This window comes from Mesorhizobium sp. M0208 (assembly GCF_040322015.1).
In the GTDB taxonomy this organism is placed as follows: Bacteria; Pseudomonadota; Alphaproteobacteria; order Rhizobiales; family Rhizobiaceae; genus Mesorhizobium.
This window is the reverse complement of sequence record NZ_JAMYSP010000041.1, coordinates 1-54,763: the sequence shown is the minus strand read 5'-3', so window position 1 is coordinate 54,763 and position 54,763 is coordinate 1. Positions and strand designations below refer to the sequence as shown.

46 protein-coding genes and 1 pseudogene are annotated in these 54,763 nt (G+C 62.5%); 16 read left to right on the top strand and 31 right to left on the bottom strand.

All coding sequences use genetic code 11. The annotated features are described in order from the left end of the window. Window positions 1-30 precede the first annotated feature (30 nt). From NKJ17_RS28560 to NKJ17_RS28545, 4 genes are all read right to left on the bottom strand, one after another. Entirely contained in the window at window positions 31-1,836 is a 1,806-nt protein-coding gene (locus tag NKJ17_RS28560) for an ABC transporter ATP-binding protein (protein ID WP_352691109.1), read from the bottom strand. Window positions 1,837-2,210: 374 nt separating this feature from the next. Next, the gene (locus NKJ17_RS28555; RefSeq protein WP_352691113.1) at window positions 2,211-2,624 is read right to left on the bottom strand and encodes a GNAT family N-acetyltransferase; all 414 of its coding nucleotides are present in this window, start codon (window positions 2,622-2,624) and stop codon (window positions 2,211-2,213) included. 27 nt (window positions 2,625-2,651) lie between these two features. Then, window positions 2,652-4,337 (bottom strand): NAD+ synthase, encoded by a 1,686-nt coding sequence (locus tag NKJ17_RS28550; RefSeq protein ID WP_352691107.1) that lies wholly within the window; start codon window positions 4,335-4,337, stop codon window positions 2,652-2,654. 65 nt (window positions 4,338-4,402) lie between these two features. Beyond that, window positions 4,403-5,116: a DNA-3-methyladenine glycosylase I gene (locus NKJ17_RS28545; RefSeq protein ID WP_352507839.1), complete on the bottom strand. Its 714-nt coding sequence runs from the start codon at window positions 5,114-5,116 to the stop codon at window positions 4,403-4,405. Between the two features lie 83 nt (window positions 5,117-5,199). On the opposite strand from NKJ17_RS28545, the gene NKJ17_RS28540 reads away from it, so the two are divergent. Both NKJ17_RS28540 and NKJ17_RS28535 read left to right on the top strand, forming a co-directional pair. Next, window positions 5,200-5,763, top strand: coding sequence for a DUF1003 domain-containing protein (locus NKJ17_RS28540; protein ID WP_352479010.1), 564 nt, complete (start codon window positions 5,200-5,202; stop codon window positions 5,761-5,763). Further along, window positions 5,760-6,347 carry a DedA family protein gene (locus NKJ17_RS28535; protein ID WP_352691104.1) on the top strand — a complete coding sequence of 196 codons (588 nt, stop codon included), beginning with the start codon at window positions 5,760-5,762 and terminating at the stop codon, window positions 6,345-6,347. Before NKJ17_RS28540 ends, NKJ17_RS28535 begins: the two co-directional genes overlap by 4 nt. A 3-nt stretch (window positions 6,348-6,350) precedes the next feature. Here NKJ17_RS28535 and NKJ17_RS28530 read toward each other — a convergent pair whose 3' ends face one another. From NKJ17_RS28530 to NKJ17_RS28505, 6 genes are all read right to left on the bottom strand, one after another. Continuing rightward, window positions 6,351-6,938, bottom strand: coding sequence for a hemerythrin domain-containing protein (locus NKJ17_RS28530; RefSeq protein WP_352508811.1), 588 nt, complete (start codon window positions 6,936-6,938; stop codon window positions 6,351-6,353). Window positions 6,939-7,040: 102 nt separating this feature from the next. After that, window positions 7,041-7,400 carry a diacylglycerol kinase gene (locus NKJ17_RS28525; RefSeq protein ID WP_352508812.1) on the bottom strand — a complete coding sequence of 120 codons (360 nt, stop codon included), beginning with the start codon at window positions 7,398-7,400 and terminating at the stop codon, window positions 7,041-7,043. A gap of 77 nt (window positions 7,401-7,477) precedes the next feature. After that, window positions 7,478-7,897 (bottom strand): GFA family protein, encoded by a 420-nt coding sequence (locus NKJ17_RS28520; RefSeq protein ID WP_352508813.1) that lies wholly within the window; start codon window positions 7,895-7,897, stop codon window positions 7,478-7,480. A gap of 125 nt (window positions 7,898-8,022) precedes the next feature. Continuing rightward, window positions 8,023-9,396, bottom strand: coding sequence for a class II 3-deoxy-7-phosphoheptulonate synthase (locus tag NKJ17_RS28515; protein ID WP_352508814.1), 1,374 nt, complete (start codon window positions 9,394-9,396; stop codon window positions 8,023-8,025). Window positions 9,397-9,576: 180 nt separating this feature from the next. Beyond that, window positions 9,577-13,077, bottom strand: coding sequence for a transcription-repair coupling factor (gene mfd, locus NKJ17_RS28510; protein ID WP_352508815.1), 3,501 nt, complete (start codon window positions 13,075-13,077; stop codon window positions 9,577-9,579). A gap of 13 nt (window positions 13,078-13,090) precedes the next feature. Next, window positions 13,091-13,378, bottom strand: coding sequence for an FAD assembly factor SdhE (locus NKJ17_RS28505; RefSeq protein ID WP_352491635.1), 288 nt, complete (start codon window positions 13,376-13,378; stop codon window positions 13,091-13,093). A gap of 91 nt (window positions 13,379-13,469) precedes the next feature. Between NKJ17_RS28505 and recG the strand changes: the two genes are divergently transcribed. After that, complete coding sequence (recG, locus tag NKJ17_RS28500; protein ID WP_352691101.1) at window positions 13,470-15,578, top strand: ATP-dependent DNA helicase RecG; 2,109 nt, start codon at window positions 13,470-13,472, stop codon at window positions 15,576-15,578. Here recG and NKJ17_RS28495 read toward each other — a convergent pair. From NKJ17_RS28495 to NKJ17_RS28480, 4 genes are all read right to left on the bottom strand, one after another. After that, complete coding sequence (locus NKJ17_RS28495) at window positions 15,530-16,282, bottom strand: DUF502 domain-containing protein (RefSeq protein ID WP_352479017.1); 753 nt, start codon at window positions 16,280-16,282, stop codon at window positions 15,530-15,532. The genes recG and NKJ17_RS28495 overlap by 49 nt on opposite strands. An 80-nt stretch (window positions 16,283-16,362) precedes the next feature. Beyond that, window positions 16,363-18,186, bottom strand: a complete 1,824-nt coding sequence (glmS, locus tag NKJ17_RS28490; protein ID WP_254820154.1) for a glutamine--fructose-6-phosphate transaminase (isomerizing) — start codon at window positions 18,184-18,186, stop codon at window positions 16,363-16,365. 235 nt (window positions 18,187-18,421) lie between these two features. Further along, window positions 18,422-19,783 (bottom strand): bifunctional UDP-N-acetylglucosamine diphosphorylase/glucosamine-1-phosphate N-acetyltransferase GlmU, encoded by a 1,362-nt coding sequence (glmU, locus tag NKJ17_RS28485; RefSeq protein ID WP_352691099.1) that lies wholly within the window; start codon window positions 19,781-19,783, stop codon window positions 18,422-18,424. Window positions 19,784-19,913: 130 nt separating this feature from the next. Then, window positions 19,914-20,861, bottom strand: coding sequence for an AraC family transcriptional regulator (locus tag NKJ17_RS28480; protein ID WP_352508818.1), 948 nt, complete (start codon window positions 20,859-20,861; stop codon window positions 19,914-19,916). 129 nt (window positions 20,862-20,990) lie between these two features. Here NKJ17_RS28480 and NKJ17_RS28475 point away from each other — a divergent pair, with 129 nt between their 5' ends. Beyond that, a complete protein-coding gene (locus NKJ17_RS28475; protein ID WP_352691096.1) occupies window positions 20,991-21,884 on the top strand; it encodes an SDR family oxidoreductase in 894 nt (297 codons plus the stop codon). Between the two features lie 23 nt (window positions 21,885-21,907). Here NKJ17_RS28475 and NKJ17_RS28470 read toward each other — a convergent pair whose 3' ends face one another. Then, window positions 21,908-22,654, bottom strand: a complete 747-nt coding sequence (locus NKJ17_RS28470) for a cytochrome c biogenesis CcdA family protein (protein WP_352508820.1) — start codon at window positions 22,652-22,654, stop codon at window positions 21,908-21,910. A 55-nt stretch (window positions 22,655-22,709) separates the two neighbouring features. Further along, window positions 22,710-22,847 carry a hypothetical protein gene (locus NKJ17_RS28465; RefSeq protein ID WP_352508821.1) on the bottom strand — a complete coding sequence of 46 codons (138 nt, stop codon included), beginning with the start codon at window positions 22,845-22,847 and terminating at the stop codon, window positions 22,710-22,712. Between the two features lie 14 nt (window positions 22,848-22,861). Here NKJ17_RS28465 and NKJ17_RS28460 point away from each other — a divergent pair, with 14 nt between their 5' ends. From NKJ17_RS28460 to rpmG, 8 genes are all read left to right on the top strand, one after another. Next, window positions 22,862-23,239: a COG4315 family predicted lipoprotein gene (locus NKJ17_RS28460; protein ID WP_352508822.1), complete on the top strand. Its 378-nt coding sequence runs from the start codon at window positions 22,862-22,864 to the stop codon at window positions 23,237-23,239. A 447-nt stretch (window positions 23,240-23,686) separates the two neighbouring features. Beyond that, window positions 23,687-26,302 carry a type I DNA topoisomerase gene (gene topA, locus NKJ17_RS28455; RefSeq protein ID WP_352508823.1) on the top strand — a complete coding sequence of 872 codons (2,616 nt, stop codon included), beginning with the start codon at window positions 23,687-23,689 and terminating at the stop codon, window positions 26,300-26,302. Window positions 26,303-26,308: 6 nt separating this feature from the next. Next, on the top strand, window positions 26,309-28,615 hold the full coding sequence (gene rnr / locus NKJ17_RS28450; protein ID WP_502896240.1) for a ribonuclease R: 2,307 nt from the start codon (window positions 26,309-26,311) through the stop codon (window positions 28,613-28,615). Beyond that, a complete protein-coding gene (locus tag NKJ17_RS28445; RefSeq protein ID WP_352508824.1) occupies window positions 28,615-29,067 on the top strand; it encodes a DUF983 domain-containing protein in 453 nt (150 codons plus the stop codon). The genes rnr and NKJ17_RS28445 overlap by 1 nt, the downstream gene beginning before the upstream one ends. A gap of 72 nt (window positions 29,068-29,139) precedes the next feature. Beyond that, window positions 29,140-29,874, top strand: a complete 735-nt coding sequence (locus tag NKJ17_RS28440; protein WP_352691094.1) for an NUDIX hydrolase — start codon at window positions 29,140-29,142, stop codon at window positions 29,872-29,874. A 16-nt stretch (window positions 29,875-29,890) separates the two neighbouring features. Continuing rightward, window positions 29,891-31,066, top strand: a complete 1,176-nt coding sequence (locus NKJ17_RS28435; protein WP_352508826.1) for an MFS transporter — start codon at window positions 29,891-29,893, stop codon at window positions 31,064-31,066. 110 nt (window positions 31,067-31,176) lie between these two features. Next, window positions 31,177-31,632 carry a hypothetical protein gene (locus NKJ17_RS28430; protein WP_352508827.1) on the top strand — a complete coding sequence of 152 codons (456 nt, stop codon included), beginning with the start codon at window positions 31,177-31,179 and terminating at the stop codon, window positions 31,630-31,632. A gap of 119 nt (window positions 31,633-31,751) precedes the next feature. Next, the gene (gene rpmG, locus NKJ17_RS28425; RefSeq protein WP_006201775.1) at window positions 31,752-31,919 is read left to right on the top strand and encodes a 50S ribosomal protein L33; all 168 of its coding nucleotides are present in this window, start codon (window positions 31,752-31,754) and stop codon (window positions 31,917-31,919) included. Window positions 31,920-32,088: 169 nt separating this feature from the next. Here rpmG and NKJ17_RS28420 read toward each other — a convergent pair whose 3' ends face one another. From NKJ17_RS28420 to NKJ17_RS28385, 8 genes are all read right to left on the bottom strand, one after another. Beyond that, entirely contained in the window at window positions 32,089-33,156 is a 1,068-nt protein-coding gene (locus NKJ17_RS28420; protein ID WP_352508828.1) for an ABC transporter ATP-binding protein, read from the bottom strand. 4 nt (window positions 33,157-33,160) lie between these two features. Continuing rightward, window positions 33,161-34,009, bottom strand: a complete 849-nt coding sequence (locus NKJ17_RS28415) for a carbohydrate ABC transporter permease (RefSeq protein ID WP_352508829.1) — start codon at window positions 34,007-34,009, stop codon at window positions 33,161-33,163. Then, window positions 34,009-34,932: a carbohydrate ABC transporter permease gene (locus tag NKJ17_RS28410; protein WP_352508830.1), complete on the bottom strand. Its 924-nt coding sequence runs from the start codon at window positions 34,930-34,932 to the stop codon at window positions 34,009-34,011. The genes NKJ17_RS28415 and NKJ17_RS28410 overlap by 1 nt, the downstream gene beginning before the upstream one ends. Window positions 34,933-35,147: 215 nt before the next feature. Next, complete coding sequence (locus tag NKJ17_RS28405; RefSeq protein ID WP_352508831.1) at window positions 35,148-36,425, bottom strand: ABC transporter substrate-binding protein; 1,278 nt, start codon at window positions 36,423-36,425, stop codon at window positions 35,148-35,150. 30 nt (window positions 36,426-36,455) lie between these two features. After that, window positions 36,456-37,643: a PLP-dependent transferase gene (locus NKJ17_RS28400; protein WP_352508832.1), complete on the bottom strand. Its 1,188-nt coding sequence runs from the start codon at window positions 37,641-37,643 to the stop codon at window positions 36,456-36,458. After that, window positions 37,640-38,374 (bottom strand): FadR/GntR family transcriptional regulator, encoded by a 735-nt coding sequence (locus tag NKJ17_RS28395; RefSeq protein WP_352508833.1) that lies wholly within the window; start codon window positions 38,372-38,374, stop codon window positions 37,640-37,642. The genes NKJ17_RS28400 and NKJ17_RS28395 overlap by 4 nt, the downstream gene beginning before the upstream one ends. A 463-nt stretch (window positions 38,375-38,837) precedes the next feature. Beyond that, window positions 38,838-40,211 (bottom strand): PleD family two-component system response regulator, encoded by a 1,374-nt coding sequence (locus NKJ17_RS28390; protein WP_352508834.1) that lies wholly within the window; start codon window positions 40,209-40,211, stop codon window positions 38,838-38,840. A 33-nt stretch (window positions 40,212-40,244) separates the two neighbouring features. Beyond that, a complete protein-coding gene (locus NKJ17_RS28385; protein WP_502906575.1) occupies window positions 40,245-40,661 on the bottom strand; it encodes a response regulator in 417 nt (138 codons plus the stop codon). Between the two features lie 172 nt (window positions 40,662-40,833). Between NKJ17_RS28385 and NKJ17_RS28380 the strand changes: the two genes are divergently transcribed. Next, window positions 40,834-41,133, top strand: a complete 300-nt coding sequence (locus tag NKJ17_RS28380) for a DUF3572 domain-containing protein (RefSeq protein WP_352448688.1) — start codon at window positions 40,834-40,836, stop codon at window positions 41,131-41,133. 65 nt (window positions 41,134-41,198) lie between these two features. Here the strand turns inward: NKJ17_RS28380 and NKJ17_RS28375 are convergent, their stop codons facing one another. Beyond that, window positions 41,199-42,689 carry a hypothetical protein gene (locus tag NKJ17_RS28375; RefSeq protein WP_352691092.1) on the bottom strand — a complete coding sequence of 497 codons (1,491 nt, stop codon included), beginning with the start codon at window positions 42,687-42,689 and terminating at the stop codon, window positions 41,199-41,201. Window positions 42,690-42,793: 104 nt separating this feature from the next. Beyond that, window positions 42,794-43,369 (bottom strand): GNAT family N-acetyltransferase, encoded by a 576-nt coding sequence (locus NKJ17_RS28370; RefSeq protein WP_352508837.1) that lies wholly within the window; start codon window positions 43,367-43,369, stop codon window positions 42,794-42,796. A gap of 68 nt (window positions 43,370-43,437) precedes the next feature. On the opposite strand from NKJ17_RS28370, the gene NKJ17_RS28365 reads away from it, so the two are divergent. Then, the gene (locus NKJ17_RS28365; RefSeq protein WP_352691090.1) at window positions 43,438-44,766 is read left to right on the top strand and encodes a DNA polymerase IV; all 1,329 of its coding nucleotides are present in this window, start codon (window positions 43,438-43,440) and stop codon (window positions 44,764-44,766) included. A 3-nt stretch (window positions 44,767-44,769) separates the two neighbouring features. Here the strand turns inward: NKJ17_RS28365 and NKJ17_RS28360 are convergent, their stop codons facing one another. Continuing rightward, window positions 44,770-45,276: a hypothetical protein gene (locus NKJ17_RS28360; RefSeq protein ID WP_352479038.1), complete on the bottom strand. Its 507-nt coding sequence runs from the start codon at window positions 45,274-45,276 to the stop codon at window positions 44,770-44,772. A gap of 174 nt (window positions 45,277-45,450) precedes the next feature. On the opposite strand from NKJ17_RS28360, the pseudogene NKJ17_RS28355 reads away from it, so the two are divergent. Next, window positions 45,451-46,310: pseudogene (locus NKJ17_RS28355) on the top strand (DMT family transporter). Window positions 46,311-46,319: 9 nt separating this feature from the next. Here the strand turns inward: NKJ17_RS28355 and NKJ17_RS28350 are convergent. The 4 genes from NKJ17_RS28350 to NKJ17_RS28335 form a co-directional block, all read right to left on the bottom strand. Continuing rightward, window positions 46,320-47,123 (bottom strand): ion channel, encoded by an 804-nt coding sequence (locus tag NKJ17_RS28350; protein ID WP_352691110.1) that lies wholly within the window; start codon window positions 47,121-47,123, stop codon window positions 46,320-46,322. 108 nt (window positions 47,124-47,231) lie between these two features. Next, window positions 47,232-48,242, bottom strand: coding sequence for a methyltransferase (locus NKJ17_RS28345; RefSeq protein WP_352691088.1), 1,011 nt, complete (start codon window positions 48,240-48,242; stop codon window positions 47,232-47,234). A 39-nt stretch (window positions 48,243-48,281) separates the two neighbouring features. Further along, window positions 48,282-51,809, bottom strand: coding sequence for a DNA polymerase III subunit alpha (gene dnaE / locus NKJ17_RS28340; RefSeq protein ID WP_352691087.1), 3,528 nt, complete (start codon window positions 51,807-51,809; stop codon window positions 48,282-48,284). Window positions 51,810-52,231: 422 nt separating this feature from the next. After that, window positions 52,232-54,244, bottom strand: coding sequence for an acetyl-CoA carboxylase biotin carboxylase subunit (locus NKJ17_RS28335; protein WP_352691085.1), 2,013 nt, complete (start codon window positions 54,242-54,244; stop codon window positions 52,232-52,234). A gap of 213 nt (window positions 54,245-54,457) precedes the next feature. Between NKJ17_RS28335 and NKJ17_RS28330 the strand changes: the two genes are divergently transcribed. Beyond that, a partial coding sequence (locus NKJ17_RS28330; RefSeq protein WP_254820127.1) for an alcohol dehydrogenase catalytic domain-containing protein occupies window positions 54,458-54,763 on the top strand: 306 nt, incomplete at its 3' end.

The window sequence follows — 54,763 nt, the reverse complement described above, 5'->3', positions numbered from 1 at the left end:
CGTCTATCAAGACGTGCGGCGCCGCAACCGTCAGATCACCAGGCCTTTGGTCAGTTCAAGCGCCTGGCGTTCGAACAGCCGGCGGTAGATGCCGCCTTGCAGCCGGATCAGCTGGTCATGCGAGCCCTCTTCGACGATGCGGCCGCGATCGAACACCAAAAGCCTGTCCAGCGCCCGCACCGTCGACAGCCGGTGGGCAATCACCAGCGTCGTGCGGCCGACCATCAAGCGCTCCATCGCCTGCTGGATCAGCACCTCCGATTCCGAATCGAGGCTCGACGTTGCCTCATCCAGGATGAGAATGCGCGCATCGGCAAGGAAGGCGCGTGCGATTGCAACACGCTGACGCTCGCCGCCCGACAGCTTTACGCCGCGCTCGCCGACCAGCGTGCCATAGCCTTTCGGCAAATTGGCGATGAAGTCATGCGCGCTGGCCAACCGCGCCGCGTGCTCGATCTCGGCCTGCGTGGCGGCCGGCCGGGCATAGGCGATGTTTTCGGCCAGCGACCGGTGAAACAGGATCGGCTCCTGCTGGACGATTGCGATCTGTGCGCGCAGCGACGCCTGCGCCACCTTGGCAATATCCTGGCCGTCGATCAGGATATTGCCCGCAGTCACGTCGTAGAGGCGCTGGATCAGCTTGACGAATGTCGTCTTGCCGGAGCCCGAATGGCCAACCAACCCAACCCGTTCGCCCGGCGCGATATCCACTGAAAAGTCGCGATAGAGCGGCAGGCGGTGGCTGCCATAATGGAACGTTACCTTGTCGAAGGTGATACGGCCATCGGTGATCCGGATCGGTTTGGCTCCGGGCCGATCCTCGATGCCGAGTGGTTCGGACTGGAAGTCGACCAGTTCCTCCATGTCGTTGATCGAGCGCTGCAGATTGCGGATATGCGTGCCGATGTCGCGCAGATAGCCTTGCAGCACGAAGAATGAGGTCAGCACGAAGGCGACATCGCCGGCGCTCGCCTGCCCCCACGACCACAAAAGCAGGGAGAAGCCGATGACCGCTGCCCTCAAAAGCAGCAGCATCGTCCCTTGCGTGGTGCCGTTGACGGTGCCGCGCATCCAGGTGCGGCGCGTGCGACCGCGCCATTTGGCGACGACCTCGGCAAGCCGCGTCTCCTCGCGTTCCTCGGCGCCAAAACCCTTGACCACGGCGTTGCAGCTCACCGCATCGGCCAGCGAGCCGCCAAGCCGTGTATCCCACGCATTTGCAAGCCTTGCCGCGGGCGCGACATAGCCAAGCGACAGCATCGTCGTCACCGCGATGAACAGAACCGAACCGATGGCGACGACAGCACCCATCAGCGGCCAGAACCAGCCAAGCAGCAGCGTCGAGCCGACGAGCATGACGACCGACGGCAGCAGCGCGATCAGGATCGTGTCGTTGAGCAGGTCGAGCGCCCACATGCCGCGCGTTATCTTGCGCACCGTCGATCCGGCGAAGCTGTTGGCGTGCCAGTCGGTGGAGAAGCGCTGTACGCGGTGGAAGGCGTCAGCGGCGATATCCGCCATCATCTTCAACGTCAGCTCGACAATGGCCATGAAGGCGAGATTGCGTAGCACGACACCGGTGAGCGCCAGGGCAACCAGCATCGAAAAGGCCGCCATCGCCGCGTTCCACGCAACATCGTCGGCCGCAGCACTGCTAGCGACGGCATCCACCAGCCGGCCGGAATAGAGCGGCGTCAGCACGTCGGCCAAGGTCGACAGCAGGAACGTGCCCATAATGCCGGCAAGCCGCCACGGCTGACGCCGCCAATGGCTGAGCGTGAAGCCAAGAACGCTGCGAAAGGCGCCCGCGCGCAAATCTATTCGAAAACGAGCCATGATGTCATTCGGGCGCAAACGAGCCCGATCCCGGAAAAGGTCGAAAATTGAAAAAACCGCGTCGGGCGAATTAACACCCAAGGAATTGGCGGCTCGCCCGAATACGGGCGGCGACCGGCATCGACGAACGCCTGTTCTCAGCTCGGCTTCGCCGCAAAGGTAAGAACCTTCTGGCTTGCCGATTGAGACCTAGGCTTCGCGGCCTCGCATAACGATGTCAAATCCTGGCATTTCGGTCCTCCCCAAGGGGATCGCGGAAAGGCGTTTATAGAGACGCCTCAACGCCGCGCCAAGTCAGTAGATAGTCCAAAGCGCATCTGGTCCAAGCAGTGAGACGATTTTGCAACAATCGCGGGTTGTGCGCTGCCCCTGTTTCAGGTTGCCGTGATACGGTCGAGGCGCATATAGCGGCCGTCGGTGGAAGGTCTGAAGCCGAGCTTCTCGTAAACCGCATGGGCGTCGTTGGTCGACAGGCTCCAATGCGTGACAGTCTTGCAATCCGGATGATCGATAAGCGCCTGGACAAGCCGGGTTCCGATGCCTTGCCCGCGATACCCGGGCCAGACAATGATGTCGGCGAGATAGGCAAATACCGTACGGTCGGTGATCGCCCGACCAAAGCCGACCTGATTGCCGCCGACATAGGCGCCGACGCACAGTGAATTGGCAAAGGCGCGGCGGTGCAGTTCATCGCTGCGGCCGCTGCCCCAATAGCTCTGCTTCAAAATGTCGGACGTCGCCCGGAAGTCGATCTGCGACAGGTCAAAGCTGATCTCAAAGTTGGCCATGGCTAAACCGTTATGCAAGCCAATCGCCTACCCGCCATCCCTGAACCGGTTGGTAATGGGATAGCGGCGGTCGCGGCCAAAATTTTTCCTGGTGATCTTCACGCCGGGCGCCGCCTGCCGGCGCTTGTATTCGGCGACGTAAAGCAGGTGCTCGACGCGCGTCACGGTCGCCCGGTCATGGCCGCGCGCAACGATCTCGTCGACGCCCATCTCGTTCTCGACCAGGCACTCCAATATGTCATCGAGCACCGGATAGGGCGGCAGCGAATCCTGGTCGGTCTGGTTCTCTCGCAGTTCCGCCGAGGGCGCCTTGTCGATGATATTATTCGGGATCACCTCGCCGGACGGACCGAGCGCACCCGGCGGCACATGCGCGTTGCGCCAGCGCGCCAGCGCATAGACCTGCATCTTGTAGAGATCCTTGATCGGATTGAAGCCGCCATTCATGTCGCCATAAAGCGTGGCATAGCCTACCGACATCTCGCTCTTGTTGCCGGTAGTGACCACCATCGAGCCGAACTTGTTGGAAATCGCCATCAGGATGGTGCCGCGGGCACGGCTCTGCAGGTTTTCCTCGGTGATGCCTTCCTTGGTGCCCTCGAAAAGCTGCGTCAGTGTGTGCAGGAAGCCCTCGACCGGCTCGAAGATCGGCACGATATCGTAGCGGCAGCCGAGCGCGCGGGCGCAGTCCTCGGCGTCCTTGAGCGAGTCCTTCGAAGTGTAGCGGTAAGGCATCATCACGGCGCGCAGCCGCTCCTCGCCCAGCGCATCGACGGCAAGTGCCGCGCAGATCGCCGAATCGATGCCGCCGGAAAGGCCAAGCACGACATTCTTGAAGCCGTTCTTGTTGACGTAGTCGCGCAAGCCCAACATGCAGGCGCGATAGTCGGCCTCCTCCTTTTCAGGGATTTTCGACATCGGTCCGTCAGAGCAGACCCAGATGTCATTCTTTCGCTTCCAGGTGGTGACGTTGACCGTCTCCTCGAACTGGCTCATCTGGAAGGCCAGCGTCTTGTCAGAACCGATGGCAAACGATGCGCCGTCGAAGACCAGTTCGTCCTGGCCGCCAAGCTGGTTGGCATAGATGATCGGCAGTCCGCATTCGATGACCTGGCGGATGACGATCTGGTGGCGGACATCGACCTTGCCGCGATAGTAGGGCGAGCCGTTCGGCACCAGCAGGATTTCGGCGCCGCTTTCGGCCAGCGTCTCGCAGACGGCAACTTCGCCCCAGATGTCTTCGCAGATAGGCACTCCCACGCGCACGCCGCGGAAATTGACCGGCCCCTGGATCTCGGGGCCGGCCTGGAAGACGCGCTTCTCGTCGAACTCACCATAATTCGGCAGATCGAGCTTGTAGCGTTCGGCAAGGATTTTGCCGCCATCAGCAAAGATGATCGAATTGTGCGTGCCGGTCTTGCGCTTCAACGGCGTGCCGATGATGAAGCCCGGGCCGCCGTCGGCGGTATCGCCGGCGAAATCCTCCGCCGCCCGCTCGCACGCCGTCAGGAATGCCGGCTTCAGCACCAGATCCTCAGGCGGATAGCCGGCAAGGAAAAGCTCGGTGAACAGCACGAGGTCGGCGCCTTGGCGGGCGGCATCCGCCCTCGCCTCGCGCGCCTTGGCGAGATTGCCGGCGACGTCGCCGACCGTCGGATTGAGCTGGGCGACGGCGATGCGCAATATGTCTGGAGCGGTCCTGTCTGTCGTCATGCCCGTGGGTTTAGCGCGGCAAAATTCGTCGGGCAATGGCGTTCGTTTGGACCAAACAATCGATCCTATTCGCCCATATATTCGCGCAAGGCTTCCGGCGGATGGTTCTCGCCGATCGACATTGCCAGAATACGGGAAATGTGTCGGCGCGGCAGCCCGGTTTCCGCCGCCCAGGCGTTGATCTGCGCTTGGATCCTGCCCAAATCCCTCTTCGACGTCGGGCTCTCCGCGATGTCGAGTCCGGCATCGCGCAGTGCGGCCGCCATATCGGCCGAGACAACAAAAGCGTCCCACTCAAGCCAGCGCAGAAAATACTGGCCGGTATTGCCGCCGAGCCGGCTGCCGTGCTTGCCCAGATAGGTCATCAACCCGACCTGGTCATCCGCCGGCCAATCGGCCAGGAACTTGCCGAAGCCGCCGTGCTCCTTCGACACACGCTCGACGAAGGCCGCGTTGTCGCGTACGGATTTGATCTTCTGCGGATTGCGCACGATGCGCTTGTCGGCCGTGAGATCGTGCCAGAAATCGTCAGGCTGGAATAGCAGCCGCTTCGGTTCGAAGCCAAGAAATGCTTCCTCGAAACCCGGCCATTTCTGCTCGATGACGCGCCAGACGAAGCCGGCGGCAAAGACCCGCTCAGCCATGGTCGACAGGATCCGGTCATCCGCAATCTTTGCCACCGCGGCATTGTCAGGCATTGGACCCAGCAGCGACGTAAGGGCTGCCTCACCGCCTTTGCGTTTTGCTGCACGGGCGCGAATTTTCTGAAAATCCACCATTGTTTCCTGATCCCATCGCGTCAATCTACCACTTCCCGTATGAACCGGCAGCTTCTACCTCATCGCTGACGACGGAGGCGACGATGAACAAAACGATCGAGGACCTGGCAAGCCGCTGGCTGAAGCGAAAGCCGGACGGCCTCAGCGCGCTCGAAAGCCGGGTACTGCAATCTACGCTCGAGCGCACCACGATCTCCAAGGACACCAACAAGGCCGTCGCCTTTCACCAGACGTTTGGAGATCGCCTGGCCGACACCATCGCCCGGATCGGCGGCTCGTGGTCCTTCATCCTGGCATTCATTGGCTTCCTGATCCTGTGGACGGCAGGCAATGTCTGGCTCTTGTCGAGCGCCGCCTTCGATCCCTATCCATTCATCTTCCTCAATCTCGTGCTTTCCATGGTTGCCGCCCTGCAGGCGCCAGTGATCATGATGGCGCAGAACCGCCAGACCGAGCGCGATCGAATCGACGCCGCCCACGACTATGAGGTTAACCTCAAGGCCGAGATCGAGATCATGGCGTTACACGAAAAGCTCGACGAACTGCGCCACAGCCAGATCATCGGCATGCGAGACGAGATCGCCCGGCTGGCCGAGCAGGTGAAGCGCATCGACGGCATTCTGTCGAAGCAGCGAACGTCTTCATGACGGAAGCCATCCATCGTCTCATTGAGCAATATGGGTTGGTCGCGGTTTTCCTGGGCTGCGTGGCCGAGGGCGAAAGCGCCGCCATCCTTGGCGGTTTCTTCGCGTATCAGCATGTTTTCGTCCTGTGGCAGGCTTTCCTCGCGGCAGCGCTCGGCGCTTTCGGTGGCGACACGTTCTTCTTCATCTTGGGGCGGAGCTTCGCTGACCATAAATTCGTGATCAGGCTCCGTGCCCGGCCGGGCTTCAGCCACGCCTATCGTCTCGTCACCTCTCATCCCAACATCTTCGTGCTGTCGAACCGCTACATCTATGGCCTGCGCCTGGTCGGTGGTATCGCGGCGGGGCTGTCCGGCATTGCCGCGTCGCGTTTCGCCATCCTCAACGCCATCTCATCGGTGGTCTGGGCGGCGCTGTTCTGCACGGTCGGTTATGTGTTCGGGCTGGGTGCCGAGCGCATCGTCGGCCAGGCACTGGCCCGTCACGAGCGGCTGCTGATCGCTCTGGCAATCGGCCTGGTTGTGGCTATCCTCGGCTGGGTGGCGTCGCACTTCTTCGCCAAGAAGGAGCTTCGCAAGGGAAGCTGATCGTCAATCTATGCCGAGCGCACGGTCACCCTTTTCCAGGATCAGCGGGATGATCAGGTCTTCCTCGTCGGCAAGATGCCTGGTCAGCATGGCGATCAGCCGGCTGTTCTCGTCGGCATAGGCATCGGCGGCGAAGCGCTGCTTGACCTCGCTCTCCTGAAGCGTGCGGATGAAGGCATTTGCCGCCTCGGCATTGCGCTCCAGTCCCTCATGGATTGTGTGGTGATCGGCATCGAGAATCTCGAAGCCGCGCTTCAGACGGGTCTCGGCCCTGGCGAAGACCGGGAAATAATGATGGTCCTCGACATTGTGATGGCCGTCGAGATTGCCGAGGAAATGGTTGAGGCGCGGCGCGAACCAGCGCGCGAATTCCGGCGCGTTCAGCCTACCTTCTCGATAATCGCCGATACCACTGGTGAGCATGTCGCCAAGCTCGCGGAACATATCGTGCCGCTGCAGCCACATATTGGCCACGCCGTGAATGTTGGCATGCGCCTGCCAGATCTTGCGCGGATATTTTTCGGCCAGCCAGCGCAGATCGTCCGGCAGGCCCTCACGTTCAAGCAGCAGAAATCCGGCGGTATTGGTCATGTCGGTTCCCTCAGACCATGATCCCGAAAAGTGGTACCGGTTTTTCGGAAAAGATCATGGTCAAAACGAGAAATGCAGTGACGGCATGTAGTGTCTGAAACGTCAGATCGGCACCCCGAGGATCCGCTCGACGATGGCGACGCCCCAGACGCCTGCAGCGATTACCACCGAAATAAGCACCGCCAGCGAACCGCAATCCTTGGCCAGTTGGATATCGACGTTGAATTCACGGCTGAACGCGTCGCAGGCCGCCTCGATGCCGGTGTTCAGCACCTCGATCATGATCATGAGCAGCACCGCGCCGATCAGCAGCGCATAGCCGCGCCACGATTCCGAAAGGAACCAGCCGAGCGGCAAGGCAAGCACAAGCAGCGTCAGCTCCAGCTGGAAGGCCTCCTCGCTGGCGGCCAGTTTGCGAAACGCCCGCACCGAGTTGTAAAAAGCGTCGATCAGCCGCTGCATGCCAAAACCCTTCGGAATCACCGGCAGGGGATTAGCGCAATGGCTGGACCAAGGGAATAAGGCGACCTCTTCAAAAATCAGTCGCCTGCCACCTTGATCGACGGCGTTGACTTCTCGAACTGCGGCAGCCCGTCGTCGACCGCGTAATAGTCGCCCTTGTCGCCGACGAAGATGTGACATTCCCCTTGAAGTCCGGTTGGCGCGTCGAACAGCCCGGCCAGGACTGAAACATAGCCATCATCCGTCGGCTTCCAGAACAGCAGCGAGCCGCATGTCTTGCAGAAACCCCGTCTGGCAAACGAAGATGCCTCGTACCAGGTGATGCTGTCCGCGCCCGTGATCGTGATGTCGCGGTCGGCAACATTGGTCGCCGCATAAAAATGCCCGCTCTGCTTCCGGCACTGCGAGCAATGGCAGTAGATAACACCGCGCAGCGGTCCTCGTGTCTGGAACCGCACTGCCCCGCACAAGCATGATCCGGTGTGACTGTCAGCCATATCGGCCTCCCGATGCAATTGCCGTCGCTTCGCAGGATTCCAGTTTTGCGTGCGTTAGGCACGAGCAAATGCGACACCCGCCGGACGCGTTTCGCTGACCACCTCGATGATCGAATACGTTCTAATCAGCCGTTGACGGCCTGCTTGTGCTGGACCGGATGGCTCTTCTTGAGCAGATCGGACACCAGGAACGCCAATTCGATCGCCTGGTCGGCGTTGAGCCGCGGATCGCAATGGGTGTGGTAGCGATCCTGCAATTCTTCGGCGGTGATGGCGCGGGCACCACCGGTGCATTCGGTGACGTTCTTGCCTGTCATCTCGATGTGTATGCCGCCGGGATGCGTGCCTTCGGCGCGGTGCACCTCGAAGAACGTCTGCACCTCCTTCAGGATGCGGTCAAACGGCCGTGTCTTGTAGCCGGCGGCCTCGATCGTATTGCCATGCATCGGATCGGAAGACCACACCACACTGCGGCCTTCCTTCTGTACCGCTCGCACCAGCCTCGGCAGATGGTCGGCAACCTTATCGGAGCCGAAACGAGCGATCAGCGTCAGCCGGCCGGGCTCGTTCTCCGGATTGAGCAGATCGATGAGTTGCAACAGGCCGTCCGGCGTCAGCGACGGCCCGCATTTCAGCCCCAGCGGGTTCTTGATGCCGCGGCAATATTCGACATGCGCATGGTCGGGTTGGCGCGTGCGATCGCCGATCCAGATCATGTGGCCAGAGGTGGCGTACCAGTCGCCCGAGGTCGAATCGACGCGGGTCAGCGCCTCTTCATAACCGAGCAGCAGCGCCTCATGGCTGGTATAGAAATCGGTCTCGCGCAGCGCATAATTGGTCTCCGAGGTGATGCCGACGGCCTTCATGAAGTCCATCGTCTCGGTGATGCGGTTGGCGAGCGACTCGTATTTCTCGCCCTGCGGGCTGTCGGAGACGAACCCGAGCATCCATTGATGCACGTTCTCCAGGCTGGCGTAGCCGCCCTGGGCGAAGGCGCGCAAAAGGTTGAGCGTCGCCGCCGACTGGCGGTACGCCATCTCCTGTCTTGCAGGATCGGGAATGCGCGACTTGGCATCGAACTCGATGCCGTTGATGATGTCGCCGCGATAGCTGGGCAGCGTCACACCGCCCTTGGTCTCATTGTCGGACGAGCGCGGCTTGGCGAACTGGCCGGCGACACGGCCGACCTTCACCACCGGTTGAGCGCCAGCGAAGGTCAGCACCACCGACATCTGCAGGAAGACGCGGAAGAAGTCGCGGATATTGTCCGCGCCATGTTCGGCGAAGCTCTCGGCGCAATCGCCACCTTGCAGAAGGAATGCGTCACCGGCAGCGACGGCTGCAAGCTGCTTCTTCAGCTTGCGTGCCTCACCTGCAAAAACCAGCGGCGGAAAGGTGGCGAGCTGGGCTTCCGTGTTCCTCAGCGCGGCAAGGTCCGGATAGGCAGGAACCTGCTGGATCGGCTTAGCTCTCCACGAATTCGGCGACCATTTCGTCATCGAAGCACCTAACGCTCTTTTCACGCGGACGCCATCGCCCGCCAATCCGCCCCATATGGGGTCGCGGCTGCATACACGAAGCCGATTTCCTATTCTAGACCGGAATCTCAGCGCTGGCGAATGGCACGGCAGGGCGAAAGTACCAGCGCCGTCATGGTCCAGAGCACCAGCGATACCCTGCTACGCCGCCGCCTTCTCCACCAGCCGTGCCAGCTGCGTCATGACAACCGCTGAGCCTGCCAGCCGCTTTTCGGGCGTCGGCCAGTCGCGGCTGAAGACGACGCTCTGGTCCGGCCGGATCTTGGCCAGCGAACCCTGTTCGCCGATGAGCTTGACCAGCCCGACCGGATTGGGGAATTCGCGCTTGCGGAAATGGATGACGACGCCTTTCGGTCCGGCATCGAGTTTTTCGACATTGGCCTTGCGGCAAAGTGCCTTGATGAAGACGATCTTCAATAAATGCTTCACCTCTTCCGGCAGCGGCCCGAAACGGTCGATAAGCTCGGCGCCAAAAGCGTCGATCTCTTCAGTGTTTTCGAGATCGCCAAGGCGGCGATAGAGCGCCAACCTGAGCTGCAGATCCGGGACATAGCTTTCCGGGATCATCACCGCTGTGCCGACGGCGATCTGCGGCGACCAGCCGCCGTCCTGCACCTCGCCGGAATCCTTCACTTCGGCCACTGCCTCCTCCAGCATCTGCTGGTAGAGCTCGAAGCCGACCTCCTTGATGTGGCCCGACTGCTCTTCGCCAAGCAGATTGCCGGCGCCGCGAATGTCGAGGTCGTGGCTGGCCAGCTGGAAACCGGCGCCTAGCGTATCGAGCGACTGCAGCACTTTCAGCCGGCGCTCGGCTGTATCGGTGAGCTTGCGGTTGGCGGGCAGCGTGAACAGCGCGTAGGCGCGCACCTTAGAGCGGCCGACGCGCCCGCGCAGCTGATAGAGCTGAGACAGGCCGAACATATCGGCGCGGTGTACGATCAGCGTATTGGCAGTCGGAATATCGAGGCCGGATTCGACGATTGTGGTCGACAAAAGCACATCGTACTGGCCGTCATAGAAGGCGTTCATGATGTCGTCGAGTTCGCCGGGCGGCATCTGACCATGGGCCACGGCCACTTTCAGCTCAGGCACGGATTCGCGCAGGAAATCATGGATTTCCGCGAGATCGCTGATGCGCGGTACGACATAGAAAGAATGGCCGCCACGGTAGCGCTCGCGCAGCAGCGTCTCGCGGATGACCAGCGGATCGAAAGGGGAGATGAAGGTGCGCACGGCCATGCGATCGACCGGCGGCGTGGCGATCAGCGACAACTCACGCACCCCGGTCAAGGCAAGCTGCAGCGTTCGCGGGATCGGCGTCGCCGATAGCGTCAGAACGTGGACGTCGGTCTTGAGATCCTTCAGCCGCTCCTTGTGCTTGACGCCGAAATGCTGCTCCTCGTCGATGATCAGCAGGCCGAGATTCTTGAACGAGATCGAGGAGCCGAGCAGTGCGTGCGTGCCGATGACAATGTCGACTTGGCCTTCGGCGACGCCCTTCTTGGTCTCGGCCAGTTCCTTGGCGCCGACCAGCCGCGAGGCCTGGGCGACGCGGATCGGCAGGCCGGAGAAGCGCTGCGAGAAGGTCTTGAAATGCTGGCGCGACAACAATGTCGTCGGCACCACCACCGCGACCTGAAAGCCTTCCATCGCCGCGATGAAGGCAGCACGAAGCGCGACTTCGGTCTTGCCGAAGCCGACATCGCCGCAGATCAGCCGGTCCATCGGCTTTCCAGCGCCCAGATCATCCCTGACCGAATCGATCGCCGTTTGCTGGTCGTCGGTTTCCTCATAGGGGAAACGCGCTGCAAACTCGCCATAGAGGCCTTCCGCCGGCAGCAGCGCCGGTGCGGCCCGCATTTGTCGCTCGGCGGCGATGCGGATCAACTGCCCGGCCATGTCGAGCAGGCGTTTCTTCAGCCGTGCCTTGCGCGACTGCCAGGCGCCGCCGCCAAGCTTGTCGAGTGTCGCCTCGGCCGAATCCGAGCCATAGCGCGACAGCAACTCGATGTTTTCCACCGGCAAGAACAGCCGATCGTCGCCGGCATAGTGGATTTCGAGGCAATCGTGCGGCGCACCGAGCGCCTCGATGGTGCGCAGCCCGATGAAGCGGCCAATGCCATGGTCGGCATGGACGACGATATCGCCTGAGGACAATGCCGAAGCCTCGGCGATGAAGTCGGACGCGCGCTTCTTGCGCTTCGAACGCCGGATCAGTCGGTCGCCGAGAATGTCCTGCTCGGCGATGACGACCAGTTTCTCCGTCTCGAAGCCGGATTCGAGCGGCAGCACGGCCAGTCCCGCTTGCCCAGGCTCAAGCTTTTCGGCTTCGGCAAGCGTCGCCACCGGTTTCAGATTGCCAAGATGATGCTCGGCCAGGATTTGGCCGAGCCGGTCGAGCGAACCTTCAGTCCAGCCGGCGACGAGGACACGGCGGCCTACAGCGCGCTCGTCGGAAATGTGTTTTACGACGACGTCGAAGACGTTGGCGTTAGGGTCGGCGCGCTCCTCGACGAAGCTGCGACCATGGCGCGAGCCAGCATGGAAAACCTTTTTCGCACCGGCATCGGGCGCATCGAAGGACGTGAAGTCTATCGCTTCGCGTGGGCCAAGCGAGGCAATCAGGTTTTCGGGCGACAGATAAAGCAAATCCGGCGACACCGGCTTGTAGGGCACGGCATCCTTCAAGGCGCCGTCGGCCTGTTTTTTGCGCGCCTCATAATGATCGAGGATCAGCGCATGGCGCTCGGCCAGTGCCTCATGCGCCAGATGATCAAACACCACCGGCGCATCCGGCAAATAATCGAACACGGTTTCCAACCGCTCATAGAAGAACGGCAGCCAGTGCTCCATGCCGGCAAACCGCCTGCCCTCGCTGACCGCCGCATAGAGTCCATCTTCGCGCGAGGGCGCGCCAAAGGCTTCGATGTAGGCGCGGCGGAAGCGGCTGATCGTCTCTGGCGTCAGCGCCACCTCGCTCATCGCCTGTAGCGCCATCGACTTGCGCTGGCCGGTGGTGCGCTGTGTTGCGGTATCGAAGACGCGGATCGATTCCAGCGTATCGCCGAAGAAATCGAGGCGCAGCGCCTCAGTCCAGCCGGGCGCGAGCAGATCGAGAATGCCGCCGCGCACCGCGAATTCGCCGATACCGCGCACCGTCGGCACTCGCTCGAAGCCGGAATTCTCCAGCCGCGACACCAGCACGTTCATGTCTATCTGGTTGCCCGGTTTGGCGTGGAAGATCTGCGCCTCGACGAGTTCAGCCGGCGGAATGCGTTGCAACAGCGCATTCGCGGTGGTGAGGACGACGGCGCGGTGGGGCTTCTTCGCCAGCGCAATCATTGCAGCCAGTGCATCGAGCCGCCTTGCGGCGGCATCGGCGCCGGGCGAGACACGGTCATAAGGCAGGCAATCCCAGGCCGGCAGTTCCAGCACCGGGAGGCCCGGCGCGGCAAAGGCAAGCGCCTCGACGATCGCCGGCAGGCGCTGGCCGTCGCGGGCCACGAACAGCACCGGCTTGTCGGGGGCGATCTCGTGCGCAGCCTGCACCAGGGCAAAGGCTTCGTAGCCGTCGGCGACGCCATCGACAATGAACTGGCCGGCGCGGCCTTTCGGCAGACCGATCGTAGGGATAAGGCTCATGGCTACACGTTGTTCAGAAGGTCATCTCCCGGCGCGAAGCCAGGATTTTTTGCAGGACGGCACAGTCGACATCCGCCGGAACCGGGCGTTCGCCAGTGACGAGAGGCAGGAATTCGGTGTCGGGAATATCGAGGAGCCTCTCATATTGGTCGATTTCGTCGCCGGTCAAGGCGCCGATCTCGGCGTCGGCGAAGCTGCCGAGTATAAGGTCCATCTCGCGCATGCCGCGGTGCCACGAACGAAACAAAAGCTTGCGGCGGCGGGCATCGAGGCCCTCGCTTGATCGTTTCGTTCCGGTCATCTTGCAACATCCTTGCCTAGGCGGCGCATATAGCGTGGATAGAAGGCGGTGTCAGCCTTGCGCTACAGTCGCCGCAACATAAGCTGACATCATGCGTCCTTCCCTCCTCGATCCGCTGTTTGTCCCGATCACCTCGCTTGCCGGCGTCGGGCCGAAAGTTGGCGCCCTGATCGAAAAAGTCGTAGCAGCCGACCTCGGCGACCGGGCCGCGCGCGCCGGCGACCTCTTGTTCGTGCTGCCGCATACTGTCATCGACCGCCGCAACCGCCCGGGCATCGCCGGTTCGGCCGAGGGCGCCATTGTCACACTCGACGTACGCATCGACCGCCACCAGCCGCCGCCACGCGGCAACAGGTCGGTCCCGTACCGGGTCTACGCCCATGACGACACCGGCGAGATCGCGCTGACCTTCTTCCATGCCCATGCTGCCTATCTCGAAAAAGCAATGCCCGTAGGCGAGCATGTCGTCGTCTCAGGCCGCATGGAATGGTTCAACGGCCGCCCGACCATGGTTCACCCCGACCATATCGCACTTGCCGGCGACGCGGAAAACCTGCCGCTGGTCGAGCCGGTCTATCCGCTGACCGCCGGGCTCTCGGGCAAGGTGCTGCGCCGGGCCATCGGCCAGGCGCTGGCCCGCCTGCCGGTGCTGCCCGAATGGCAGGACGGCGAGTTCCGGCGCCGCCATGCCTTTCCTGCTTTCACCGATGCGCTCAACCGCATCCACAATCCTGCCGACCCGATCGACGTCTCGGTCGACGGCGCAGCATGGCGGCGCCTTGCCTATGACGAGTTCTTGGCCGGCCAGGTATCGCTGGCGCTGGTGCGGGCCAAGGTCCGCCGATTATCGGGCCGGCCACTCGTCGGCGACGGCCGCATAGTCGAGCAACTTCGCGTGGCACTACCCTATTCGCTGACCATGTCGCAGGAAATGGCGCTTGCCGAAATCAACGCCGATCTCGGCGACCCCGAACGCATGCTGCGCCTTTTGCAGGGCGATGTCGGCTCCGGCAAGACGGTGATCGCGCTGCTTGCCATGGCGCGTGCCGTCGAGGCCGGCGGCCAGGCGGCATTGATGGCACCGACCGAAATCCTGGCGCGCCAGCATCTTGCAACGATTGCGCCGTTGGCGGAACGGGCCGGGCTGCGTGTCGCCGTCCTCACCGGTCGCGAAAAGGGCCGCGAGCGTGCCGACACGCTGACCGGGCTGGCCAATGGTGACATCGACATCGTCGTCGGCACTCATGCGCTGTTCCAGGAAACGGTTACGTTCCATGACCTCGTGTTCGCCGTCGTCGACGAGCAGCACCGTTTCGGCGTCCACCAGCGCCTTGCGATCACCGCCAAGGGCGACGCGCCCGACATGCTGGTGATGACGGCAACGCCGATACCGCGAACGCTGGTGCTGACTGCATTCGGCGACATGGATGTGTCGAAGCTGACGGAAAAGCCGGCCGGCCGCCAGCCAATCCGCACCGTCACCTTGCCGCTTGAACGGCTCGACGAACTGATCGGACGCATGCTCGACGCCGTCGCCGATGACCAGAAAATCTACTGGATCTGTCCGCTGGTCGAGGAATCCGAGGAAATCAAACTGATGTCGGCCGAGGACCGTTTTGCCTCGCTGAAGCCACTGTTCGGCGACCGCATTGGCCTGGTGCACGGCCGCATGAAAGGCACCGACAAAGACGAGGCGATGCGCGCCTTTAAACAGGGCGACACCCGTATCCTGATCGCCACCACCGTCATCGAGGTCGGCGTCGATGTGCCTGATGCGACGATCATGGTCATCGAGCATGCCGAGCGCTTTGGCCTCGCCCAGTTGCACCAATTGCGCGGCCGGGTCGGGCGTGGCGACAAGCCTTCATCCTGCGTGCTGCTCTACAAGGACCCGCTTGGCGAGACGGCAAAACGCCGTTTGTCGGTGATGCGGGAGACCGAGGACGGTTTCCGTATCGCCGAAGAGGATCTGAAGCTACGCGGCGAAGGCGAGTTGCTCGGCACCCGCCAGTCCGGCACGCCGGGCTTCCAGGTGGCGCGCATCGAGGTGCATGCCGACCTGCTCGAGGCCGCTCGCGACGATGCGCGGCTGATCCTGTCGCGCGATCCGGAACTGCAGTCCGAACGCGGCACGGCGCTACGCCTGTTGCTCTATCTGTTCGGCCGCGACGAGGCCGTGCGGCTCCTGCGTGCCGGCTGAGGCATCGTGTCGAGCGGAGGATTGGCAAGCGCGCCGTGGATCTGCTCGCCGTTCACCGTCATCATTTTGACAGCTGGCGCCACCAGGCCGGCCGACACGATCAGCTTGGCTCCGTCCTCGATCGTCATGTCGAGCGATACGATGTCGGATTTCGGCACATACATCAGAAAGCCTGTCGTCGGGTTGGGCGTACACGGCATGAACACGGCAATCAGCGGATCGCCTTCCCGGTCGAGCTTCTGGTTGATCTCGGTTTCCTTCTCGCTGGCGACGAAGACAAGCGACCAGACCCCTTTGCGCGGATATTCTACCAACCCGACCTGGCGGAACATGTCGCCCTTGTTCGACAGCACCGTCTCGAAAATCTGCTTCAGCGAACGGTAGATGCCGCGCACCAGCGGCATGCGACCAAGCAGGCGCTCGCCGAAGTTGACGATGGCGCGGCCAACGATATTGGCGGTCATAAAGCCGATGAAAGTGATGAGGATCAGGGCAACGATCAGCCCAAAACCCGGCACTGGAAACGGCAGGTAGGTGTCCGGATTGTAGCGTACCGGAATGTAGGGTTTGACCCAGGAATCGACCCAGCCGATAAGCGACCAGGCAATGTAGGCGGTAATCGCGAGCGGCGCGCAAACGACGAAGCCGGTCAGGAAATAGTTTCTCAGCCGGGTCATGCCTGAGGTCTTGAGAGCGTCCGACATGGTTCACCGCAGCGTGTGTTTGCAGCGCGACACTACTGAACCGGAAGGCGCTTTGGAATGGCGAAGTTTTTAAACGAGACCTATTCCACCGTTACCGATTTCGCCAGGTTGCGAGGCTGGTCGACGTCCGTACCCATGAACACGGCGGTGAAGTAGGCGAGCATCTGGATCGGCAGCGCGTAGATGATCGGCGAGATGATTTCCGGCACGTCCGGCAAAACGATCGTCTCCATCGTCTTCACCGTAGCGTGCGCCGCGCCCTTGCCGTCAGTGATCAGGATGATCTTGCCGCCGCGCGCGGCCACCTCCTGCATGTTCGACACGGTCTTTTCGAAGATGCGGTCATGCGGGGCGATGACGATGACGGGCATGTTCTCGTCGATCAGCGCGATCGGGCCGTGTTTCAGCTCGCCGGCAGCATAGCCTTCGGCATGGATATAGGAGATCTCCTTGAGCTTCAGCGCACCTTCCATGGCCAGCGGAAAATTGGTGTCCCGGCCGAGATAAAGCACATTCTTGTAGTGCGAGAGGTCGCGCGCGATCTTTTCGATCTGCCCGTCGAGCTTTAGCACCTGGTTCGCATAACGCGGCGCTTCCGACAGCTCGCGTATCAGCGTTTTCTCGTGCTCATGCGAAATCGTTCCGCGCGCCACGCCGGCCCGCACCGCCAGCGAGGCCAGCACGGAAAGTTGGCAGGTGAACGCCTTGGTCGAGGCAACGCCGATCTCCGGGCCGGCCAATGTCGGCAGGATGACGTCGGATTCGCGCGCCATGGTCGATTCGCGCACATTGACGACCGCGCCGATCTTCATGCCAGCCTTGCGGCAGTAGCGCAGCGATGCCAGCGTGTCGGCGGTCTCACCCGATTGCGAGATGAAGAAAGCGGCATCGTTCTTCGACAGCGGCATCTCGCGGTAGCGGAACTCCGAAGCGACATCGATGTCGACCGGCAGCCGCGCATAGCGCTCGAACCAGTATTTGCTGATCAGCCCGGCGAGATAGGCGGTGCCGCAGGCCGAAATCGCCAGCCGGTCGATCTTGGCGAAATCGAACGGCAGAGCGAGCGGCTTCGAGGCGCCACCGACGAAATCGACATAATGCGCCAGCGTGTGCGAGATCACTTCCGGCTGCTCATGGATTTCCTTTTCCATGAAATGGCGGCGGTTGCCTTTGTCGACCATGAAGCTCGTGCTCAGCGACTGTTGGCGTTTGCGGTCGACCTTGTTGCCGCCCATGTCGAAAATATCGACCTCGTTGCGGCGCACTACCGCCCAGTCGCCGTCTTCCAGATAGGTGATCGAATTGGTGAACGGGGCAAGCGCGATGGCGTCGGAGCCAAGGAACATCTGGCCGTCGCCGTGACCGACGGCGAGCGGCGGGCCATTGCGCGCGCCGACGATCAAATCCTCGTCGCCCTTGAACATGATGGCGAGCGCAAAGGCGCCTTCTAGCCGCTTCAGCGCCTTATGCGCCGCCTCGACCGGCTTCAGCCCCCTGGCCAGTTCGCGCGCCACCAGATGCGCGACGACTTCGGTATCGGTCTGTGAGGCGAAGCTGTAGCCGTCGCGCATCAGCTCGTCGCGCAATTCGGCGAAATTCTCGATTATGCCGTTATGGACGATTGCGACGCCGTCGGAAAAATGCGGATGCGCATTGCTCTCGTTCGGAACGCCATGCGTGGCCCAGCGCGTGTGGCCGATGCCGATCATGCCGTCGAGCGGTTCGTCCTTCAGCCGGCGCTCGAGATTGACCAGCTTGCCCTCGGCGCGGCGGCGGTCAAGCCTGCCGTGCTCGATCGTGGCGACGCCGGCCGAGTCATAGCCGCGATATTCGAGCCTTTTCAACGCATCGACGATAAGCGGCGCGACCGGCGAGTTACCGACAATTCCAACGATACCGCACATCGCGCCTGCCCCCGATTCCGACCTCAAACCCGGCGCCATTTAGAGACTGCCGGGCTGTCGCGAAAAATCACATTCCATTTCGTCCGGTATCAGCCGGACTATCCTGCACAGATGCACCATGACAGGGCGCACTTGCAATCCGGTTACTGCAATTGCTCAGTTTCTCCGCTTCTGTATCCTATCTCGGCCCAACGGCTCCAGAAATCAGTCAAAGACATGATCCCGCTCGTCGCGCCTACCCTTTTTTGCGGGCCGCCGCGGCCGAAGCAAACCGTTCGCGCAACTCCTTGCCCTTGCCGGGTAGAGTCCGCTGACGGGCGCGACCGAAGGCCAGCGCATCGTCGGGTACGCTTTCGGTGATGACGCTGCCTGAGGCGATGTAGCCGTCCTTGCCGATCGACACCGGTGCCACCAGCGAGGAGTTCGAGCCGATGAAGGCACCCTCGCCGATATCGGTGAAGAATTTCGAATAACCGTCATAATTGCAGGTGATGGTGCCGGCGCCAATATTGGCGCCTGCGCCGATGCGGGCATCGCCGATATAGGTCAGATGGTTGACCTTGGCGCCCTCCTCGACGATCGCCTGCTTCACCTCGCAGAAATTGCCGACCTTGGCTTTGTTTCTCAGATCGGCCCCGGGCCGCAGCCGCGCGAACGGCCCGACATCGCAATTCGACGCGATAGTGGCGCCTTCGATATGGCTGAAGGCATGGATCTTGGCGCCCGTCGCGATTTTCACGCCTGGGCCGAACCAAACATTGGGCTCGACAATCGTGTCGGCGCCGATCTCGGTGTCGTGCGAGAAGAACACGGTTTCGGGCGCAACCAGTGTCACCCCGGAAAGCATCGCTTCCTGCCGTCGACGCGCCTGCCAGATACCTTCCGCCTGGGCAAGCTCGGCACGGTTGTTGATGCCGAGCGCATTCTCGAAACTGGCTTCGGTGGCTACGACATCAAGTCCCTGCGCAGCGGCGATCTCGACGATGTCGGTGAGATAATACTCACCCTTGGCGTTCTTGCTGCCGACTTGATCGAGCAGCTTCAGCGCGTGCCTGCCGGCGACCGCCATCAGCCCGCCATTGCAGAAGGTGATTTTCTTCTCCTCGTCCGAGCAGTCCTTCTCCTCGCGGATGGCCACGAGCTTGCCGGCCTTTTCGATAAGCCGGCCGTAGCCCGAAGGATTTTCCGTACGGAAGCCGACCACGACGACGGCCGTACCTTCGGCCAGCTTCAGCCGCGCCGCCGCGAGCGCTTCTGGATCGATCAACGGCGTGTCGCCAAACATCACCAGGATGTCGTCATACCCCTTTGATATTGCTGCGCGCGCGGCAAGCACGGCGTGCGCGGTGCCAAGACGTTTCTCCTGGACGAAAGCTTCGGCCTTGGGCGCAAACTTGAGTGCGGCCTTGCGCATGTCATCGGCGCCATGGCCGATCACCAGCGCCACATCGCCGCTGCCGGCGGCTTCGGCCGCCTTGACGACATGGGCAACCATTGGCAGGCCGGCGATTGTGTGCAGCACTTTCGGCACGGCACTCTTCATGCGCGTGCCTTCGCCGGCAGCGAGGATGATGGACAGGCAGGATCTCTGGCTCATGGGGACAGCAACCGTTGAAAGGGATCTGGAATCGGAGCGTTAGTAGCACCGGCGCCATGCTGCACCAATGCGGTTAAATTCCGGTGAGACGGTGGAACCTCCAACCCGCGGCACGCTCAGGCCGATCGGCTCAGGCGGCTTCCGCCTCGTTGCGTGATGCGAAGCTGGGGGCTCGGCCACGGCCGTATTGCCGTGGCGAACAGTTCATGACCCGCTTGAAAGCAGTGCTGAAGGCGCTTTCGGATTCGTAGCCGAGCGACAGCGCGATGACGGCGACGGGATCGCTGGAATTCGTCAGCCGATCCCCGGCCAGCAGCATTCGCCAGCGCGTCAAATAGTCCATCGGCGACGCGCCGACCGTCTCCTTGAATCTGAGCGCAAAGGTCGATCGCGACATGCCGGCCCGTTCCGCCAGTTCCTGTAACGTCCAGCCATGCGCCGGATTCTCATGCATGGCGCTGATCGCCGCGCCCATCTGTTTGTCCGAGAGGGCAAAGAGCCAGCCGACGCCACCTTTCAATCCTTCTGAAAGATGCAGCCGCAACGCCTGAACCAGCATCATGTGAGCAAGGTGCTGGATCACCAGAAAGCCGCCCGGTTGTGGCTCGCGCAGCTCCTGCATCATCCGCTCCACCGACCAGCGCAGGGCCGACTTGTCCGACTCTTTGCGGATATGCACAATGGCTGGCAGCATCCGCAACAGGATGCCGGCATGATTGCCGCCAAGCGCGAAGCGGCTGCTGACCAGAAAGAAATCACCGCCGCCATTGTGGGTCACAACACCGCCGGCTCGCGCAGGCGGAAAAATCTTGACGGCTTCAACAGGCGACAAACTCATGTCGCTTGCAAGGCGGAAAGGCCGCCCACTCGGCAACAGGAAGCAGTCCCCCGTCTCAAGGCGCACTGCGTCGGCAACGCCCTCTACTGACAGCCAGCACCGGCCGGAGACCACCGCTCCGGTCTTAATGCTTTGCTGCTGGTCGGGGAACTGGATCGACCATTCACCACCTGCATCGAAGCCGGCCGACATATAGTTTCGCGGCTTCAGCAGCGAGAGCACATCTGAAAGAGGATCCACGTGTCATTCCGGACGATTGCGAAGATAATTCGGACTTTACCGCATAGATCGTATTTTCTCAAGCGCCTATCACGACGTCACCGGGCCGCGAAAATGGTCGTGGTCAGAAACGAACAAGGACAAGTCGTGATGCGTGTTTTCGTTACCGGAGCGACCGGATTCGTCGGTTCTGCCGTCGTTCAAGAACTCATCGGCGCCGGCCATCAGGTGCTCGGCCTCGCCCGCTCGGAGGCATCGGCCAAGTCGCTCGCCGCCACTGGAGCCGAGGTGCATCGAGGCGACCTCGAAGACGTGGAGAGCCTGCGCAGGGGCGCGGCAGCCGCCGATGCGGTTATCCACACCGGGTTCAACCATGACTTCTCGAAGTTCGCGCAAAACTGCGAGATGGACCGGCGTGCCATCGAGGTGATGGGCGGAGCGCTCGAAGGCTCCGAGCGCCTCCTGCTCGTCACCTCGGGGACCGCGCTCCAGGCGCGGGCCCGTATCGCGACGGAGCAAGATGCGCCTGTCCCCTCGTCCGCTTCCTATCCCCGCGCCTCCGAAGCGACAGCCGCCGCGCTGGCGGCACGCGGGGTGCGCGCATCGGTTGTCCGCCTTCCTCCGTCGGTCCATGGCCAGGGCGACCACGCCTTTGTTCCTATTCTCATCGACCTCGCTCGTAGGAAGGGCGTGTCGGCCTATATCGGCGAAGGGCTCAATCGCTGGCCTGCCGTGCATCGGTTCGATGCCGCCCGCGTCTACCGGCTTGCGCTCGAGCATGGAGCCGGTGGCGGGCGATATCACGCGATCGCCGAAGAAGGCGTGCCGTTCAAGGACATCGCCGGCGTGATCGGCCGGCGCCTGAACGTGCCGGTCCTCGCCAAGTCTGCGGAAGAAGCCGCCGATCATTTTGGCTGGTTCGCGATGTTCGCGGCGATGGATGTCCCGACCTCGAGCGAACGGACTCGCGCGCTGCTGGGGTGGCAGCCGAGCGGACCTGGGCTGATCGCTGATATCGACCAGCCGGGCTATTTCGAAGGCTGAACAGACCACGTCGGGCTACAAACCTAGCCCAATTGCCCCAGCACCGGAAAATTCTCGAGCAGCCAATATGACATCGTCTGCACGCCGCCGGTCAGGAAAAACACGCCGGCGACCACCAGCAGCGCGCCGATGGCTTTTTCGACGCGGCCGAGATGGAGGCGGAATTTCGAGAGAAAGCGCATGAAGGCGCCGGAAAACAGCGCAGCGATCAGGAACGGAATACCGAGGCCGAGCGAGTAGGCGGCAAGCAGCAACGCGCCCTCGCCCACCGTCTCGCGGCCGCCGGCAAGCGTCAGGATCGGCCCCAGCACCGGGCCGATACAGGGTGTCCAGCCAAAGGCGAAGGCCAAGCCCATGACGTAAGCGGCGATCAAGCTGGCCGGCTTGCCTTGCGACTGGAAGCGCGCCTCGCGTGAAAGCAAAGGGATACGCAGTACGCCGAGGAAATTCAGCCCCATCAGGATGATCAGCACACCGGCCACCATTGCCAGCGGCTCCTGCCAGACCCGTAACAAATGGCCGATGGTCGAGGCGCCAGCGCCAAGCGCGACGAAGACGGTCGAGAAGCCGAGCACGAAGGCGATGGAGGAATTAACCAGCGCGCCTCGCACACCGGCCTTTGCCGTAATGCCGGCTTCGCCGCGGAAATCGTCGACGGACACGCCGGCCATATAGCACAGGTAAGGCGGCACCAGTGGCAGCACGCAGGGGGACAGGAACGAAATTGCTCCCGCCCCGATCGCACTGACATAGCCGACGTCCAACGCCATTTCCATCTCCAGATGACTGCGCAGCCATATAGCCGCGACAACGTCCGTCCGCCAATCACCATCGCGTGGCCCCCATCAGATTGGGTAGCAAGTCGACGCCGTCGCCTGGATCAATGGAGAACAGCGCGGGAAGAAAGGGCAGCCGGGCAGCGTTGATCAGAAGAAGTCGCGGTTCCGCGCGCTTTTCGAACATTCAGGGAGAAGTCCATGAAAACGATCGCAATTGGCATGGCGGCGCTTTTGCTCGGCACTGCCGGATCCTTAGCCGCCGAGGCGTGGAAGGAAGCGGAGGTCGGCGGCACCAAGATCTACACCGACGCCAGCGGCATGACGCTCTACACCTACGACAAGGACGAGGCCGGCAAGTCGAACTGTTACGACAAATGCGCCGCCAATTGGCCGCCGCTGAAGGCTGACGCCAACGCCAAGGCCGAGGGCGAATGGACGATCGTCGACCGCACCGACGGCACCAGGATGTGGGCCTACGAAGGCAAGCCGCTCTACACGTTCATCAAGGACAAGAAGGCCGGCGACGTCACCGGCGAGGGCGTCGGCGGCGTCTGGCATATCGCCAAGGCCGACTAAGCCTTGAGCTTCTGATCCGCTGTAACAGGCGGTAACACGGCTGGTCGCTGGGAGCTTGACCCAACCGCCCCGGCGGCCGACTTTTCAGCACGCCAATTCCTTGCAACTATCCGGGCAAATGCCGGGCTACCGATTGCGCGCTTCACAGCATCTGTTCAAGCGGGGCTGGCGCGTGCTCGATGTTTCTCTTATATCCGCGGGAGAGTTTGTCCCGTTCTCCAGGATCAATTGCCGGGTGTTGTCCAGCGATAGGCTGCTCATTTCCCTTGTCCAGGATTGCGGAAATCGCATGGCGCGCCGCTGGGTTGCGCATTCGGTGCAGGGCCGCATTTTGACTGCTTGGCCTTGACCGGATGCAAAAGCGCGGCCATGTGAGCGACACATTGAACGAGATTTCGTCGCGCGCAGCGGAATTCTTCTGCCGCATCACAACTGATATGAGACCGTATGGACGTCGTCGTCGTCGAATCGCCGGCCAAGGCGAAGACAATCAACAAGTACCTCGGCAAGAACTACAAGGTTCTGGCTTCGTTCGGCCATGTCCGCGATCTGCCGGCCAAGGATGGCTCGGTGCGTCCGGATGAGGACTTTGCCATGTCCTGGGCCGTCGACACCGCGTCTGGAAAGCGTCTCGCCGATATCGCCAAGGCGGTCAAGGACGCCGACGGGCTGATCCTCGCCACCGATCCGGACCGCGAGGGCGAAGCGATCTCCTGGCATGTCCTGGAAGTGCTGAAGCAAAAGCGCGCGTTGAAGGACAAGCCGGTCAGCCGCGTCGTCTTCAACGCCATTACCAAGGCGTCGGTGCTGGAGGCGATGGCCAATCCGCGCCAGATCGATGCGCCGCTGGTCGATGCCTATCTCGCCCGCCGTGCGCTCGACTATCTGGTCGGCTTCACGCTGTCGCCCGTGCTGTGGCGCAAACTGCCCGGCGCCCGGTCCGCCGGCCGTGTCCAGTCGGTGGCGCTGCGTCTGGTCTGCGACCGCGAATCCGAGATCGAACGCTTCGTCCGCGAGGAATACTGGCAGGTCGCCGCCATTCTCGGCACGCCGCGCAAGGAAAATTTCGAGGCGCGGCTGACCACCTTCGAGCGCAAGAAGCTGCAAAAGCTCGACATTTCCAACAAGGCGCAGGCCGACGACATCAAGGCGATGCTCGAAGGCGCCAGCTTCAAGGCGGCGTCGGTCGAAGCCAAGCCGACCAAGCGCAATCCCGGGCCGCCCTTCACCACCTCGACGCTGCAGCAGGCAGCCTCGTCGGGTCTCGGCTTTTCGGCCAACCGCACCATGCAGGTGGCGCAGCGGCTCTATGAGGGCATGGAGATCGGCGGTGAGACCACCGGCCTGATCACCTATATGCGGACCGACGGCGTGCAGATGGCACCCGAGGCGATCTCTGCCGCACGCGATGCGATCGCCAAGGAATTCGGTGCCAAATACCTGCCTGAAAAGCCGCGCTATTATTCCGCCAAGGCCAAGAATGCCCAGGAGGCGCACGAAGCGATCCGTCCGACCGATTTCATGCGCACGCCGGCTTCCGTCAGGCAGTATCTCGACGCCGACCAGGCGCGGCTTTACGAGATGATCTGGAAACGCGCCATCGCCAGCCAGATGCAGCCGGCCGAGATAGAGCGCACCACGGTCGAGATCGAGGCCATCAACGGTTCGCGTACCGCCGAGCTTCGTGCTGTCGGTTCCGTTGTTCGCTTCGACGGCTTCCTTGCTGCCTACATCGAGCAAAAGGAAGAAGATTCGGAAGACGAGGAAAGCCGCCGCCTGCCCGAGATCCGTGCCGGCGAGCAGCTCACACGCGAGGCGATCAACGCCACCCAGCACACCACCGAGCCGCCGCCGCGTTATTCGGAAGCTTCGCTGATCAAGAAGCTGGAAGAGCTGGGCATCGGCCGGCCGTCGACCTATACGGCGATCCTGAAGACGCTCGAGGATCGCGATTACGTCACCATCGACAAGCGCAAGCTGGTGCCACAGCCCAAGGGCCGGCTATTGTCAGCCTTCCTCGAAAGCTTCTTCGAGCGTTATGTCGAGTACGACTTCACCGCTTCGCTCGAGGAGAAACTCGATGAAATCTCCGACGGCAAGCTCGCCTGGAAGGACGTGCTGCGCGATTTCTGGAAGGATTTTTCCGGCGCCGTCGCCGACATCAAGGAGCTGAGGGTCACCGACGTCCTCGATGCGTTGAACGAGGAACTGGCGCCGCTGGTGTTTCCCGCGCGCGAAGACGGTTCGAACCCGCGCATCTGTCCGAAATGCGGCACCGGCAACCTGTCGCTGAAGCTCGGCAAGTTCGGCGCCTTCGTCGGCTGTTCGAACTATCCCGAATGCTCCTTCACCCGCCAGCTTGGCGACGCCGCCAATCCCAATGGCGAGAACGGCGGTGGCGAAGACGGCACCAAATTGCTCGGCAAGGACCCCTATACCGCCGAGGAGATCACGCTGCGCAATGGCCGGTTCGGCCCCTATATCCAGCGCGGCGACGGCAAGGATGCCAAGCGCTCCAGCCTGCCCAAGGGCTGGACTGCCGATTCGATCGATCATGAAAAGGCGCTGGCCTTGTTGTCGCTGCCGCGCGACGTCGGCAAGCATCCGGAATCCGGCAAGATGATTTCGGCCGGGCTGGGGCGCTACGGGCCGTTCGTGCTGCATGACGGCACCTACGCCAATCTCGACAGCATCGAAGACGTGTTCTCGATCGGCCTCAATCGCGCCGTCTCGGTGATCGCCGAGAAGCAATTGAAGGGCAAAGGCGGCCGCAATGGCGGCACAGCCGCTGCGCTCAAGGAACTTGGCGAGCATCCTTCCGGCGGCGGCAAGATCGTCGTGCGCGACGGCAAATACGGCCCTTATGTGAATTTCGGCAAGGTCAATGCGACGCTGCCGAAGGGCAAGGACCCGCAATCGGTGACGATCGACGATGCCGTGGCGCTCATTGCGGAAAAGGAAGCCAAGGGCGGCAATGGCGCCAGGAAGCCCTTCCGCAAAGCGGCCGCGCCTGCCAAGAAACCAGCTGCAGCCAAAAAACCGGCGGCCAGGAAAAAGGGATAGGACGGGTTGGCGCGCAAAGTCTCCGGAAGAAGCCACGGCGATCTGCGCACCGCCGATACTCGCGCCAAGGTCAGGGACAATTACCGGCCGTCACGCGACGAGATACTGCGTTACATCGCCGAAAATCCGGACCGCGCGGGAAAACGCGACATCGCAAAGGCGTTTGCGCTACGCGGCGAAGACCGTATCTGGCTGAAGGACGTCTTGCGCGACCTGCAGGACGAAGGCCTGCTGACCAAGGAGCGCAAGCGGCTCGCCCGTGTCGGCGCCCTGCCCCACGTCGCGGTGCTCGACATCTTCGGCCGTGACGCCGACGGTGTGCTGCTGGCGCACCCGACCGAAGCGATCGGCAATGGCGAACCGCCGGTCATAGCGATCCGCGTGTCGCGCGGCGGCAATGGGCCGACGCCTGGTATCGGCGACCGCGTGCTGGCCAAGACCTTTCCGACCGACGACCCGGCAGGCCCCGCCTATACCGGCCGGGTTATGAAGATATTCGAGAAGCGCACCGATGCGGTTCTCGGCGTTTTTCGCGTACTGAAGGACGGCACGTTCCGCATCGAGCCGGTGGAAAGGCGCCAGCCCGAGCTGGTCGTCGACAAGGAATTCCAGAACGGCGCCAAGAACGGCGACCTGGTCGAGGTCGAGCCGGCGCGGGCCTCCCGCTACGGGCTGCCGAGAGCCAAGGTTCTGGCGGTGTTGGGCTCGCTGACCAGCGAAAAGGCGGTCTCGATGATCGCCATTCACGCAAACGACATTCCGCATATTTTTCCCGCCGACGTCATCGCCGAGGCGGAGGCGGTCAAGCCGGCGACGCTTGCCGGCCGCGAGGATTGGCGCGAGCTGCCGCTGCTCACCATCGATCCGGCCGACGCCAAGGATCATGATGACGCGGTGTTCGCCATGCCCGACACCGACGAGAAGAACGCCGGCGGCGTGGTTGTCACCGTCGCGATTGCCGATGTCGCTGCATACGTGCGCTATGGCACGGCGCTCGATCGCGAAGCGCTGAAGCGCGGCAATTCTGTCTATTTCCCCGACCGCGTCGTGCCGATGCTGCCGGAGCGCATCTCGAACGACCTCTGTTCACTGCGCGAGGGCCAGGATCGTCCGGCGATAGCGGTGCGGATGACTTTCTCGGCCGATGGCCACAAACTCAGACACTCGTTCCATCGCGTCATGATGAAGTCGGCGGCGAAACTCGCCTATCAGCAGGCGCAAGCGGCGATCGACGGCGCACCGGACGACACGACTGGCCCGATCCTCGATGCGGTGCTGAAGCCGCTATGGGACGCCTACGGGATCCTGAAGCGCGGCCGCGACACGCGCCAGCCGCTTGAACTCGATCTGCCCGAGCGCAAGATCCTGCTCAAGCAGGACGGCACCGTCGACAAGGTCGTCGTGCCGGAGCGGCTCGACGCGCACAAGCTGATCGAAGAGTTCATGATCCAGGCCAATGTCGCCGCAGCCGAGACACTCGAGGCGAAGCGGCAGGCGCTGGTCTACCGCATCCACGATGCGCCTTCGCTTGCCAAGCAGGAATCGCTGCGTGAATTCCTGCAGACGCTCGGCCTGTCGCTGGCGCGCGGCGCGCAGATGCGGCCGAACCAGTTCAACGGCATCCTCGCTCGCGTGCGCGGCGCCGACAATGAGGGACTGGTCAACGAAGTGGTGCTGCGCTCGCAAAGCCAGGCCGAATATTCGCCCGCCAATATCGGCCATTTCGGCCTCAACCTGAAGCGCTACGCGCATTTCACCTCGCCGATCCGTCGCTATGCCGACCTGATCGTGCATCGTGGGCTGATTGCCGCACTCGGCCTTGGTCCGGGGGGCCTGACGCAGGACGAGGCGGAGCGGCTGGAAGAGGTCTCGGCGCTGATTTCGGCGACCGAGCGGCGCGCGATGGCCGCCGAGCGCGACACGGTCGACCGGCTGATCGCCGCCTATCTCGCCGAGCGCATCGACGACCGTTTCGACGCCCGTATCTCGGGCGTCACCAAATCGGGCCTGTTTGTCCAATTGCCGCAGTATGGCGCGGATGGCTTCATTCCGGTTTCAACCCTGGGCGGCGACTACTATATATACGACGAAACTGCTCGATCGCTTTTCGGAGAACGCACCGGCAAGGGCTATCAGCTTGCTGATCGCGTCGAGGTTCGCCTGATCGAGGTGGCGCCGATGGCCGGCGCGATGCGTTTCGAGATGCTGACCGAGCCAAAGCCGCTGCCCGGCTCCAAACGGTCGTTCCACAAGGCCAAAGGCCGCGCCCGCGCGTCGCAATCGCGTCCAGGCTCGCGCGGCAGGAGACGGTAATGCCAACAGAACTGCAGATGGAAGAACGGGTTTTCGGCGGCGAACATCACTCGGGCCGGACCGCCCGGCCGCTATGGACGGCAATGAAGCGCGGGATGCTCGGCCGCTGCCCGCATTGCGGCGAGGGCAAGCTGTTTCGCGCCTTCGTCAAGACCGTCGACAAATGCAATCATTGCGGCGAGGAGCTGCACCACCATCGCGCCGACGACCTGCCGGCCTATCTTGTGGTGGTCATTGTCGGCCACATCGTGCTTGGCGCTTTCATGGGTGTCGAGGCGACTTCGACGCTGTCGACCTGGCAGCACATCGCCATCTGGGTGCCATTGACCATCATTCTCGCCGTCGTCCTGCTGCAGCCAGTCAAGGGCGCTGTCATCGGCTTGCAATGGGCGTTTTATATGCACGGCTTTGGCGGTGACGAAGATCTGATCGAGTCGCATCCCGAGGCTTGAAACCGAGGCTGGCGCAATCGGCATGGCTGGACGCCACTTTCGCATCGGAGAAGATTCCGCTAGGTCGAGCGCATGGACGTTGTGACCAAGGCGGAAGTCGACAAGGTTGAGCGGGTCGCGCTCGACGCCAACCCTATACGCCCGCGCGACGCCGCGACGCTGATCCTGCTCGACCGCAAGGGCGACGAAATCCTGGTGCTGATGGGCCGCCGCCACGCCCGTCATGCCTTCATGCCGGGAAAATTCGTGTTTCCGGGCGGCCGCACCGATCCGGCCGACAGCCACATCCGGACAGCCACCGCACTTCATCCCGACGAAGAAGCGAGATTGACCGCTGGCATCGGCCGCACCAGCCCGGCCCGCGCCCGCGCCATTGCCCTGTCGGCAATCCGCGAAACCTATGAGGAGGCCGGCCTGCTGATCGGCCAAAAAGGGGGCTTCGCAACCGCCAAGCGCGACTGGCAGGGCTTTGTCGAGCACGGCGTTATTCCATCACTGCAAGCGCTGCGCTTCGTCGCACGCGCCATCACCCCGCCCAACCGGGTGCGCCGGTTCGATACGCGCTTTCTCGCCGCATGGCGCGACGATGTCGCCGTGGAACTGCCGGATGGCGGTCCGACCAACGAATTGGAGGACGTCGTTTGGCTGCCGCTGGCCAAGGCCAGGCAAGCAGATATCCCAGACATCACGCGCACGGTGCTGGAGGGACTGGAAACCCGCCTCGCCCAGGATCCGCTGCTGAGCCCCGGCGGTCGCGTGCCGTTCTACCGGCTTGTCCGCAATCGCTTCGTCCGCGAAATTCTCTAGAGCAGCCAGCCATTCCATGACAGTCGACATCCAGCCGCAGGGCAAGGAACGCGTACACTGGCTGCCGATGGTCGCGGCGATCTCGTCGATCAGCGTCGTCGGCATTGCCATCGGGCTCGGCATGCCGCTGCTCAGCGTGATCCTTGAAACGCGCGGCCACTCCGCGTCGATGATAGGCCTTAACACCGCGGTCGCCGGCCTCGCCTCGATCGCCGGCGCGCCGCTCGCCACTCCGCTTGCCATGCGGTTCGGGGTCGCCTGGACAATGCTTGCCATGATTGCGGCCGGAGCGCTGGCCTTTGTCGGTTTCCATTTCGCGCCAGCTTTCTGGATGTGGTTTCCGCTGCGGGTCCTGCTGCATATCGCGCTGACGGTGCTGTTCATCCTGTCGGAATTCTGGATCAGCACCTCGGCGCCGCCACACCGGCGCGGACTGGTCCTCGGCATCTATGCCACCGTGCTGTCTCTCGGCTTTGCCGCCGGGCCTTGGCTGTTCGCCCACCTTGGCAGCAGCGGTTTCCTCCCTTTCGGCGTCACCATCGCACTGGTTACGCTGGCTGCCATACCGGTTCTGGCGGCACGCAACGAGAGCCCGACGATCGTCTCGGACGGCGAAACCAGCAATTTCCTGCGTTATATCTGGCTGGTGCCGACGGCGACCGCCGCCGTGCTGGTGTTCGGCGCGGTCGAGACCGGCGGCTTTGCGCTGTTCCCCGTCTATGGTAGCCGCATCGGCTACTCAGAGGCGGACGCAGCCCTTTTGCTCACCATGATCGGCCTCGGCAACGTGCTGTTGCAGATCCCGATCGGCATGATCAGCGACCGCGTCAGCGACCGCCGCTATTTGCTGATGGCTTGTGCCACCGTCGGGCTTGCCGGCACAATCTTCATGCCGTTCTTCGCGCAGAACTGGCATATGATGGCAGCGCTTCTGTTCGTCTGGGGCGGTGTGGTCGCTGCCATGTACACAATCGGCCTGGCGCATCTCGGCTCGCAGCTTTCCGGCCATGAATTGGCCTCCGCCAACGCCGCCTTCGTGCTCTGCTACGGCGTCGGCATGGTGCTTGGCCCGCAGGCAATCGGCATCGGCATGGACGCTTTCGGGCCGTCGGGCTTCGGTTGGGCGCTCGGCCTGTTCTTCGCCTGCTATATCGTGCTGGTCGGCACCAGGCTGCTCCGCAAAATCCTCTGAGTCGGTCCAGCTTCCGACATCGCTCCCACTGCTGACCAACTACTGACATAACCATGTCAGGAGGGCTCGAGTATATGCTCCCCCAAAGTGCATAAGCAGGGAGACCTCGGATGATCGATAGTGGCTTTGAAACGAAATCGCTGCGGATGGAATTGCTGCTGCTGGTGACCTTTCAGGCACCGGCAGCTGATGTCGATCGCATCATGGAAGCGGTGGTCGCGATCGCGCCGCTCAGAATGGGCAAATATGACAGCAATGCCTTTCAGTCGGCGGACGGCATCGAACGCTACCGGCCGCTTGAAGGTGCCGCCGCCGGCGCCGAGACGGAATTGCGCAGGCGGCCTGGGACTGTCGAGGTGTCGTTCGAACTGCCCGATGATCAGAAGCTCGCCGCTCGCGTCGTCGAAGCGATTTACCAGGTTCACAGCTGTCAGGAGCCGGTGATCCGCATTCAGCCACTGCTTGCCAGCCGCTCCAAGGGTCTCGATGACCGCGCCAACCCGAACCGCTGGTGGAACACGACGGGCGATTGGAAGAAGGTGTTGCCAGTCACGGAAGACGCATGAGCCTGGACAAGGGTTGACTTTCCGGGCGCGTTCTTTATGTGTCGCGGCAAGTTTCCCGCGTCCGGGTGTTTCCCGTGCTCCAGCGGCCAAAACTCCACGAACATTAACGGACGAACATCATGGCCAAAGCCGCAAACATCAAGATCAAGCTTCTGTCGACCGCCGACACCGGTTTCTTCTACGTGACCAGCAAGAACAGCCGCACCAAGACGGACAAGCTGTCGTTCCGCAAATACGACCCGGTCGCCAAGAAGCACGTCGAATTCAAGGAAACCAAGATCAAGTAATCGGGTTTCTCTCGCAGTACTGAAACGCCGCCTTCCGGGCGGCGTTTTTCGTTTCGGGAATTCAGGACTAGAGCATTTTGCAGCCAAATGGAATCATTTGGCGTCCGCATAAATGCGGCAAAACAGATAGTTAGAGCGAGTTACCGGTTCCAAGAGAACCGGAACCGCTCTAGTCGATGCGATCGCCGCTTGCCGGATCGAACAGATGCAGCGACGCCGGATCAGCCGACAGGCGCACGCCTTCACCCGGTTTCACGCTGGCCCGGCCCATGGCAAACACGCAGACCTGCTGGCCGGCAAGCCTGGTATAGAACTGGGTCGATAAGCCGAGCGGCTCCACCACGCCCACCTTGCCTTTCAGCGCGCCATTGTCGGCGAGCCGGATATGCTCGGGCCGCAAGCCTACGGTGATCGCATCGCCATCCCTGAGCGGCAGGCCGTCGGGCAGCCTCAGCTTCTGGCCGTCGGCCAGGATGGCATCCGGCCCGGCTCCCTTTTCAACCACGGCAGGCAGAAAATTCATGCCGGGCGAGCCGATGAACCCGGCGACGAACATGTTGACCGGCCGGTCGTACAGATCGAGCGGCGCGCCGACCTGCTGGACGAGGCCGTCATGCATGACGACGATACGGTCGGCCATTGTCATCGCTTCGGTCTGGTCATGGGTGACATAGACCGAAGTGGTCTTCAATTGCTGGTGCAGCGCCTTTATCTCGGCACGCATGTGGACGCGCAGCTTGGCGTCGAGGTTCGAAAGCGGCTCGTCGAAGAGAAAGACCTTCGGGTCGCGCACGATGGCCCGCCCCATGGCGACGCGCTGGCGCTGGCCGCCGGACAATTGCCGCGGCAGGCGTTGCAGAAGGGCATCGAGCCCGAGCCGCTTGGCGGCGGCGTCCACCCTTGCTTCGATAGCTGGCTTGCCGGCCTTCCTCAACATCAGGCTGAAGCCCATGTTCTTCGACACGTCCATATGCGGATAGAGCGCGTATGACTGAAACACCATGGCGATGTCGCGGTCCTTTGGCGCGATGTCGTTAACCAGGCGCTCGCCAATATGGATCTCGCCGCCGGAGACCTCCTCCAGCCCGGCGATCATGCGCAGCAGGGTCGATTTCCCGCAGCCGGACGGGCCGACCAGGACCACGAACTCGCCGTCGGCGATTTCGAGATCGACCGCGTGCAGGACGCGCACGGCTCCATAGTCTTTGCGGACTTTGTCGAGTGTGACGGAGGCCATCGATCTATCCCTTGACGGCGCCGGCGGTAAGGCCGGTGACGAGGTAACGTTGCAGGAAGGCAAAGAAGACGCAGACGGGGATCAGCGCCAGGATGGAAGCCGCCATCATTTGTCCCCAGTCGACCGCGAATTTGCCGATATAGGTGAGCAAGCCGACCGCGAAAGTCTTCTGCTCGTCGCTGGAAATCAGCATCAGCGCAAACAGCAACTCGCTCCACGCGGCGGTAAAGACGAAGCCAAGCGTCGCCCCCATGCCGGGCAGCGTCAGCGGCACGATCACCTTGCGCATCGCCTGCAGGCGCGTGCAGCCGTCGATCATCGCTGCCTCTTCCAGGTCTCGCGGGATGCCGTCGAAGAACGACTGCATCAGGAAGGTTGCAAAGGCTGTATTGAAGGCGGTGTAGATGATGACGAGGCCGGTCAGGCTGTTGATGAGACCGATCTGCCCCATGATGCGGTAGATCGGCGGAATGACCATGACCAGCGGAAAAGTCTGGGTGAGCAAAAGCAGGATAGCCAGGGTCGCCTTGCCGCGGAACGAAAAACGCGACATGGCGTACCCGGCAAGCGTGGCAATGACCGTTACGAAGGCGGCCGTCGACACCGAAACGATAACGCTGTTTAGGAAATAGCGCGGAAAATCGGTGGCTTCGAGCACGGTGACGAAGTTCTGCAGCGTCGTTTGCGACGGCCAGAAAGTGATGCCTTCGGAATAGAGCAGCCGCTCCGGCGTGACCGAGATCTTCAACGTCCAGAAGATCGGGAACAGCGCGAAGGCCATGTAGGCTCCGATCGCGCCGTAAAGGCCGATGCCGCCGAGAACGCGCGAGGAGACGGAGCGTCCGGCAATCATCAGACGTGCCTTACCAGCGAACGGCGGATGCCGATCAGCGCAACCGCATAGACGATGAGCAGCACAAGCAGCAGCACCGCCACAGCGGAGGCATAGCCCTTGTCCAGCGACTTGAACGCGCTGACGTAGATATAGACCGGCACCGTGGCCGTCGAACCGGCAGGCCCGCCTTCAGTCATGACGAAGATCAGGTCGGCGAAGGTGGCGACCCATATCGTGCGCAGCATGACGGTAATGACGATGGTTGGCGCCAGGAACGGCAGCGTCACCTTGGTAAAGCGTTGCCACGGCGAGGCGCCGTCGATGGCCGCCGCCTCATGCAGTTCTGACGGGATCGACTTCAACGCCGCCAAAAGCGTGATGGCAAAAAAGGGAATGCCGAACCAGACATTGGCGACGATCGGTCCCCACATGGCTGTCGAGGGATCGGAGAGCACGTTGGTCGGCTCGGTTTTCAGCCCCGAGGCGTAGAGCCAATGCGGCAGCGGCCCGATGATCGGGTTGAACAGCCAGGCCCAGGTCAGGCCCGAGAGGAAGGACGGCACCGCCCAGGGCAGGAACACCACCGCCTGCACGATCTTTCTGCCCCGGAACGGCGTGTCGAGCAGCAGCGCCAGGCCAAGTCCGAGGAAGAACTGGAAGAACAGGCTGGCTGCCGTCCACCACAGCGTGTTGACGAGCGCCTGCCCGAGCACGGGATCCGACAGCATCGCCTGATACTGCCCAAGTCCGACATATTCGGATTTGAAAGCGGAGAATTTGCGGAACGAGTAACCGATACCGATAACCAGCGGCACCAGCAGCACGACGACCAGCAGCACGATCGCCGGGCTGAGATAGAGCCAGGGCTCGATTGCGGCATGGGATAGCCGCTTTTTTCGCGGCCTGCCGACGGATCGTATTTCGGACACGGCGTAGGTCATGGGTGCTGGATTGTCTCCTGGGGCAAGCATGGGCTGGCGACAGCGCCTTTCCCGTTTACGGGGAGATGCCGGTCCACCCTCCGCCGCTGCAGCGCAGCTGCTGCGGAGGACGGGCAGGCAGATGAGAGGCACCACGAGCCACGACGGGTTGGCGCCGCCCCTCATCTGTCACTTTTTGACACCTTCTCCGCGTGAACGGGGAGAAGGGAGGAAAGCTATTTCTTGTTCTTGGCCATCCAGTCCTGCTGTTCCTTGGTCAGGAACTTGGCCCATTCGTCGGCCACGTCCTTTGCCGCCTTCTGACCAAGCAGCACTTCCTGAAAATTCTTGATCGCCACCTGGTCGACGAAATTGCCGAGATTTTCCAGATGCGTCGGAGGCGTCACCATCTCGTATTTGTCGCCGTTGTTCAGTTCCTCGAACCAGCCTTTGAACTGCTCGGTCCTGAAGTGAGCGTCCTGGTCGGCGCCGTTGTGGATTGGAATGACGCCGACTTCCTTTGCCCATTCCAGATTGTCCTTGGGCGACAAAAGCGTTGCCATCAGCTTCCAGGCATCGTCCTTGTGCTGGGAATTGGCGAACATCGCCCAGCCGGCATAACCGAGCGTCGGATAGGATCTGCCGCTCGGACCGACTGGCATCGGCGCCACGGCGAAGTCGTCGGCGCTCATCTTGTCGGCGATGCCGAGCAGCGCGTCGGGATCCTGGTTCAGCATGGCGCAGGTGCCGCTATAGAACCCGGTGACGGTCTCGTTGAAACCCCAGCTCACCGCGTCTTTCGGCGCCAGGCCGTTCTTGTACATGTCGGCGAGCATCTGCAGGCCCTTGACCGACCCTTCCTCGTTGATGGTCGAGGTGCCGTCCTCGTTGAAATAGCCGCCCTTGCCCGCGGCAATGTTCATGAACATGTGCATGCCGTTGAAGGCGCCAGGGCCGCCGCGCAGGCAGTAGCCGTATTTGCCCGGTATTGCCGAGATTTTTTTGGAGTCCTCGACGAATTCATCGAGCGTTGCCGGCGGACCGTCCAGACCGGCCTCCTTGAACAGCTTCTTGTTCCAGAACAGCGCGTTCAGGTAATAGCCGTAAGGGATCATGTACTGCTTGTTGTCGACCGTCGAGCCGAACTGCTTGGCACGCTCGCCCAGCGTTTTGGCATCGTCCCATTTGGCCATATATGGCCCGAGATCCTCGAGCTGGCCGTTGGTCGCATAGAGGCCCATCCAGCGTTCCGGCATCTCGACGATGTCGGGCGTGTCGCCGGCCTGCACCATGGTAAGGAACTTCTCGAACGCCTGGCCCCAGGGCAGCGATACCAGCTCGACCTTGACCCCCGGATTGGCCGCCTCGAACTCGGCGATCTGTTTCTTGAGGAATTCGGTACGCGGCGGGCTGGTGATGACCTCGACCATCTTGACCGTGGAATCGGCCAGCACGCTGCCGGCGGAAATCGCCAGACCTGCGACGGCACCAAGAAGGATGCTCAGTTTTTTCATGTTCAGCACTCCCATTTTGAACGGCTCCATTTATCTTTTTGCTTTGTCGAACGCCTGGGCAACGTCAGCCCACAGGCCTTCGACACTTTCCAATCCGACACTGAACCGGATGGTTCGCGGGCTGACGCCGAAGCGCGCCATCGAATTCAGGCCCGGCGTCTGCTCGAGCGAGGCCTTTGCTGGAACGACCAGGCTCTCATGGCCGCCCCAGCTGACGCCGATGCGAAAGAGTTTCAGCGCATCGACGAAAGCCGGGATGTCGACGTCTTCCGTCACCTCGAATGAGAACAGCCCGGCATAGCCGGCAAGCGTCGCCTTGCCCGGATGGTTGGAATAGGCCGGGTGGTTGACCCGCTCGACATGGCCATGCGCTTTCAGCCGTTCGGCGATGGTCAGCCCGCTCTTCATGTGATGCGGCAACCGCAGCGGCAATGTGCGCAGCCCGCGCAGCAACAGCCAGGCCTCGAAAGGCGAAAGTTTGCCGCCGAGGTAGGAATAGGTCTGCTCGTTGATATGGCGGATATGGGCAGCCGAACCGGCCACCACACCGGCGACGGTATCGCTGTGGCCGCCGAGATATTTCGAGGCCGAATGCAGCACCAGGTCGACACCGTGCGAAATCGGCTTCTGGAACACCGGCGTCGCCCAGGAATTGTCGATCGTAGTGACGATGCCCTGCTCTTTGGCCAGCCGCGCCAGGTGGGTTATGTCCTGGAGCTCGAACATCATCGACGTCGGGCTTTCCAGGTAGAGCAGCTTGGCGCCGGGGAGTGCCGCGGCGACCGCGTCCGGATCGGAACCGTCGACATAGTCGACCTTGATGTTGAGCCGTGGCAAAAGCCGTTCGAACAGCCGGTAGGCATCGCCGTAGCAATTGCGCACGACAACCATGCGCTCGCCGGCACCGACGAAAGCAAGCACCGTGGCGCCGATCGCCGCCATGCCGCTGGAAAAGCCGCGCGCGGCCTCCGCGCCTTCGAGAGCGGCGACACGCGCCTCGAACTCCATGACCGTCGGGTTGTCGCCGCGCGAATAGATCGGCTGGCGTCGCCTGCCGGCGAATGTATCGGCCATCTCCGAATAATTGGAGAAGGTGAAGAGCGAAGTCTGGTAGATCGGCGGCACCACGGCACCGCCGGGGAAAGGTTCGTCATGGGCGAGAAGCGTCGCCGCCTCGGCGAGATAGTCGTTTTCGAAACCGGCGGGATGATCGCTCATTTCTGGCCTGAAAGTTCGAGTTTGGCCGCGCCGCGCTTCAGATCGTCCTCGACGGTGGCGATCAGCTTGAGCGCCTCGGCCCGGGCCCCCTCCGGATCGTGCGCGGCAATGCGTTCGTAGATGGTGCGGTGGTAAGGAAAGCTGGCGTGGCCGAAATCACGCACGCCGAGCGGATGCTCCCAGAAACGGTGGAACAGTTCGTGCATGGCGGCGATGATCTGCTCGAAGAGCGGATTGCCGGAACTGCGGTAGATCGACTGGTGGAATTCCCAGTCCTCCTCCGCCGACATCCCTGCGCGGGTGTGGAAGGCCTGCTCCATAATGTCGAGCTTGCGCGCGATCTCGGCGATCTCGGCCTGGTCCGCGCGAACGGCGCACAGGGCGGCGGCTTCCGCTTCCAGTGCCCGGCGGATTTCCAGCGTCTGCATCAGGCTGGTGAAATCATTGCCGCCGGCCAGCGTCAGCGGCATGTGCAGCATGTCCAGCGAGACCACTCCCTTGAGATAGGTGCCGCTGCCTTGCCGCCGTTCGACCAGGCCGAGCCCTTCCCAGCGCGTCAGCGCCTCGCGCACGGTGTTGCGGCTCACCTTGAGGCGCTCGGCCAGGATGCGTTCGGTCGGCAGTCTCTGGCCGGGCCCGAGAGCTTCCCGCATTACAAAGCCGGCCAGCGCCTTCAGCACCGCGTCGTCGCGAGCAGTTGCCTGTATGGGGGAAAGGCCGAATTCGGTCATGCCAACGGGTCACCAAATGGCTCAATGGTCCAACCAATTTCTGCATAGAAGACAGGCCCTGTCAACCGACTGCGGGCGCATACGCTCTGCCCAGCCGGCTATTTCAAAGGGCGCTGTCGCTGTCGCAACAAAACCAAAGCGTTTTCCGGGTCTTGGTGCAGAATCCTGATGTGTTTTGAAAATTGGGGGCCGGCCGGCGTTTGGCAGCGGTACGAGGAGGCCACTATGTGCCAGCGCCGGCCAGCCGACCCCACGGACCCAGGAGATGCGGCGGACCTGAGCATCATGGGGTATTCTTTCGGTCGAACCGGCGATCTAGACCTCGTGCCGGTTACGTCTAAGGGCTGCACATTTGCGCAACAACTTATGAAAATCAACAGTTTCTTAACCAAGCCTCGCAACTCGCTTGGATTAAGGTAAATTCGTAACCTTGTCGGGTTGACTGGCTAATTCGTCCATGGTGCTACGCCGCCTTGGCGACGACGCGATTGCGGCCGCCGCTCTTGGCCTCATAGAGCGCAAGGTCGGCGCGTTTCATCAGCGCCGCGACCGTGTCCATGCCTTTCAGCACCGACGACACGCCGACGCTGACGGTGACTTCGATCGCTTTGCCCTCGCTGCCAACGGCAAACGGCAGTTGGGCGATTTCGGCGCGAATGCGTTCGGCTACCTTTTCGGCTACCGCGCCGTCCGTGTCCGGCATCACCACCACGAACTCCTCGCCACCGAAGCGGCAGGCTAGATCGATGCCGCGCACGTTCTTGCGCAGCCGCCGCGCGAATTCGCGCAGCACGTCGTCGCCGCCGTCATGGCCATGCGCGTCGTTGATGCTCTTGAAGCGGTCCAGATCGGTGATCATCACCGACAGCGGCCGGCGCCGTGCCACGGCGCGGTCGAACAGCGTCTGCAGATGGCTGTCGAGATAGCGGCGGTTGTGCAGACCGGTCAGGGCATCGGTCACCGCCATCTCGATGGTCTGGGTGACACTGGCGCGAAGCTGGTCGTTGTAGCGCTTGCGGCGCACCTGCGTACGCAGCCGCGCCGTCAGCTCCTGCTGGTCGATCGGCCGCATCAGATAATCGTTGATGCCGAGTTCGAGGCCGCGGATGATACGCCCCTCCTCGCCCTCGTCCGCCAGAAGGATGATCGGCAGGAAACGGGTGCGATCAAGCGAGCGCAATTGCGAGCAGAGCCTAAGCGGGTCGAAATCGGCGAAGGCCGTCGAGATCATCACGCATTCGTAGGGCAGCTCGGCGGCCTGGAAGAAGCCGGCATGCGGATCGTTGGCGACGTCGAGAGCGGCACTGCCGCGCAGCATCTTCTGGATGCGCTCGAACGAGGATTTGCGCTCGTCGACCAGCAGCACCTTCGGCACCGCGTCATCGGTAGCGAAGTTGCGGCTCAAAAGCTCCTCGATGCCGATATTGCGTGTCGTCGAGGCGCGCAGCCGCAGCTCATCGGTCAGCGACTTCAGCCTGACCAGGCTCTTCACGCGCGTCATCAGCTGCAGATCGTTGACAGGCTTGGTCAAAAAATCGTCGGCGCCGGCCTCGAGGCCGCGCACCCGGTCCGAAACCTGGTCGAGCGCGGTGATCATCACGACCGGGATGTGCGATGTCGCCGGGTCGCCCTTCAGCCGCCGGCAGACCTCGAACCCGTCCATGTCGGGCATCATCACGTCGAGCAGCACGACATCGACCTTGCCGTTCTCGCAGATCTCGATCGCGTCCGGCCCGTTGGTGGCGGTCAGAACCTCGAAATATTCGGCGAGCAGCCGAACCTCCAGCAGCCTGACATTGGCTGGGATGTCGTCGACGACGAGGATCCGCGCGGTCATTTCACAAAGCTCCGGCTCGGCTGGAAAAATACATCAGGCATCGCCCAGGTAGGAGTTGATGGTTTCGATGAAACGCGGCACCGAGATCGGCTTGGAGATATATGCCTCGCAGCCACCCTGGCGAATGCGCTCCTCGTCCCCCTTCATGGCGAAGGCGGTGACCGCAATGACCGGGATGACGTGGAGATCATCGTCCTCCTTCAGCCATTTGGTGACCTCGAGGCCCGATACTTCCGGCAGCTGGATGTCCATCAGTATGAGGTCCGGCCTGTGCTGCCGCGCCAGATCCAGCGCTTCGAGGCCGTTACGTGTGCGCACCGTCTCGTAGCCGCTCGCTTCGATGAGGTCGCGAAAGAGCTTCATGTTGAGCTCGTTGTCTTCGACGATCATAACCTTCTTTGGCATCGATTTCCCGTCCCGGCTGACCTTCCACTCGAAGGGTGCCGTCATGCGCCCCTTGTCGGCACGCACCAAACCTGTTCCCACTATACGGCAATATGATTGACGAAACGGAAACCGGCCGCCCTAAAAGCTTTCGGATTCCAGGTCGGCGAGCTTGCTGCCGGCGACACTTGCCACTACTGCGAAAACAGAACGATTCCGCCCACGAAGGAAGGTAGCGATGGCAAACGCAGCGTCAATGCGCGAGGAAGCGGAAACCATTGCCGTAAAGGCGCTGGGCTTCGTCGCCGCCGATCCGGAACTTCTGCCCCGCTTCCTGGCGATCACCGGCATCGAAGCTCATTCCATCCGCCAGGCGGCGGGTGAACCGGGATTCCTGGCCGGCGTGCTGCAGTTCATCCTTGCCCACGAGCCGACGCTGATGCGTTTTTCCGAGGAGACCGGAACGCCGCCCGCCGCAGTCGGCAAGGCATTGCGGGCGCTGCCGCTCGGCGACGACAATCACGAGCATTCGATATAAGCGGCGATCCCGAGACTGCGGGCAGATCGAAGAACCTGCCGCAGACGACGGCCACTGCTGGTGCTTTACGGCGTTGCCTCTTCCCCACTGTCGTCAGTCCCGACGGAGTCGGCCGGCTTCAGCATGGCGCCGTTGACCGTCACCGAACCGTCGGCTTTGGTGTTGATCACCCATTCCAGCCGGCCGTCCGGCAGCGTCTTGCCAAACCCTTTGATCGCCAGCGCGCCGCTAAAATACTGCGCGGCCTGCGGGTCTGTCTTCGCCGCCGTCTGCAAGGTCTCCACGATTTTTTCGTATCCGGTGATGTCGAGGGTTACATTTGCCATCGGCGTCGCCCCTGGAAACGTCATCTCGCCCTCCAGCACGATCTCGATGCCGCCGTTCTTCACCGTGCTGTGCCCGATGACGAATTTCGGCGTCTTGGCCATGAAATCGGCCTTGATCTGATCGCCAAAGTCGGCCGGCAGCGGCGGTTTGTTGTTCAGGTCAAAGGCTTCGATGGCCTTCTTAGTCATACTGTCGAGATCGATATTGGCGCCGCCGAAATTCAGGTCGATGTCGGTGGGCAACAGCGCGGCACTCCAGCTCGGCAGCACGTTTCGAGGTATCGTCAGCCCTGCCGCTCTGATTGCATAGTTGATCGTCCCGTTCTGCGCGATGCCGTCGCTCCCGAAACTGGTGCCCAGTTCCGCCGCGCCGAAACGTCCGACGGGGCTGTCCACGGCGAAATCCTTGAACCCGTAGGTTCCGTCGATCCGCTCCCATAGCGGCAATGCGGCGAGCAGCAGCGATTTGAGTTGCGCCTGATTGCCTTTGAGCTTGGCCTCGTCCTCATTGGCCACTGCAAATGCCAGAAGATCGAGAAGCGGCTTTGTTCGTATGCCTTTGCCGGTCGCATTGACCGACAGTCCCGGCGACGTGATTGCGAGCGGGAATTTCAGCCCGCTATTGGGGTCGTCAAAGTCGATCGCTTCGGCAAAAACCGCTATCGTCTGCGTCATGGTGAAGTCGGCGCCGCCATTCACCGCCTTGGCGGCGCTCATGGTGGCCGTACCGGGGCCGGTGCTCACTTTCACGCGTTGCATGGCGTCCCGGGAGTCCATCGTCATGCCGGTCATCGATGTAGTGGCGCTGGCGAAAGCCGCCAACTCGGGATCATAGACGCCGGCGAACTTGCCGCCTGCGATTGCTAACTGGGTGCTCTGCGGCCCTTGCAGCCCCTCGACCTCGAAGGAAGCGCTGGTCGACATGTCCGCCGAGACGTCCCATTTCCCATCCCTGCGCGGTTTGGCAAGGAGGGCATAGGGCGCCAAGTTGAATTTCGCGAAATTCTGCTTCGGCAACATCCCGGCAAGCGCCTTGAAGTCGAAGGCGATCTTATAGGCGTCGCCCTCAAGCGAAACCTTTGCGACACCCTTGTCGATTGCCTGGCTGCCGACATAGCGGGCCAGATTCTCGGAAAGCTGCTTCGCGCCCTGCTCATCAACGGTTTGGCCGAAGGCGGGTGCGCTGAGCGCGAGCACAAAGACGACTGGCAGGACACGGTTCACGCTCATTCTCCGTTGGGCCATTGGAATTATCTGCACTTTCTCATTTCGTAGGAAATTACCACCCCAACCGCAAGGCGAGGCGGCGCGACCCGAATGGCCTGCGGCATTGCCTAAAGCACCAGCCGCACCAGCGGTCGGCCTGGCTTGCGTTCGACCAACCGCTGGAACCCGGCCTTTTCGAAGACCCGCGACGAGCCGACGAACAGCCCGATCGACCGCGAATCCTTCGACAGGTCGATGGGGCAGGCCTCGATCAGGCGCGCGCCGTTCTGGCGGGCGAACTCGATGCCGCCTTGGACCAGGCGGTGCGACAGGCCCCTGCCGCGTGCCTTGGTGCGGATGAAGAAGCAGGAGATCGCCCAGACGCCCGGATCGGCGGCGTCGGCGGGGTCGATCGGCGCCGACCCCCTGCCCTGGTTGTTCCATTCGGGCACGTCGGCACGCGGGCCGATCTGCATCCAGCCGACCGCCTGGCCACCCTCGAAAGCCAACAGGCCGGGCGGCGGCCCGGCCTCGATTCGCGCCTTGATGTGGTCCTTGTTGCGCTCGCGATTGCTCGCGCGGCGCACCGCAGGCGCTAACCGGAAATGCGTACACCAGCAGCCGTAACAGGCGCCCTGCTTGCCGAAAAGATCCTCGAAATCCGCCCAAAGCTCAGGCACTAGCGGCGCTATGGTCGTATTCATGAGCTCTCTCCCGGCCCACCGCCTTGTCGTGGCGTCCGTCCTGACGTACCATTGCATTTGTTCTCTTTATGTTCGCAGCGATGGCGGCTCCTGTCAACAACCCCGAACACGGTTTTTGCCGCGACTGCCTGAATTTTCAGCGCAGCGAGGCACGCCGTTGCGAGCGCTGCGGCAGTCCAAGGCTCGCGCGCCATCCGGAGCTCTACCGGTTGCGCCTTGCCCATATCGACTGCGACGCGTTCTACGCGGCGGTCGAAAAGCGCGACAACCCGGCGTTGAAGGACCGGCCATTGATCATCGGCGGCGGCAAGCGTGGCGTCGTATCCACCGCCTGCTACATCGCCCGGATCCATGGCGTTCGCTCGGCAATGCCGATGTTCAAGGCGCTCGAAGCCTGTCCCGAAGCGGTGGTCCTCCCGCCGGACATGGAAAAATACGTGCGCGTCGGCCGCGAGGTGCGCGCCATGATGCAGGCGCTGACGCCGCTGGTCGAGCCGCTCTCGATCGACGAGGCCTTTCTCGACCTCGCCGGCACCGAGCGCTTGCATGGCCTGCCGCCTGCGGTGGTGCTGGCGCGCTTCGCACTCGGCGTGGAAAAGGAGATCGGCATCACCGTTTCAGCTGGCCTTTCCTACTGCAAGTTCCTGGCCAAGGTGGCATCGGACTTCCGCAAGCCGCGCGGCTTTTCGGTGATCGGCGAGACCGAGGCTGTCGGCTTCCTGGCCGAGCAGCCGGTGACGCTGATCTGGGGGGTCGGCAAGGCCTTTGCCGTCACGCTCGAGCGCGACGGCATCCGCACCATCGGCCAGCTGCAGCGCATGGAGCGCGGCGATCTGATGCGCCGCTACGGCGTTATGGGTGACCGGCTCTACCGGCTCTCGCGCGGCGAGGACGACCGTCGCGTCGTTCCCGACCAGGACGCGAAAAGCGTCTCGGCGGAAACCACTTTCGACACCGACATCGCCTCCGTCGACGACCTGGTTTCGGTGCTGAGGGCGCTGTCGGAAAAAGTCTCGGCCCGGCTGAAAAAGTCCGGCATTGCCGGACGCACCGTCGTCCTCAAGCTGAAGACCCAGGATTTCAAGATCCGTACGCGCAATCGCCAGCTCGGCGATCCGACCCGGCTGGCCGACCGCATCTTTCAGACCGGGCTCGAACTGCTGCGCAAGGAGGCCGACGGCACGAAATACCGGCTGCTCGGCATTGGCGTCAGCGACCTCTCCGACGATGACCGGGCGGACCCGCCCGATCTGGTCGACGTCCAGTCACGCAAGCGCGCCATGGCCGAAGGCGCTATCGATACGCTGCGCGGCAAGTTCGGCCGCAGGGCGGTGGAAACCGGCTATACCTTCGGCAAGGGCCGCGATGCCCATCCGCCCGAACCGGTCGAGGAGTGATAGTCAGGTGCGCCGCAGATCGATCCTGCTGGTCACCACACTCTTGCCGGTTTTCGGATCGGTATCGATAACGGTCAGCCGCATGCCGTCCTCGCCGGTTTTCTCAACAGTCATTTGCGCCCTGCGGTCGCCATTGACCTCCTTGGCCCAACGAATGCCGAGATTGATCGCGTTGCCGGAGCGGCTGCCGCTCAATTGCGCCGGCCCGGTGCGCGATCCGACATAGGTGCCGGTGTATTTCGTCCCGCTCGATTTGAGATCGGCGCTGATGGCGCGCGTCACCACGATAAGACCGCGGCAGCTGCCGTCGAGCGATAGCGAGCTCGACGTTGCGTCGGAATTGAAATGACAGGAGACATTCACCGTCGGCGCATCGGTGGTGACCTTGACGGTGCCTTTGCCGGCGAAATTCCCCTGGAATGAGCGAAGAAAATCCGGATCGTCGGCATGCGCTGCGCCGGCCCCGGCCGTCAGGCACCCGGCAAGTACAAATCGTGCAAGTGATTTCATCGGACCGCTCCTCGTTGGTATCCAAAACACAGCACGCAAACACTGAGGGACCAACGCTTCCCTCAGCAGCGGGTTCCGGCTTCAACATCACTGTTTGCAACGCTTCACGGCTGGCCCAGTCGAATGCGCCGGCTAGCGGTTGCGATGAAAGCGCCGGCTTGCGACATAGCGCCCATGGCACCCGCACCCTCGATCCCCAAGGCCGCGTTCTGGATGGCGCTGTCGATCGCCTCGTTCCTGGCGATGTCGGTGGCCGGCCGCGCCACGACGGCAGAACTCAACGTCTTCCAGGTGCTCGAGTTGCGCTCGGTGATATGGTCATGATGTCAGGCGGTTTTCCGGCGATGCGCACCGGACGCCCGTTGGCCCATCTCGCCCGCAACGTCGTCCATTATACCGGCCAGGCTGCCTGGCTTTATGCCTTGACGCTGATCCCGCTTGCGGTGCTGATCTCGATCGAATTCACGACGCCGATCTGGACTGCGCTGCTGGCGGTAGCTTTCCTCGGCGAAAGGCTCTCCCGGCCAAGGCTGGCGGCGATCGTGCTGGGGCTGATCGGCGTGGTGATCATCGTGCGTCCGGGCGTCGGCGCGGTCAATCCGGGGCATGTTATCGTGCTGGGAGCAGCGGTCTGCTTCGGCGTCTCGGTGGTTCTCGTCAAGTCGCTGACGCGGACGGACAGCGTCGTGCGCATCATCTTCTGGATGCTGATCATCCAGTCGGTGCTTGGCCTCGTCCCGGCGCTTTACGAATGGCGCAACCCGTCGCTCGAGCTCTGGCCGTGGATCCTGCTGATCGCGTTTACCGGCATGTCGTCGCATTTCTGCATGGCCCGCGCACTTGTCTATGCCGATGCGACGGTCATCTCGCCAATGGACTTTTTGCGCGTACCGCTGTCGGCGATGATCGGATGGCTGCTTTATCACGAGCAGATCGACGCCTTCACCGCCGGCGGCGCCCTGCTGATCCTGCTTGGCAATCTGCTCAATCTGCAGAAAAAAGCCGCCAAACCTGCGGAAGTGGCGGCAGCGTAGCCCTGCGTTTCAATCGCCGTCGTCGGGTATGTTCAGAACGTGCCCACAGGCCTTGCAATGAACGGCGTCGGGCTCGTGCCGCTGCAGCCCGCATTGCGGGCAAGGAAAGAACACGTTGGTGGGACGGAAGAGCGCCTGTGCAAGCCGGACGAACAGCGATATGCCAATGATCATGGTGGCGATCGCGGTGAGCTTGCCGGCCACACCGGGCAGGACGATGTCACCGAAACCGGTCGTGGTGACCGTGGCGACCGTGAAATACAGCGCATCGACATAGCCCTCGAGACCACCCACGGTGCGGAAGAAGAAGGTGTAGACGAAACCCGTGATGACAAAGAGGAATGTCAGGAAATTGATGACCGCACGGCTCGCCTCGCGCCATCGCCTGAAGCCGCGCATCTCGAGAAATCGCCACAGCGCGCCGCTACGCGACAGCGACCACAGCCGCAGGATGCGCAAAAAACCGAGATTGGCCAGCGCCGTAGGCATCAGCAGAGTCAGCAGGATGAAGGCATCAATCCACGACGCCGGCTGTTTCATCAGGCGCAGCATGTCGTTGGAGGCAAGCAGCCGGGCAATCATGTCGGCGGCGACAAGTGCTGCCACGGAGTAGTCCAGCCAGAGGAACGAAGACGACTTCTGGATCACCGGCGTGGCGATGAAAAAGGCAATGATGGCAAGGTCGATGACAACAGCCGCAAGCTGAAACCGGAACGCCGCCGCTGTGCGCCCGTGATACAGCTTGCGCAACATGTCGCGCAGCCGGGCCAAGGCTGAAATATCTTGGGCTCCGTTCTTGTCAGCTACCTTCATGACGATCGCGATAGCCTTCGCTGCGACAGACGTCCAGTGGACAGCGCAGGCGGAAGCTTGCGCCATCCGACCGATCCCGGCGGTTGCGGCAAATGGCTTCAGCCGCGATCAAACCGGCCTTGCCTCTACAACGCTGATGCGTGGCCCTGCCTGGATGATCTCGGTCACCTCGAAGCCACCCTTTGCCAGCAGCGACTTGAATTCATCGGCCGTCCGCTCCTGGCCATCGGGCGCGACCAGCATGTTGAGGTCGGAGAATTTGGCATTCGCCCCCTGATTGGGCGGCTCAAGCACGGCCTCAAAAACCAGCAACTTGCCGCCCGCACGGATCGCCTGGCGACAGTTTTGCAGGATCGCGACGTTGGTCTCGTCGTCCCAGTCATGCAAAATCCATTTGAGCAGCAGCGCGTCGGCCGCCACGGGCAGCTCGGCAAAGAAATCGCCTCCGACGATCTCACAGCGATCGGCGACACCTTTCGCCGCCAGCACCGAGGCGGCCGGCGCTACCACATGCGGCTGGTCGAAAAGGATGCCGCGGCTGCCCGGGGTCGCGGCCAGGACTTCGGCAAGCAGCGCGCCCTGGCCACCGCCGACGTCCATGATGACCGGAAACGACGAAAAATCATACGCCGCCAGGATGGCTGCCGCCACGCCGCGCGAATTCGCTGCCATGGCGCGATCGAAGATAGCGGACTCCTCTGGATGCTCTGCCCGGTATTCCCAGACGCCCTTGCCATGCGCGTGGCGAAATGCGTTCTTGCCGGTTTGGATGCTGTAGAGCAGTTCGCTCCACGCTTGCCGGTAATAGGGCCTTCCGACGAAGGCGGCCCAGGGTGCAGCGGAAAACTCAGCATCGGAGCGCAAGGCGGCGCCAAGCGGCGTTAGCGAGAACTGCCCGTCCTCTGCCTCGTGAAATATGCCGACCGCCGCAAGCGCCCGCAGCAACCGATAGAGCGCGCGCGGATGTGTGTCGGTCAGGCTTGCAAGATCTGCTGCCGAGCGCTTGCCGCCCTTGATGTGGTCGGCGATGCCGAGCGTCGCGGCGACCGAGATCGCCTGCGAGACGCGGTACCCGTTGACCATCCGTGTTAGTTCGAAAGCGGCTGCGCGTTCATCCATGGCGCCCCCCAATCGCCAAAACCCGAAGGTTTCGGTATCTTAAACCAGCTCCACTTCAACCACGCCCGGCACCGCGCGCATGGCTGACGCGATCTGAGGCGAGATACGATAACGACTGGGCAATTCGATCTCGACCTCCCCCTGGCCGTCGTCCTTTATCAGCACAAAGCTTACCTGTCCCTCGCCCTTGACGGCAAGCTGGCCGGCAAGCGTGCCGATCGGTGCTGCGTCGCGCACGAAGATGCGTAGCGCTTTCTGGACGCGGCTTGCCTCGTCCTCCAGCGACTGCACGGTCTGGATGCGCAGATTGACGCCTTCCGGCCTGTCCTCGGCCGAAACGGTGATGACCACCGAGCGGCCGGGCTCGAGCAGGTCGCGATATTGCGCCAGTCCCTCGGAAAACAGCACCGCTTCATACTGGCCGGACGTGTCGGAAAACTGCACGACGCCCATCTTGTTGCCGGTGCGCGTCTTGCGTTCCTGCTTGGTGGTCACCGTCCCGGCGAGCCGGCCGGCGGCCGCACCGCGTTTGACGGCGGCCGAGAATTCGGCCCAGGTCTGCACCCGCATTTTCTGCAGCGCCGCCTTGTATTCGTCGAGCGGATGCGCCGAGAGATAGAACCCGACCACCTGGAATTCACGGTGCAGGCGGTCGGCGGCGAGCCAGGGGTTGGTCGCCGGCAAGTTGAGTGCCTGCGACTGTGCGCCCAGCGAGGCGCCAAAGATGTCGTGCTGGCCGGTGACGGCATTCTGCTGCGCCAAGGACGCCAGCCCCATCATCCGCTCGACGCCGGCCATCATCGCCGCCCGGTCGAGACCGAAGCAGTCGAGCGCGCCGGCCATGATCAGGCTCTCGAAGACGCGTTTGCCGACGATCTTCGGATCGACCCTTTCGCAGAAATCGGCGAGGCTCTTGAACGGTTTTTCGCCGCGCGTGGCGACGATGTGCTCGACTGCGGCGTCGCCGACGCCCTTGAGCGCGGCCAGCGAATAGAAGATGCGATTCTCGCCGACCTCGAAATCCCGGAACGACGTCATCACCGACGGCGCCACCACTTCGATGCCGAGGCGCAGCGCATCCTGGCGGAAATCGGCGAGCTTGTCCGTATTGCCCATGTCGAGCGTCATCGATGCCGCCAGGAATTCGACGGGGTAATGCGCCTTCAGATAGGCGGTCTGGTAAGAGACGACGGCATAGGCGGCGGCATGCGATTTGTTGAAACCGTAGTCGGCAAACTTTGCCAGCAGGTCGAAGATGAAGTCGGCTTGCGGCTTGCCGACGCCGCGCTCGACCGCGCCCGAAACAAAGCGCTCGCGCTGCTTGTCCATCTCGGCGCGGATCTTCTTGCCCATGGCGCGGCGCAGCAGATCGGCTTCGCCCAGCGAATAGCCGGAGAGCTCCTGCGCAATCTGCATCACTTGTTCCTGGTAGACGATGACGCCTTGCGTCTCCTTGACGAGATGGTCGATCTTCGGGTGGATCGACGCCATCTCCTCCTCGCCGTGCTTTCTGGCGTTGTAGGTCGGGATGTTCTCCATCGGTCCCGGCCGGTAGAGCGCAACCAGCGCGATGATGTCCTCGATACAGTCGGGCCGCATGCCGATCAGCGCCTTGCGCATGCCGGCACTTTCCACCTGGAACACGCCGACCACTTCGCCGCGCGACAGCATGGCGTAGGTTTCCGGGTCGTCGAGCGGAATGTGGGCGAGATCGATCTCGATGCCGCGGCGGCGGATCAGCTTGACCGCCCTGTCCAGCACGGTCAGCGTCTTCAGGCCAAGGAAGTCGAACTTCACCAGCCCGGCCTGCTCGACATACTTCATGTTGAACTGGGTGACCGGCATGTCCGAGCGCGGATCGCGGTACATCGGCACCAGTTCTGACAGCGGCCGGTCGCCGATGACGATGCCGGCGGCATGAGTCGAGGCGTGACGGTACAGACCTTCCAGCTTCTGCGCCGTGTCGAGCAGCGTCTGTACGATCGGCTCGCGCTCGGCCTCCTCGGCAAAGCGCGGCTCGTTGGCGATGGCGTCGGCGAGCTTGACCGGATTGGCCGGGTTCGACGGCACCATCTTGCTCAGCTTGTCGACCTGTCCGTAAGGCATCTGCAGCACGCGGCCGACGTCGCGCAGCACGGCGCGCGCCTGCAGGGTACCGAAGGTGATGATCTGGCCGACCTGGTCGCGGCCGTATTTCTGCTGGACGTAGCGGATGACCTCCTCGCGCCGGTCCTGGCAGAAGTCGATGTCGAAGTCGGGCATCGACACGCGATCGGGATTGAGGAAGCGCTCGAACAGCAGCGAAAAACGCAGCGGATCGATGTCGGTGATGGTCGTCGAATACGCGACCAGCGAGCCGGCGCCTGATCCGCGGCCCGGGCCGACCGGAATGCCTTGCGCCTTGGCCCATTTGATGAAGTCGGCAACGATCAGGAAATAGCCGGGATATTTCATCTTCTCGATGACCCCGAGCTCGAAATCCAGCCTCTCGCGATATTGCTCGACTGTATAGCCGGGCGTCGGCCCGTGCGCCGCCAGCCGCGCCGCCAGCCCTTCATGCGCCTGCCTGGCAAGCTCCTGCGCCTCCGCCTTGACCGCCGCATCGGCATCGGCGACATCGCGGCCGGCAAAGCGCGGCAGGATCGGGTTTCGTGTCTGCGGATAGTAGGAGCAGCGCAGTGCGATCTCGACGGTGTTGTCGATCGCTTCCGGCAGGTCGGCGAACAGCCTCGCCATGTCGGCCTGGCTTCTCAGGAAATTGTCGGGCGACAGGCGGCGGCGATTATCGGCCGCAACCACGGAACCTTCGGCGATGGCGATCAGGGCGTCATGCGCCTCATAGTCTTCACGAGAGAAGAAAAACGCTTCGTTGGTGGCAACCAGCGGCAGATCGTGGCGGTAGGCGAGATCGACCGACGACTGCTCGATCGCGCGGTCGTAGCCGGAGACCCGTTCCAGTTCGACATAGAGCCGGTCGCCGAACAGACCCTTGAGCGCCAGCAGCCGGGTCTCGGCGAGTTCACGGCGGTCCTCTTTCAAGGCATTGCCGATCGGACCGCGCGGCCCGCCGGTAAGGCAGATCAGACCGTCGGAATTTCTCTGCAGCATCTCGCTCGTCAGATGCACCGCCTCGCCGGGCGGTGTCTCAAGGTAGACGCGGCTGACCAGCCTGACCAGATTGCCGTAGCCGGCCTCGGTGGCGGCGATCAGGACCACCGGCCGCATCTCCGGCCCCTGCCGCCTGCGGTCGCGCTGGCTGTCGTTCGCCTCACCGGAAAAGGCGAGGTCGATCTGGCAGCCGATGATCGGCTGTATGCCGTCCTTCACTGCCTTTTGCGCGAATTCCAGCGCACCGAACAGGTTGTTGGTGTCGGTGACGGCGATTGCCGGGCATTCGTCCTGCACCGCATGGCCGACGATCTTGCCGAGCTGCAAGGCACCTTCGAGTAGCGAATAGGCCGAATGCACGCGCAGATGAATGAACCGACGCGCCTCCGCCTCTGCCCGCGATGCCTTTGCATAGGCCTCGCGCAGCAAGGGATCGCGTGGAAGTCTCTCATCCGCCATGGTTTTTTCGCGCCGCCTCACAGGGACTCAGTCGATCAAGATGTATTGTCCGGCAGCAGATAACATGAGTCCAGCAGAAGCGATTGGAGCTTTGGACGTTTAGAGCAACCGCCGAAGCTGCCGATCTCCCCCCTCGTGGGGGAGATGTCCGGCAGGACAGAGAGGGGCGCAGTCCCGCCAACCTCAGGCCGGAAACACAAAACCCGCCACAGCGGGCGGGTCGTTGGGGCCATTTAGCACCATATCCAAATTAGTAGCATAGCTGCCGGCACAAAGCAAGAACAAAATACGTTGTGAGGGCAAAAAAAGCGAATTCCGCACGCCCCTCGCCTTGTCCCTCCTCAAGCGAGCGTGCTCAACCAATTGCAGGATCGCGTTCCTTCGCTCCCCTTTGTCCCACCAACCTCAAGCAGATTACAGCCTCACGCGAATTCCATGATCACCGCATCGACGGCAAGGCTGTCGCCGGGCTTGGCGTTGAGCTTCGAGACGATGAGGTCGCGCTCGGCGCGCAGCACGTTCTCCATCTTCATCGCTTCGACCACGGCAAGCGTCTCGCCGGCCTTGACCTCCTGCCCCTCGGCAACGGCGATCGACACGACGAGGCCGGGCATCGGGCAAAGCAGCATCTTCGAGGTATCCGGCGCCACTTTTTCCGGCATCAGCCTTTCGAGCTCGGCAGTGCGCGGCAGCATGGCGCGGGCTGTCACCGAGATGCCTTTCCAGGCGATGCGGAACCCGTTCAGCACCGGCCTGACCTGCGCCGCGACCTTGCGGCCGCCGACCGTGCCGCGCCAGATGAGATCGCCCGGCCGCCAGTCGGATGCCACGGTCAGTGCCTTGCCACCGTCGATTGTGAGGTCGAGCTCCATCGGAATGGAAATCATCCCTTCGACGATGGCAACCGAAAGATAATCCCGGCCGATCTTCACCACCCAGTCGCGTTTCAAGGCGCCCGAATGCGGCGCCAGCCGCCCGCCCAGCCGGTCGAGCCGGTCGCGGCGCAGCAGTTCGACCGCGGTTGCGATCGCGGCCAGCACCGCGTTTTCTTCGCTGTTCGGCACAATGGGCGCGAAGCCGTCGGGATACTCCTCGGCGATGAACGCCGTCGATAGCCGCCCTTCCCGCCAGCGCGGATGCTGCATCAGCGCCGCCAGGAACGGTATGTTGTGCTCGATGCCGTCGACGACGAAACTGTCCAGCGCTTCCGACATCGCATCAATCGCCGCCAGCCGCGTCGGCGCCCAGGTGCACAACTTGGCGACCATCGGGTCGTAGAACATCGAGATTTCCGAGCCCTCGGTAACGCCGGTATCGTTGCGGATGACGATTTCGCCGAATTTTCCCTCTTTCGGCGGCCGGTATTTCGTCAGCCTGCCGATCGACGGCAGAAAGTTGCGATACGGATCTTCGGCATAGAGGCGGCTTTCCACCGCCCAGCCGTTCAGCTTGACGTCGCTCTGCTTGATGGCGAGCTTTTCGCCTGCCGCCACGCGGATCATCTGCTCGACCAGGTCGATGCCGGTGATGAGCTCCGTCACCGGATGCTCGACCTGCAGCCGCGTGTTCATTTCCAGAAAATAGAAGTTCTTGTCGCTGTCGACGATGAACTCGACCGTGCCGGCGCTCTGGTAGTCGACGGCCTTGGCCAGCGCCACCGACTGCTCGCCCATGGCTTTGCGGGTCTTGGCGTCGAGGAACGGCGACGGCGCCTCCTCCACGACCTTCTGGTTGCGGCGCTGAATCGAGCATTCGCGCTCGCCGAGATAGAGCGTGTTGCCATGCGCGTCGGCGAGCACCTGGATTTCGATATGGCGCGGATCGACGATGAACTTTTCGATGAAGACGCGGTCATCGCCGAACGAGCTTTTGGCCTCCGACCGCGCCCGGTCGAAGCCGTCGCGCACCTCTGCCTTGCTCCAGGCGATGCGCATGCCCTTGCCACCGCCGCCGGCCGAAGCCTTGATCATCACGGGATAGCTGATTTCGCCGGCTATTCTTTCGGCATGGGCGGCGTTCTCGACGACGCCGAGCCAGCCGGGCACCGTCGACACCTTGGCCGTATTGGCGAACTTCTTCGATTCGATCTTGTCGCCCATCGCCTTGATGGCCTTGGGCTTCGGGCCAATAAAGACGATGCCTTCCTGCTCCAACGCTTCGCAGAAGGATGCCCGCTCGGACAGGAAACCGTAGCCGGGATGCACGGCCTCTGCTCCTGTGGCCTTGCAGGCGGCGATGATCTTTTCCGGGACCAGATAACTTTGCGCGGCCGGCGAAGGCCCGATATGCACCGCCTCGTCGGCCATTTCGACATGCACGGCGTCGCGGTCGGCATCGGAATAGACCGCGACGGTGACGATGCCCATCTTGCGCGCCGTCTTGATCACGCGGCAGGCGATCTCGCCACGGTTGGCGACCAGGATCTTTGTGAACATGCAGGCCTCGTCCCTCGGCTGCCCTTTTTTAACGGGCTTCCCGTTTTATGGGCTTCAGAAGGGCGGTCAAGGCAAAGTCGGAGCCTATCCCGGATGTAGATCGGTGAGCGCTGACGAAAATCCGGGGTCGGAACGTCGCTTCGTGCATAGCGCGGAGCTGAATGGTAAGTTAAATCTAGCTTGGATTGCAGACCGTCTTGGGAGGATTGCCTGATGAAAACGCGCGCCGCTGTCGCCGTCGCCGCCGGAAAGCCGCTGGAGATCATGGAGGTCGACCTCGAGGGTCCTCGCGATGGCGAGGTGCTGGTCGAGATCAAGGCAACCGGCATCTGCCACACCGACGAGTTCACGCTGTCGGGCGCCGACCCCGAAGGCCTGTTTCCGGCGATCCTCGGCCATGAGGGCGCCGGCATCGTCGTCGATATCGGCAAGGGCGTCACCTCGGTCAGGAAGGGCGACCATGTCATCCCGCTCTATACGCCGGAATGCCGGCAGTGCCCGTCCTGCCTGTCGCGCAAG

Excerpts from the sequence above, each read along its gene's own strand:
- NKJ17_RS28560 (WP_352691109.1), bottom strand. The coding sequence starts at position 1,836 with ATGGCTCGTTTTCGAATAGATTTGCGCGCGGGCGCCTTTCGCAGCGTT.
- NKJ17_RS28555 (WP_352691113.1), bottom strand. The coding sequence starts at position 2,624 with ATGGCCAACTTTGAGATCAGCTTTGACCTGTCGCAGATCGACTTCCGG.
- NKJ17_RS28550 (WP_352691107.1), bottom strand. The coding sequence starts at position 4,337 with ATGACGACAGACAGGACCGCTCCAGACATATTGCGCATCGCCGTCGCC.
- NKJ17_RS28545 (WP_352507839.1), bottom strand. The coding sequence starts at position 5,116 with ATGGTGGATTTTCAGAAAATTCGCGCCCGTGCAGCAAAACGCAAAGGC.
- NKJ17_RS28540 (WP_352479010.1), top strand. The coding sequence starts at position 5,200 with ATGAACAAAACGATCGAGGACCTGGCAAGCCGCTGGCTGAAGCGAAAG.
- NKJ17_RS28535 (WP_352691104.1), top strand. The coding sequence starts at position 5,760 with ATGACGGAAGCCATCCATCGTCTCATTGAGCAATATGGGTTGGTCGCG.
- NKJ17_RS28530 (WP_352508811.1), bottom strand. The coding sequence starts at position 6,938 with ATGACCAATACCGCCGGATTTCTGCTGCTTGAACGTGAGGGCCTGCCG.
- NKJ17_RS28525 (WP_352508812.1), bottom strand. The coding sequence starts at position 7,400 with ATGCAGCGGCTGATCGACGCTTTTTACAACTCGGTGCGGGCGTTTCGC.
- NKJ17_RS28520 (WP_352508813.1), bottom strand. The coding sequence starts at position 7,897 with ATGGCTGACAGTCACACCGGATCATGCTTGTGCGGGGCAGTGCGGTTC.
- NKJ17_RS28515 (WP_352508814.1), bottom strand. The coding sequence starts at position 9,396 with ATGACGAAATGGTCGCCGAATTCGTGGAGAGCTAAGCCGATCCAGCAG.
- mfd (WP_352508815.1), bottom strand. The coding sequence starts at position 13,077 with ATGAGCCTTATCCCTACGATCGGTCTGCCGAAAGGCCGCGCCGGCCAG.
- NKJ17_RS28505 (WP_352491635.1), bottom strand. The coding sequence starts at position 13,378 with ATGACCGGAACGAAACGATCAAGCGAGGGCCTCGATGCCCGCCGCCGC.
- recG (WP_352691101.1), top strand. The coding sequence starts at position 13,470 with ATGCGTCCTTCCCTCCTCGATCCGCTGTTTGTCCCGATCACCTCGCTT.
- NKJ17_RS28495 (WP_352479017.1), bottom strand. The coding sequence starts at position 16,282 with ATGTCGGACGCTCTCAAGACCTCAGGCATGACCCGGCTGAGAAACTAT.
- glmS (WP_254820154.1), bottom strand. The coding sequence starts at position 18,186 with ATGTGCGGTATCGTTGGAATTGTCGGTAACTCGCCGGTCGCGCCGCTT.
- glmU (WP_352691099.1), bottom strand. The coding sequence starts at position 19,783 with ATGAGCCAGAGATCCTGCCTGTCCATCATCCTCGCTGCCGGCGAAGGC.
- NKJ17_RS28475 (WP_352691096.1), top strand. The coding sequence starts at position 20,991 with ATGCGTGTTTTCGTTACCGGAGCGACCGGATTCGTCGGTTCTGCCGTC.
- NKJ17_RS28470 (WP_352508820.1), bottom strand. The coding sequence starts at position 22,654 with ATGGCGTTGGACGTCGGCTATGTCAGTGCGATCGGGGCGGGAGCAATT.
- NKJ17_RS28465 (WP_352508821.1), bottom strand. The coding sequence starts at position 22,847 with ATGTTCGAAAAGCGCGCGGAACCGCGACTTCTTCTGATCAACGCTGCC.
- NKJ17_RS28460 (WP_352508822.1), top strand. The coding sequence starts at position 22,862 with ATGAAAACGATCGCAATTGGCATGGCGGCGCTTTTGCTCGGCACTGCC.
- topA (WP_352508823.1), top strand. The coding sequence starts at position 23,687 with ATGGACGTCGTCGTCGTCGAATCGCCGGCCAAGGCGAAGACAATCAAC.
- NKJ17_RS28445 (WP_352508824.1), top strand. The coding sequence starts at position 28,615 with ATGCCAACAGAACTGCAGATGGAAGAACGGGTTTTCGGCGGCGAACAT.
- NKJ17_RS28440 (WP_352691094.1), top strand. The coding sequence starts at position 29,140 with ATGGACGTTGTGACCAAGGCGGAAGTCGACAAGGTTGAGCGGGTCGCG.
- NKJ17_RS28435 (WP_352508826.1), top strand. The coding sequence starts at position 29,891 with ATGACAGTCGACATCCAGCCGCAGGGCAAGGAACGCGTACACTGGCTG.
- NKJ17_RS28430 (WP_352508827.1), top strand. The coding sequence starts at position 31,177 with ATGATCGATAGTGGCTTTGAAACGAAATCGCTGCGGATGGAATTGCTG.
- rpmG (WP_006201775.1), top strand. The coding sequence starts at position 31,752 with ATGGCCAAAGCCGCAAACATCAAGATCAAGCTTCTGTCGACCGCCGAC.
- NKJ17_RS28420 (WP_352508828.1), bottom strand. The coding sequence starts at position 33,156 with ATGGCCTCCGTCACACTCGACAAAGTCCGCAAAGACTATGGAGCCGTG.
- NKJ17_RS28415 (WP_352508829.1), bottom strand. The coding sequence starts at position 34,009 with ATGATTGCCGGACGCTCCGTCTCCTCGCGCGTTCTCGGCGGCATCGGC.
- NKJ17_RS28410 (WP_352508830.1), bottom strand. The coding sequence starts at position 34,932 with ATGACCTACGCCGTGTCCGAAATACGATCCGTCGGCAGGCCGCGAAAA.
- NKJ17_RS28405 (WP_352508831.1), bottom strand. The coding sequence starts at position 36,425 with ATGAAAAAACTGAGCATCCTTCTTGGTGCCGTCGCAGGTCTGGCGATT.
- NKJ17_RS28400 (WP_352508832.1), bottom strand. The coding sequence starts at position 37,643 with ATGAGCGATCATCCCGCCGGTTTCGAAAACGACTATCTCGCCGAGGCG.
- NKJ17_RS28395 (WP_352508833.1), bottom strand. The coding sequence starts at position 38,374 with ATGACCGAATTCGGCCTTTCCCCCATACAGGCAACTGCTCGCGACGAC.
- NKJ17_RS28390 (WP_352508834.1), bottom strand. The coding sequence starts at position 40,211 with ATGACCGCGCGGATCCTCGTCGTCGACGACATCCCAGCCAATGTCAGG.
- NKJ17_RS28385 (WP_502906575.1), bottom strand. The coding sequence starts at position 40,661 with ATGACGGCACCCTTCGAGTGGAAGGTCAGCCGGGACGGGAAATCGATG.
- NKJ17_RS28380 (WP_352448688.1), top strand. The coding sequence starts at position 40,834 with ATGGCAAACGCAGCGTCAATGCGCGAGGAAGCGGAAACCATTGCCGTA.
- NKJ17_RS28375 (WP_352691092.1), bottom strand. The coding sequence starts at position 42,689 with ATGAGCGTGAACCGTGTCCTGCCAGTCGTCTTTGTGCTCGCGCTCAGC.
- NKJ17_RS28370 (WP_352508837.1), bottom strand. The coding sequence starts at position 43,369 with ATGAATACGACCATAGCGCCGCTAGTGCCTGAGCTTTGGGCGGATTTC.
- NKJ17_RS28365 (WP_352691090.1), top strand. The coding sequence starts at position 43,438 with ATGTTCGCAGCGATGGCGGCTCCTGTCAACAACCCCGAACACGGTTTT.
- NKJ17_RS28360 (WP_352479038.1), bottom strand. The coding sequence starts at position 45,276 with ATGAAATCACTTGCACGATTTGTACTTGCCGGGTGCCTGACGGCCGGG.
- NKJ17_RS28350 (WP_352691110.1), bottom strand. The coding sequence starts at position 47,123 with ATGAAGGTAGCTGACAAGAACGGAGCCCAAGATATTTCAGCCTTGGCC.
- NKJ17_RS28345 (WP_352691088.1), bottom strand. The coding sequence starts at position 48,242 with ATGGATGAACGCGCAGCCGCTTTCGAACTAACACGGATGGTCAACGGG.
- dnaE (WP_352691087.1), bottom strand. The coding sequence starts at position 51,809 with ATGGCGGATGAGAGACTTCCACGCGATCCCTTGCTGCGCGAGGCCTAT.
- NKJ17_RS28335 (WP_352691085.1), bottom strand. The coding sequence starts at position 54,244 with ATGTTCACAAAGATCCTGGTCGCCAACCGTGGCGAGATCGCCTGCCGC.